Below are 56,550 nucleotides of genomic sequence, written 5' to 3' on the forward strand. Positions count from 1 at the left end.
GGATCCCAGTAGGTCAGGCTGAAGTAGAAGGAGGCCACCGTCGGAACGATGAACAGCACCACGAAGATCGCCCCGCCGGGGATCAGGAACCAGTAGGGATAGGCTGAGCTGCGTCTCATTCGCGGCCTCTCGGGAGACGTTTCCTTGAGCCCCCCGCGTTGCGCGCGGGGGGACGGTTTCGGTGCGTTTTCCGGCGGGGATCACCAGTTCGGCAGACCCAGCTGACGCGCCTGCTTGGCCACGTCCGCGTCGTAGCGTTCCGCCGCGCTCTGCGCCTCGCGGATGCCCGAGCCGACCTCGACCGTCAGCTGCTCCAGCGCGGGTCCTTTGACCGGCGACAGGAACTCGAGCGCGGGGTAAGTGCGGCCCTCTTCCTCGAAGTAGGGCAGCATGTCCGAGACCGACGGCGGCACGTCGTCGGGCAGGGTACAGCCCTCGACGAGGTAGGGACCGGCGGCACCGACGCGCTCGGTGATCGCGTCGCAGCCCTCGGGGGTCGCCACGAAGTTCAGGAAATCCTTGGCGATCTCGGGGTGCTCGGAGCCGCGCGGGATGTAGAAGGCCGCCGGCATCCAGACGGTCAGGCCGTTGGCCCCGGCATCGTCGCCGGGCAGGGCGAAGAAGCCCACGTCCTGCAGCTGGTCGGGCGAGTTCTGCTGGATCGCGCCGATGGCGAAGGTCAGCATCGGGTAGTGCACGCCTTCGCCGCTGGCGACCATGGCCAGCCCGTCATCCAGCGTCGCGGCACCGAAATCCTCGTTCATGTAACCGGACTCGTGCATGTCCTGGATGCGTTCGAAGCCGCGCAGCGCCGCCGGGTCGGTGGCGAACTTGGCCTCGTTGGCGGTGAAGGCCTCGGCGAAGCCGGGGCTGTCCTGCTGCACGTTGTAGAAGTCCGCGAGGAAGGTGATCTGGCTGGTCCAGCTGTCGCGGTAGGTCTGGATGATCGGCGCCTTGTCCGTCGCCTCGGCGATGGCGGCGTTGTTCTCCATGAACTGATCCCAGGTCAGCGGCACCTCGAGGCCAAGCTCCTCGTAGGTGGGCATGTGATAGAGGATGCCGCCGCCCATGGCAGGCTGGATCGGCACGCCGAAGGCATTGCCCTCGTCGTCGGACACGGTGGCAATGAAGCTCTCGTTCATCGCGTCGAAGTTCTTGATGTCGTTGATCGGCATCAGCGTCCGCGACGGACGCAGCGCCTGCAGCAGCGAGCCGGAGTTGTACTGGAAGATGTCCGCCATCTCGCCCGTGGCGAGGCGCGTCTTGATGATGTTGTCACCTTCCGACCCGCCGGGGCGGATCTCGATGTTGAAGGTCACGTCCGGGTTGCGCTCGGTATAGGCCTCGGTCAGCGCCTCGGCCGCGGCGACCGTGTCGACGTTGTTGCCGACGAGCATCGTCAGCTCCTGCGCCGATGCCGCGCCGCCCAGCACGAGCGAGAGCGTCGCCAGTGCGGTCTGTGTTTTCAGTCGGGTCGTCATGTCGGGTCTCCTCCCTGGATAGTGTTCAGAACGTCAGACGTCGTGGGGTCCGCACGCCGGACATCCCGGTCTCGACAGGCCGCGCGCCTTCCGGGGCGTGCTTTCGGTACGTAGGTGCATGCGGGTCCCCTCCCGTGGTTCGGCGCGCATCGGTCTCCCGGCGATGGCACCATGGAAAACGTTACACATTATCGGCTGGCAGCCAAGACACGATTCCGCTAAGTTCAGCGCGTTTGACAGGAGGATGCCGCTATTCGCGCACAACCGGATACGTCGCGGCCCCGCCGCGTCACGATCAAGGCCGTCGCCAGCGACGCAGGCGTCTCGGTGGCCGCGGTCTCCAAGGTTCTCAACAACGGCTACGGTGTCAGCGCGGACATGCGCGACAGGGTGCTGCGCTCGGTCGAGAAGCTCGGCTACCGGCCCAGCTTCGCGGCGCGCGGCATGCGCGGGGCGACCGATACCATCGGCGTGCTGCTCGTTGACATGCGCAACCCCTTCCTCGCGGGGCTCACCGAAGGCATCAAGTCCGATCTCGCCAGCGAGGGAAAGGTCATGATGATGTCCGTGGGCGAGGCCGAGATGTCGATCGAGAGTTCGCTCATCGACGCGATGATCGACATGCGCATGGACGGCGTGATCCTGGTCGCGCCCTGCCTGACCACCGACATTCTCTCCGATTATGCCAGTCAGATCCCGACCGTCGTCATCGGCCACCACGACCCCGAGGCCGAGGGCTTCGACACCGTGAACAGCGACGACTGTGCCGGCGCGCAGCTTGCCGTGGAACACCTCATCGCGCGGGGCCACGAGGACATCTGGATGCTCACTGCGCCGCTGCGTCCCGGCGGCAAGGAGGTCTTCCACATGCGCGAACGCGGCTACCGGCTCGCCATGGAACAGGCGGGCCTTGCCGACCGAATGCACGTGATCCGGTCCGATACCAGCCTCGGCGACAATCCCGATGAGCTCGTCGCGTTGCTCGATGACATCCCCCGGCCGGGTGCCGTCTTCTGCTGGAGCGACATACATGCCATTCCGCTTCTCACGATGGCGCGCGAACGCGGACTCCGGGTCCCCCGGGATCTGGCCATCGTGGGCTACGACAACACGCCGACGGCCGCGCTGCCGCCCATCGGGCTCACCTCCGTCGAACAGCACGCCGACCAGCTCGGCCGCCAGGCCGCGGCCACCATGTTGCGTCGTGTCGCTGAGGGGTCTCATGGGAAGCATGTCCTGATCCAACCGAATCTCGTTCCGCGCGCGAGCAGCTGAAAGGCTGCCGGCGCGGAGTGGACGGCGGGCCGAAATGACCCGCCACCCGTGGTCTTACCAGTTCTCGAGACCCAGCTGGCGCGCCTGCTTGGCTACGTCCTGGTCGTAGAGCTCGGCGGCGCTCTGCGCTTCGCGGATGCCCGATCCCACCTCGACGGTCAGCTGCTCCAGCGAGGGCCCCTTGAGCGGCGACACGAACTCGAGCGCCGGCGCGGTGCGGCCTTCCTCCTCGAAATAGGGCAGCAGCTCGGCGATGCCGGGCAGCACGTCGTCGGGCAGGGTGCAGCCCTCGACCACGAAGGGTCCGACCGCGCCGATGGTGTCGAGGATCACCTCGCAGCCATCGGTCGAGGCGACGAAGTTCAGGAAGTCCTTGGCCAGTTCCTGGTTCTCGCTCGACTTCGGGATGTAGTAGGAATCCGGCACCCAGACGGTCAGCCCGTTGTCCTCGGGGTCGTCGTTGGGCATGCCGAAGATGCCCACGTTTTCAAGCAGTTCCGGGTTGTTCTGCTTCAGCGCGTTGAAGCCCACCGTCAGCATAGGGTAGTGCACGCCCTCGCCGCTGCCGACCATCCGGAGCCCTTCGTTGTAGCTCGCCGCAGCGTAGTCCTCGTTGACGTAGCCCGACTCGTGCACCTGCTGAAGCCGCTCGAAGCTGCGCAGTGCCGCCGGCGTGGTCGCGAACTTGGTCTCGTTCGCGGTGAACTCCTCTGCGAAATCGGGGGCTTCGGACTGCACGTTGTAGTAGTCGGCCAGCACGATGATCTGGCTGGTCCAGGTGTCGCCGTAGGTCTGGATGATGGGCGCCTTGTCGGTCTGCTCGGCAATTGCGGCGTTGTTCGCCATGAACTCGTCCCAGGTGGTCGGTACCTCGAGCCCCAGCTCCTCGTAGGTGGGCCGGTGGTAGAAGATCCCGCCCGCGCTGAAGGGCTTCCACGGCACGCCGTAGATGCTGCCCTCGTCGTCCGACACCGTCTCGGTGTAGGTCTCGGGCAGGCGGTCCATGGCCTCGATGTCGTTGAGCGGCACCAGCGTCCGGCTCGGCCGCAGCGCCTGCAGCAGGGCGCCCGAGTTGTTCTCGAAGATGTCGGCCATCTCGCCGGTCACCAGGCGCGTCATGACGAGGTTGTCGCCCTCGGATCCGCCGGGGCGGATCTCGATGTCGAAGGTCACGTCCGGGTTCTGCTCGGTATAGGCCGCGGACAGGGCCTCGGCGATCGCGACCATGTCGGAATCGTTGCCGATCAGCATCGACAGCTCCTCCGCCGAGGCGGAGCCGCCGGCCAGGATCAGTGCAAGCGCAGTTGCGGTCTTCGTGGTGTAGGTCATGGTTTCCTCCCAAAATGCCCGGCGTGGCCGGGCGATTCTCGACTTCCGCTCACCCGCCCAGTGCAAAGGTGAACTCGTGGGTGCCGGGGCCATGGGTTCCTCCCCCCAGCGCGTCATCCGCGTGCGCCTCGACGCCCTCGGGCAGGGTGACCCGGTAGGTCACCTGCCCCTCCTCGATCCGCCATCCGGCCTCGATCCGGCCGTGTCGGCAATCGTGCCACATCTCGACATGCCCCAGCCCGGGCAGCACCCGGGGCGACAGGCGAACCTTGTCGAAGCCGGGCCCGTCCTCGGACGGCGTCACGCCGGCGACGTCCTCGAAAAGCCATTGGCACACCGCGCCGTAGGCGTAGTGGTTGTAGCTGTTCATGGAGGGTTCGTAGATCGTGCCGTCGGGACCGATGGCATCCCAGCGTTCCCAGATCGTCGTCGCGCCCTGGTCCACCTGGTAGAGCCATCCGGGCACCTTGCGGTTGAGAAAGACCTTCTCGGCGGTCTCGGTCAGTCCGACCTTGCACAGCGCCGGTAGCAGGGCAGGGGTCCCGATGAACCCCGTCCCGATCAGGTAATGCGCGTCCTCCACCGACTTGCGGAAATACTCGGTCGCGGCGGGCACGTGTTCCTCGGGCACGAGGTCGTGGAGCAGCGCCAGCGCGTAGGAGGTCTGGTCGTTGTGTCCCAGCCGCCCAGACGGCGCGATGAACTCGTGCGCGAAGGCCGCCTTGATTTGCTCCGCCCGCGCCGCCAGCCGCTGCGCCTCGGCCTCTTCGCCCAGGATCCCGGCGATGCGTGAGGTCAGCTGCACCGAGATGAAGTGCGAGATCGTCGCCGCGCAATCCTCGCCGATGGTGGGGCGCGGCTTGCGGTTGTCGCCCGTGGGCTGCAGCCAGTCGCCGAAGGTGAACCCGTCCACCGGCCACTCGGCATTGGGATGGATCACCGGCCCGCCCGAGATGTTCCACATGTAGTCCAGCCACTTGAGCATCGCCGGGAAGCACTCGCGCAGCGCGTCCGTGTCGCCGTAATGCAGATAGAGCTGCCAGGGCATTTCGGTGATGACATCGCCCCAGCCGGTCGACCCGGCCCAGTCGCCGTGGCCCTCGGCGACCCGCGTGGCGTCCGGCGAATAATGCGGGATCGCGCCGTTCTCGCGCTGGTCGTGCATCACGTCGCGCAGGTACTTGCGGAAGAACTCCTTCACGTCCGCCATCCAGCAGGCGGTGCCCGCGAAAACCTGCGCGTCGCCGGTCCAGCCCATGCGCTCGTCGCGCTGCGGACAGTCGGTCGGCACCTCGATGAAGTTGCCCAGCAGCGACCAGGCGGTGTTCTGTACCAGCCGGTCGACGGCGGGTTCGCCCGTTGTCACGCCGCCCTCGATCTCGTGGACCGAGGAAATCGGGAAGGAGGTCACCGCGGTGACCTCGGCATCGCCCGTCACCGTGATGCGGGCGAAACGATACCCCATGAACGAGAATACCGGTTCGTAGGTCTCATCCCCTTCACCCTTCAGCGTGTAGCGGTAGGCGCCTCGCGCGCTGCGGTAGTTGCGGTTGTCGAAGGCCCGGTCGGGGCCCAGCACCTCGGAATGCTCGACGTAGACCTCGGCGCCCGGTTTGCCCTTCACGGTGATCCGCACCAGCCCGCCCACGTTCTGGCCGAAGTCGTGCAGGCTGCGGCCCTCCGCGTCGGTCCAGCTCTCGACCGGTTCCAGCGGCGCGAGGTGGCGCACCGTCGGCGCCTCCTGCGGCACCAGCCGTCCTGTGTCGAAGGGCAGCACCTCCACCGACTCGTCCCGCGCCGCTCCTTCAAGCCGCGCGTCGTAGTCCTCGCCGTAGTAGATGCCCGAGCGGGTCACCGGGATCAGCCCCGCCGACCACGATCCGTCGGTCCGGCACAGGACCGTCTCGCCCTCGGTGATCTCGGCGATGGCGCCGACCCGGTCGCCCCATAGATTGCCCGGGCGCACGGCCCGCGCCATGAGCGGAGACCGATACCAGCCGTCGCCCAGCCAGATCTCGATACGGTTTTCGCCTTCGGTCACGAGGTCGCTGACGTCGTAGCTCTGGTAGGCAATGCGGTCGTCGTAGTTGGTCCAGCCGGGGGTCAGAAGATCCTCGCCGACGCGGGTGCCGTTGAGAAACACGCGATAAAGGCCCTGGGCCGAGGCACGCAGGATTTTCGTGCCGCCTGCCTTCGCGGTGAAGCTGGTCGCGACGCATCGGGCTTCGTGCCCGTCACCTGCATCGTGTGCCGGCGAGATCATCTCGGCGGTCCACTGGTATGCGGTCGCGCGGGACTGCTCGCCGAGGCCTGTCTGACCATCCATGACCTTGTCTCCCCCCTGGTCGTTCATGCCACGAGAGGCATGATTATTAAACATAGAACGTTATAGATAACGTTTCACACGATTAATCGGACGGCAAGTCGGAAATTTTTGTCATATTGCGCCGCTGTCTCGCGGCGGCCTGGTTGCGGCAAGGCAGGGGCGTTACGGCAGGACAGGCCATCCGCCTTGTGACGCGCTCCGGACCGCGATGGGGCGGCGGTCGGGCAGGGGGAAACCGACTCGGTGGCCACCGACCCGGCCGGCCCGAAAACGGCGCTGCGTCCCGTCGGCAAGAAGGACGCCTGTCCCGGGACATTCCTAATTTTTGGTTAAGTCGTCTCTGTAACTCATTGATTTATATAAGGCCGAAAGATGTCCCGGCCCGGGACACCCCCGGGACGCGCCGGCGCATGGCCGGGATCTCAGTGGAAATCCCGGCTCTGGAACAGCCTCTTGGCCTGCTCCCGCGGGTGCCGCGCGCTGGGGCCTTGCCGCGGTCTCCGGGCCGGCTCCTCCCGCTCCTCCTCGCCCTCCTCGGGCATCGGCTTGGCCAGGTCCAGAAGCTGCTGGGTCCAATCCTCGATCTGCTCGGCGATGACGTGGACCACGACCCCCTCGCGCTGGATCAGTCCGGTCACCTTCAGCAGCCGCCCGCCCATCACCGGCCGCCGGAACTGCTCGTAGACCCGGGGCCAGACCACGATGTTGGCCCCCCCCGTCTCGTCTTCGAGGGTCAGGAAGATCACCCCCGAGGCCGTGCCCGGCCGCTGCCGGGTGATGACCACCCCGCAGACCGAAACCCGCCGCACCGGCACCACCGCAAGCCGGTTGTTGGGCAGCAGCCCCGGGATCTCGTAGCGCAGCATCTCCATCGGGTGGGCCTTCAGGCTCAGCCGCGTGGTCACGTAGTCCTGCACCACCTCCTCCCCGAGACCCATGTGCGGCAGCAGGGTGTCCGGCTCCGCGATCCCTTCACCCCCGACCCGGTCCGAGAAGAGCGGCAGGGGGGCGGGCGACCGGATCGCCCGCACCGCCCAGAGCGCGTCCCGCCGCGTGAGCCCCATGCCGGTGAAGGCATCCGCCCCGGCCAGCCGCTCCAGCACCGCCGGCCGGACACCTGCCCGCAGCCAGACGCTCTCGGGGTCGGGATAGCCGTTGCCCCGCGCCCCCACGATCCATGCCGCGTCCTCCTCGCGGAATCCCTTGATCTGCCGGAACCCCAGCCGCAGCGCCAGCCGCCCGTCCGACCGCCTCTCCAGCGAGTTGTCCCACTCGCTGCGATTGACGCAGACCGGCCGCACCTCGTGCCCGTGATCGCGCAGGTCCCGCACGATCTGGGCCGGCGCGTAGAAGCCCATGGGCTGCGAGTTCAGCAACGCGCAGGCAAAGACTGCCGGGTGGTGGCATTTGAGCCAGGACGAGACATAGGTCAGCATGGCGAAGGCCGCGGCATGGCTTTCCGGGAAGCCATAGTCCGCGAAGCCCTCGATCTGAGAAAAGCACTGCTCTGCCACCTCGCGGGAGTAGCCCCGGGCGGTCATGCCGGTGACAAAGCGGTCGCGATGCGCCCCGATCGTGCCCATCCGCCGGAACGAGGCGAGCGACCGCCGCAGCTGGTCGGCCTCCTCGGCGGAATAGCCCGCCCCCACCACGGCGATCTGCATGGCCTGCTCCTGGAAGAGCGGCACGCCCAGCGTCTTGCTGGTGACCTTCTCCAGCTCCGGGCCGAAGGGCTCGGCCTTCTCCAGCCCCTGCCTGCGGCGGATGTAGGGCTGCACCATGCCCCCCTGGATCGGCCCGGGCCGGACAATGGCGACCTCGATCACCAGGTCGTAGAAAGTCTTCGGCAGCATCCGGGGCAGGAAGTTCATCTGTGCGCGGCTTTCCACCTGGAACACCCCCACCGCGTCGGCCCGCTGCAGCATCCTGTAGGTCGCCGCGTCCTCCTGCGGGACGCTGTCGATGGTGTGGCTGATCCGCTCATGCCGCTCGAGCAGGGCAAAGCTCTTGCGCAGGCAGGTCAGCATCCCGAGCGAGAGCACGTCGACCTTCAGGATCCCCAGCGCGTCGATGTCATCCTTGTCCCACTCGATGCAAGTGCGTCCCTCCATCGCGGCATTCTCGATCGGGCAGAGCTCGTCCAGCCGCCCGCGCGTGATGACGAAGCCGCCGACGTGCTGGCTGAGGTGGCGGGGAAAGCCGATGATCTCGCCGATCAGCCGCAGGGTCTGCGACAGCCGCCGGTCGGATGGGTTCAGCCCCAGCTCGCGTGCACGTTCCATGTCGGCCCCGCTGTTGGTCAGCCCCCAGATGTCGCCCGCAAGGCGTGCGGTCAGATCCTCGCTCAGCCCCATGACCTTGCCCACCTCGCGGATCGCGGCGCGGGTGCGGAAGTGAATCACGGTGGCGCAAAGCCCCGCCCGGTGACGGCCGTAGCGCTCGTAGATCCACTGGATGATCTCCTCGCGGCGTTCGTGTTCGAAATCCACGTCGATGTCGGGCGGCTCGCCGCGGTGGCGCGAGATGAATCGCTCGAAGACCATACCGATCATGTCCGGCGCCACGTCGGTCACGCCGAGCGCCCAGCACAGGATCGAGTTCGCCGCCGAGCCGCGCCCCTGACAGAGGATGTCGCGGGCGCGGGCCTCCTGCACGATGTCGTGCACGGTGAGGAAGTAGGCCGCGTAGCCGAGGTCCGCCACGAGGCTCAGCTCCTTGGCGGCAAGATCGCGGTAGCGGGCAGGGATGCCGGAAGGACAGCGGTAGCGCAGCCCCTCGTGGGTGAGCCGTTCCAGCCGCGCCTGAGGCGCCTCGCCGCCCAGCGAGATCTCGTCGGGATACTCGTAGCTGAGCTCCCCGAGGTCGAAGCTGCAGCGGGCCGCGATCTCGGTCGTGCGGCGCAGCGCAGCGGGGTGGTGGCGGAAGAGACGGGCCATGTCGGCGAGCCCCTTCAGGCGCCGCTCCGCGTTGGGCAGCGCCCGGGTGCCGATCCGGTCGATGGTGGTCTTCTCGCGCATGCAGGTGAGCACGTCGGCCAGCTGCCGCCGCGAGGCGTGGTGCATGAGCACGTCACCCACCGCGACCATGGGGGTGGAGCTGCGCCGGCACAGTTCTGCGCATGCCTCGATCCAGGCCTGGTCCGAGCCGTCGTATCGGGGCGCGGCGCCAAGGTAGACCTGCCCGGGATAGAGGCGCTGAAGTTTCTGAAGAGGCGCGTGGGTTCGGGGAATCGCACTGCGCACCGGCCCCTGCGGCAGGGCGATCAGAACCATCCCTTCGGCGGCGGTTTCGAGATCGGCGAGATCAAGGTAGCAGTCGCCTTTTCCGGCCCGGCGCTTGCCGAGGGTCAGCAGCCGCGTCAGGCGTTCGTAGGCGGCGCGGTCGGTGGGCAGGGCGATCCAGTGCGACTGGCAATCACGCAGGACGAGACGGCAGCCGACGATCAGGCGGGGCAGCCGGTCGAAGGGCGGCGCGGGTAGATCGCGGGGCGGGCCGACCTCCTGCCGCGAACACCCGTCGATCTGGGCCGAGGAGCGGATGCGCAGGGCTTCGGACCTTTCCTTCTCGAGGCTCCGCAGGGCGGACCAGGCCCGGACCACACCCGCCAGCGAATTGCGGTCGGTTATGGCAAGGGCGGCAAGGTCCAGTTCCGATGCGCGCAGGACCAGTTCCTCCGGGTGCGAGGCGCCGGTAAGGAAGGTGAAATTGGAGGTCACGCAGAGCTCGGCATAGGCCTCGGGAATGTCGGCGCTCGTGTCATGGTGGCTCATGCGAACTCTCCATGCACGAACCAGCCCGGGTTCTGCGGCGTATGGAACAGCCACAGCCTGCGGCCCTGCCGCGTCTGGACATGCCAGTAGTCGCGCAGGCCCGAGCGCCAGGCCTCGTCCTCCAGCCACCATTCGGGTGCGATGCGTTCGGGGCCGATGGCACGGTCGGTTTCCATCGCTATCCTGCGCCAACGGAAGCTGCGCGGCGGCTCGGTGCCGCTGCCGGCGATGGGTTCGGGCGGGAAAAGCCTCAACGGACGCGGCCGTGGGGCGCTCCAACCGCTCTCGGGGGAGGACCATGCGGCGGGCACCGAGTGGAAGGCGCGTTCGGGGATATGGCTGTCGGCAGGCACGAAACGCTGGATGTTCTCAAGGCCGATGCGTGTGCCGACGCGGGTGATGAGGTCCTCTATCTGCCCGGTCTGCACTGCGGCGGAATGGCTGAGCTGCTGCACGGGAAGGGGTTCGACTTGCGTGGCCTCGATGCGCATCTGGTCGATGCCGAAACCGGCGTCGACTTCGCCCACGCCCCGTTCGAAGAGGGGCAGGATACGGGAGGGGTCGCGCATGGCCGCGGCAAGACGCAGTTCCACCTGCTGGCTGCCGCCATCGACCCGCCGAAGCGTGAGGCAGAGCGACCGGGCACCGGTTTCGTGGGTCTTGAGCGTTTCGCAGAGGCGGCGCAGGAGCCGCTCGGTCAGGGCCATGACATCGGCGGTGAGACCGATGGGATCGGGCAGGCTGATCCTGACGCCGTAGTGAGGCGGCTCCTCGAGCGGTGTGATCTGCTCGGGCTGTTGTCCCAAGGCCTGATCGAGGCGCAACAGGAGTTCAGGGCCGAAGCGGCGTGTGAGTGGGGCGCGGGGTGCCTTGGCCAGATCGCCGATGGTATGCAGCCCCAGTTGCTGCAGCGCCATGGCCGTCTCGGCGGGAATGCGCAGGCTTGAGGCGGGCAGAAAGGTCAGCGCGGCGAGGGGGGCGCCGGGGGCGGCGCGACCTTCGGAATGGCGCGCTAGGGCCCATGCGGCGCCGCGGGTGTCGCCGATTCCCAGCCGGACAGACAGCCCGGTGCGCAAAAGCCTTTGCCGCATATCCGTCAGCATGCCCGCTTCCCCACCCCAAAGGTGGGTGGAGCCCGTCACGTCAAGCACCAGCCCGTCCTTCCCCTCAAGGCCCACCCAGGGGCAGTAGCGCGTGGCCCAGCGGCGCAGGGCATGCAGGAACCTTGTGTCGCCCTCAGGGTCGGCCTCGGCGCTGAGAACCTCGGGGCAGAAACTGCGAGCATCGGCAAGCGGCATACCCGCATGCAAGCCTTCCCGCTCGGCGGCATGGTTGAGGCAATGAATGCGGTTGGTGTTGCTCTCCCGGATCGTCAGGGCAAAGGGCCCGTCGAGGGGGCGCAACCGCAGCGCCCGGTCACTCGCCAGCCGGGGAAACCACATGCAAGCGACGCGTCTCTGCATCCCATCGAACATCCCATGCGCCAAGTGTTCCTGATTTGTTCTTTTTAAGATTCCAGCGCATCAGAGTCGAGTCCCGGCTCTCGAGAGAGGGGAGGGGCTCGGCCTTCCAGCGGGTCTCTGCGGCATTGCTGCCCATGCCCTCGGGGATGATGCAGAGGCCGGGTGTGCCTCCTGCCTTCGCGGCCAGCTGCAGGCGCCGCCCTTCGCGAAGGTTGAGCGGGCGGGTGGTCTCGAGCACGACAAGCCCGAGCGACCCATCTCTGAGCGTTTCCTCGGCGATGGCCAGAGAGTCGATCTGGCTGCCGGTGCGGGCTGTCAGGAGGCGCGCGGGATCAAGGAAGGTGGAAAGGCCCAGGGGGTTGAGGCGTTCTGGCAGCCAGTTCTCGGTGATCCAGAACAGGCTTCCCTCCACCTGGCCGCAGGCCACGGCCGCCAGAACGGGCGCCGCCGATCCATAGGCCTCGTGAACACGGGCCGGACGCAGGGGGAAAGACGTGGAAAGGTTGCGGGACATGACGCCGAACATATCCCCGGAGCGCCGCAAAATAAATCCTTCGCTGCTCAAGGCGCAGCCTTCAGAGCGGCAGAAGGCCCCGGCTCAGGGCAAGCGCAAGGGTCTGGTCCGGTGTCTCGGCGCCCATCTTGTGCGCGACGTTCCGGACCCTGCGCCGGACTTCGGTCAGGCTGATTTCCAGCCGTTCGGCGACCTCGGCCTCGTTCAGGCCCCGGGCGAGATAACACAGAACATCGAATTCCTGCGGATTGGGCATCAGCCAGTCGATTCCGAAGGCAGAGGCCTCGCCCACACCGTCGTCCGGGGGCTGAAGCCGCATGGCCAGCATGGCCGAGATCGTCGAAAACGCCCGCTCGGTGCCCGGTCCGAAAAGGTCCCTTGGATCGGTGCTGCACCCCAGGACGATGCATTTGCCGAGGTTCTTCTCGTACCACATGTGCGCGAGCACGAAACGGTAGTCATGGCGCAGAAGTCCGTCATGCAGCGGGGCGAGCTGAGGTTCGGTCCTTTCGAGGGAATGGGCCGCCCGCACGTCGTAGTAGGATGGCGGCGGAAGCCCCCTCAGGGCAGAGCGAAGTACCGGATCGTGGCGGTAGAGTTCCGCGTTCTGGTACTCCTCCAACCATGTGTCCTCCATTGAACTTCGCATCCAGGCCGGATGTGTGCCCGTGCGAAGCCCAGCCGAGTTCGGCAGCGTGATCACGCCGCCGGCGTTCACGGCCGTGGCGCCGATCCTCTTGGCGACAGCCTGGATCGCCTCCCAGGATTCATTGCCGTTTCGCGCTTCCGCAAGCCGGTCGGCCGTGTCGATCAGCAGGTTTGCATATCTCGTGTCGGACATGACTTAGGCCTAGCGCGCGGTTCTGCGTCGGTCCAGATGTTCACGTTGCGGCAGGTCGGTAAGGGCCATTCTTTCAGTAGGCTCGCATCCTTCCTTGCCTTCGGCGCGTTCAGTTGATGCCGGTCACGTCTGGTATCCCCCGCCGCGTTCCGGCAAGGTGCGCGCAAGATGCCGGGGCGGGATCCTGGCAAAAGAAAGGGGAGGACATGAGCCATCTCATCTATTCCGATACCTTCTGCCGTCTGGGTGAAGGGGCGCTGTGGCATCCGGAGCGTGGCACGCTTTTCTGGTTCGATATCCTCGATGGCAAGCTCTTCGAGCACGACGGGTCCTCGCAGCGGAACTGGAAGTTCGACAGGATGGTGTCGGCCGCGGGCTGGATCGACGAAACCCGTCTGCTGATCGCCTCCGAGCGGGATCTCTTCATCTTCGATCTCGAAACCGGAAGTGAGGAGAGCCTCGTGGGGCTCGAGGCCGAGCGCGAGGAGATGCGGTCCAACGACGGACGCGCAGATCCCTGGGGCGGCTTCTGGATCGGAACGATGGCCAAGGATCAGAGCGGCAACAAGGGGTCCGGCCAGGGGGCGATCTACCGCTATTACCAAGGCGAGCTGCGCATGATCTACGATGCGCTCACCATTCCGAACGCGATCTGCTTTTCGCCCGGCGGCGCCTACGCCTATTTCACCGACACCCCGACCCGTATCATTCGCCGCGTCACGCTCGACGCCGAGGGCTGGCCGTCGGATTCGCCCGAGGACTGGCTCGACCTGCGCAGCGAAAAACTAAATCCCGATGGGGCGGTCGTGGATTCCCAGGGCAACCTTTGGAACGCCCAATGGGGAGCGGGACGTGTGGCCTGCTACAATCCCGAGGGGCGTTTCCTTACAGCAATTGGCCTCGCTGCCGGTCAGATCAGTTGTCCGGTCTTCGGCGGTCCGCATCTGTCGACCATGTTTGCGACCTCGGCCTACGAGGATGCGCCCGCGGATGATCGACTTGCCGGCATGACCTTCTCGGTGCCGACCGGTTTCAAGGGCCAGCGCGAGCATCGGGTCCTGCTGTGAGCCTGCGTGCCGTCCTTCACCCCCGGCAGGCTGCGCACGATCCAAAGATGTTCTTGGCCAACGGGGTGACCAGCGCCAACCCCGAACAGCCCGCCCGGATCGATGCGCTGCGCAGCGGGGCCGAGGCCGCAGGCGCTGTCTTTGAGGCGCCGCATGATCACGGGATAGGGCCGATTGCCGCGATCCATCCGGCGGAGTACCTCGACTTCCTTCAGAACATCCACAAGCGATGGGCGCGTATGGAGGGCGCAAGCGACGAGGTCATTCCAAATATCCACCCCGGGCGCCACGGACTGTCGCGTCCCGACGGCATGGTCGGGCAGGCCGGGTGGCACATGGCGGATACCGCCTGTCCCATTGCCGCCCATACGTGGGAGGCGGCCTACTGGTCCGCGCAGACGGCGCTCAGCGCCGCCGCAATCGCCGAGAGTGACGGTGCGGCGTATGCACTATGCCGTCCGCCGGGTCATCATGCCTTTGCCGACATGGCGGGCGGCTTCTGCTTCCTGGCCAATGCCGCCATCGCGGCAGAGGCTCTGCGGGGCAGGGGCGCCCGCGTCGCGATACTCGACGTGGACGTTCATCATGGGAATGGCACGCAGGGCATCTTCTACGACCGCGGCGATGTGCTGACGCTGTCGATCCACGCCGACCCTGCCAGGTTCTATCCTTTCTTCTGGGGCCACGCGCACGAGAGGGGCACCGGCGCAGGCGAGGGCGCGAACCTGAACCTGCCGCTCGCAAGGCGGACCGCAGACGAGGGCTACTTCGAGGCGCTGGACAAGGCGCTTGCGCGGATCGCGGCCTTCGGGGCCGATGCCGTGGTGGTCGCGCTCGGCCTCGACGCCCATGAAGATGATCCTTTTCAGGGGCTTGCGGTGACAACCGAAGACTTTGCACGCATGGCCAAGCGGATCGCCGGACTGGGACTGCCTGCGGTTATTGTCCAAGAAGGCGGCTATCTTCAGCCCAAGCTCGGGGAAAATCTGACGAGCTTCCTGTCCGGATATCAGGATCGCTGAGCACACTCAGCGGGCGTTCCCAAGGTGCCTATATGTTGTGCTTGTCGATTAATTTTTGGGCGAAAGTCATGCCTGTTAGATAGGCGCGCTTGGCGCGTATCCGGAGCGGCCGACCTTCGCTTGTCGCCTTCGGAGCCGTGCGTCTAGGTTTTCCCAAATACCATGGAGCGTGCCATTCCCTACGATACCGCAAGCTTGGTGACATCCCGCCAGGGCGCCGCTCCGCAACGTGCGAGAGGGCATGCAAAGCTCGTCGTGCGCCGTCGGGATGCACAGAGCGTGATCTCCGATCTTGCGATGTCGGGCAGTGCGAAGTTGCTTTTTCCCCGCCGTTCCACGTCCAGCCTCGATGCCGTCATGCTCAACACGGCGGGCGGGATCACGGGCGGTGATCGCTTCAGCTATGCCGCCACGGTCGAGGAGGGCGCCTCGGTTACGCTGACGACGCAGGCCGCAGAGCGGATCTACAGGGCGTCGCCCGGCGCCCCTGGGTATGTGCGGAACCATCTCGAAGTGGCCGAAAGGGCCACGTTGCACTGGCTCCCGCAGGAGACGATCCTCTTCGATGCCTCGGCGCTGGATCGAGAGCTGTCCGTGACGCTCGCGCCCGGTGGGCGGCTGTTGGCCTGCGAGTGTCTTATCTTCGGCCGCAAGGCGATGGGCGAGGACGTGCGGCAGGTCTACCTGCGCGACAGGATGGACCTGCGGCAGAACGGAAAGCTCGTCTTCTCTGACCGGCTCCGGCTCGATGGCGATGCGCAGGCGCAGCTCGATCTTGCCGCCGTCGCGGGTGGTGCGCGTGCCATGGCTTCGGTGCTGATCGCGCGCCCCGGTGCGTCTGCGCTGATCGAAACCCTTCGGCAGATGCTGCCCGAGTGTGCCGGCGCCAGCGCGATCACGGAGGATCTTGTGTTCCTCCGGATCGTGGCGCCAGATGGCTTCATGCTACGAGAAACCCTTGTGCCGGTGCTGCAAGAACTGGCCGATGGCCCCATTCCCAAGACCTGGATGATCTGAGACATGCAACTGACCCCCCGCGAAAAGGACAAGCTGATGGTCGCCATGGCGGCCGAGGTCGCCCGGAAGCGCCTGGAGCGCGGCGTCAAGCTCAACCACCCCGAGGCCATCGCGCTTATCACCGATGCGGTCGTCGAAGGCGCGCGTGACGGACGGTCCGTGGCCGAGATGATGCAGGCGGGCGCCCGGGTCATCACCCGCGACCAATGCATGGAAGGGGTCCCCGAGATGATCCACGAAGTGCAGGTCGAGGCCACCTTTCCGGACGGCACCAAGCTTGTGACCGTCCACAATCCGATCCGCTGAAGACACGAATGACGAGGAGTACCCGATGCGACGCCTGACGCTTACCCTGATCCCCGCCCTGATCGCCGCCGGCCCTGCGCTCGCGCACCTCGATCCCGTGCAGCACGGATCCTTTGCCGCCGGTGCCAGCCACCCGATGTTCGGCACGGACCACATCCTTGCGATGGTAGCTGTCGGACTCTGGGCGGCCTCGCTGGGCGGTCGGGCGCTCTGGGCGCTGCCGACCGCTTTCGTGGGCGCCATGGCGCTGGGCTTTCTCCTTTCGCTGGGCGGCATGCCCTTGCCGATGGTCGAGCCGATGATCCTAGCCTCGGTGCTGGTGCTGGGTGTGCTCGTGGCAACGGCCTCGCGGCTGTCGTTGCCGGTGGCGGCCGCGATCGTGGCCGCCCTCGCGGTCTTTCACGGCCACGCGCATGGCAGTGAAATGGGCGGGGCCGGTGCAATGGCCTATCTTGGAGGCTTCGCGCTTGCCACCGCGGCACTGCACGCGGCTGGCACGGTGATCGGTGCGGGCCTGGCGCGTTTCGGCGGTCCGGTCGTTGCGCGCGGCGCTGGCGTCTTTGTTGCGATGGGCGGCTCGTTTCTCGCCCTCGCCGGGTGAGGGGCGCAGCATGATCCCCGGAGAGCTTTTCCCAGCAGATGGCGAGCTGACCCTCAACGCAGGGCGCGAGGCGATCACCCTGCGGGTCGCGAACACCGGCGACCGTCCGGTGCAGGTCGGCTCGCACTACCATTTCGCCGAGGCCAATTCGGCGCTGGATTTCGACCGTGACGCCGCGCGCGGCATGCGGCTCGATATCGCCGCGGGAACGGCGGTGCGGTTCGAGCCGGGCCAGGAACGCGACGTGAAACTGATCCCCTACGATGGGGCACGCAAGATCTACGGCTTCAATCAGGCCGTGATGGGGGCGCTCTGACCGATCGGGCAGGGCGGCAGATTTGGAGATCGACCCCCTGGACATGGGGGCGTCCGACTGGGAGCGATTGAAGATGTGTCATGCCTGCGTGATCGAGAACGTCAAGACATCCATGCTTTCGCGCCGCGAGCTGTTTCGCGGCGCGGCCTCCGTCGGGCTGGCCTCTGCGGCCGCGGGGGTCATTAGCGCACGCCCCGCGCTGGCGCAGTCGACCGGCCGGGTGGTGGACCTGACGCATGCCTACGACGGCGACTTCCCGACGTTCGACGGAAACCCCGGCATCCTCTACTCCAGCCAATTCGAACATGACCGCGACGGCTACAAGATCTGGGAACTGACGATCTACGAACACACAGGAACCCATATCGACGCGCCGCTTCATTTCGCGGCGGACGGTGCCTCGGTCGCGGAACTCGACCCTTCAAGCCTCGTCTGTCCGCTGTGCATCATCGATATCAAGTCCAAGGCGGCGGACGATCCCAACGCGATGCTGGAGCCCGAGGACATCGAGGCCTTTGTCAGCGCGAACGGGGATATTCCCCAAGGCGCCTGCGTTGCCATGAACTCGGGCTGGGCGGACAAGCTCGGGACCGAGGGCTATCGGAATGACGCCGATGGCAACTTCACCTTCCCTGGATTCTCGAAGGCGGCCACGGACATGCTGATCGAGATCGGCGCCGGGTCCATCGGGGTGGATACGCTCTCGCTCGACCCCGGCAATTCCGCCGATTTCGCGGTTCACTATTCCTGGCTGCCCTCGGGGCATTTCGGGATCGAGAACCTCGCCAACCTCGATGCGCTACCCGTAAGCGGCGCGACGCTGTTCGTTGGCGCGCCCAAGCACAAGCAGGGCACGGGCGGGCCCGCGCGCGTCATGGCCGTGATCTAGGACTGCCGATGACCAGAGACCACGACACAGACCAGAGGCAGCAAAATTGGCGGGGGCAAAGATGCCCATGACGCTTGCCGGCTCCTGCCGCTGCGGGGCGGTCGCTTTCACTGTGGAAAGCCATACGCCCGTGCCCTACCAGCGCTGCTACTGTTCCATCTGCCGCAAGACCGCGGGCGGTGGCGGCTATGCCGTCAACCTCGGTGGCATCGCCGCGTCGCTGTCGGTCCGCGGACGGGGGCATATCGGCGTCTACCGGGCCGAGATCCGGCGCGGCGAGACCTGCGAGGTCTCGACCGGCGAGCGCAACTTCTGCGTCCGCTGCGCCACGGCGCTCTGGCTGCACGACATCAAGTGGCACGAACTGATTCATCCCTTCGCGAGCGCGATCGACACGCCCCTGCCGGTGGCGCCGTCGCATGTGCACCTGATGCTCAAGGAAAAGCCCGACTGGGTGCCGCTCGATCCGGGTCCGCACGACGAATGCTATGACGCCTATCCGGAGCTTTCTCTGGACGACTGGCACCGCAAACACGGCCTGAGGGCCGCCTGACAGGAGAAGACCATGCCTGCACAGATCTCCCGCGCCGAATACGCGGCGATGTTCGGACCGACCACCGGTGACCGCCTGCGGCTGGCTGACACCGACCTGATCATCGAGGTCGAGCGCGACCTGACCGCCGAGGCCGTGGGCAATGCCATGTCCGGCGGCACCGGGGCGAACGCGGCGATTTATGGCGAAGAGGTCAAGTTCGGCGGCGGCAAGGTGATCCGCGACGGCATGGGGCAGTCGCAGTACACCCGTGCAGATGGCGCCGTCGACACGGTCATCACCAACGCGCTGATCGTCGACTGGACGGGTGTGTTCAAGGCCGACGTGGGGCTGAAGGACGGGCGCATCGCGGCACTGGGCAAGGCCGGCAACCCGGACACTCAGCCGGGCGTCGACATCATCGTCGGTCCGGGGACGGAGATCATCGCGGGCGAGGGGCGTATCCTGACCGCGGGCGGTTTCGACAGTCATATCCACTTCATCTGCCCGCAGCAGATCGAGGACGCGTTGCACTCGGGGCTGACCACCATGCTCGGCGGCGGGACCGGCCCCGCGCACGGGACGCTGGCCACCACCTGCACGCCCGGCCCCTGGCACATGGCGCGGATGCTTCAGGCCGCCGATGCCTTTCCCATGAACCTTGCTTTCGCGGGCAAGGGGAATGCCTCCCTTCCGGCGCCGCTGATCGAGCAGATCAAGGGCGGGGCCTGCAGTCTCAAGCTGCACGAGGACTGGGGCACGACGCCGGGCACCATCGACAACTGCCTGTCGGTCGCCGACGACTACGACGTGCAGGTGATGATCCACACCGACACGCTGAACGAGTCGGGCTTTGTCGAGAACACCGTTCGCGCCATGAAGGGCCGCACGATCCACGCCTTCCATACCGAGGGCGCGGGCGGCGGCCACGCGCCGGACATCATCAAGATCTGCGGCGAAGAGCACGTCCTCCCCAGCTCGACCAACCCGACACGGCCCTTCACTGTGAACACGCTGGAAGAGCATCTCGACATGCTCATGGTCTGTCACCACCTCGACAAGTCGATCCCCGAGGACGTGGCCTTTGCCGAAAGCCGCATCCGGCGCGAGACCATCGCCGCCGAGGACATCCTGCACGACATGGGCGCCTTCAGCATCATTGCGTCGGACAGCCAGGCCATGGGCCGCGTGGGCGAGGTCCTGATCCGCACATGGCAGACCGCAGACAAGATGAAGAAGCAGCGCGGCCGCCTGTCAGAGGAGACGGGCGAGAATGACAACATGCGCGTACGCCGCTACATCGCGAAATACACGATCAACCCGGCAATCGCCCATGGCATTGCGCATGAGATCGGCAGCATCGAGCCGGGCAAGCGCGCCGACCTCGTGCTCTGGTCGCCCGCCTTCTTCGGTGTGAAACCCGACATGGTGCTGCTGGGCGGCACCATCGCTATGGCCCAGATGGGCGATCCCAACGCCTCGATCCCGACGCCGCAGCCGGTCTATTCACGCCCCATGTTCGGCGCCTACGGCCGCAGCGTGGAGAATTCGGCCGTTACCTTCGTCTCCGAGGCCGCGCAGGCCGAGGGGATCGGCAAGTCGCTGGGGCTGGCCAAGGAAACGGTTGCCGTGCGGCACACCCGGGGCATCGGGAAGCGGGACCTCAAGCTCAACGATGCCTGCCCGAAAATCGAAGTGAACCCCGAGACCTACGAGGTCCGGGCCGATGGGGAGCTTCTGACATGCGAACCCGCCGAGGTGCTTCCCATGGCGCAGCGCTATTTCATGTTCTAGGGCAGATGCGGAACGACGAACGGAATTGAGACAATGACGGAAAAGACCATGACGGCGATGCCGGTAGCCCACGAGGTGGCGCGCAAGGCCGGGCAGGGCGCGGGTGTCTCGCTCAGCTACGAGGCGCGATTCCTGCGCCGCAAGGTGCTGACAAGCGACGCGGGCGAAGCGATCCTGGTCGATCTGCCCCAGACCACCAGCCTCGATCATGGGGATGCGCTGGTGCTGTCCGACGGGCGACACTTGGCTGTTATCGCCGCGCCAGAGCCGCTGCTGGCGGTGTCCGGCGATGATCTCCCCCGGCTCGCCTGGCACATCGGCAACCGTCACACCCCCTGCCAGATCGAAGGTCGGCGCCTGCTCATCCAGCGCGATCACGTGATCCGCGACATGCTGCGCCACCTTGGGGCGACGGTCGAAGAGGTCGTCGAACCCTTCACGCCCGAAGGCGGTGCCTATGGCCACGGGCGCACGCACGGGCACGACCATTCGCATTCCCACGGCCCCGAGGGGCACACGCATGACCACGGGCATTGACCCCCACCTGATCCTGCATCAGCTCTTTTCGCCGGCCTTCCCTGTCGGTGCCTTTGCCTGGTCCCATGGCCTTGAGGCGGCCATCGCGGATGGAGACGTCACCGGTGCTGCTTCGCTGCAGGGCTGGCTCACGGCGGTGCTGACCCACGGCGCCGGCTGGTCTGACGCGGTGCTGCTGTCCCTTGCCGCGCGCGGCGCATCGCTGGCGGAGCTCGACGATCTCGCCCGGGCCATGACGCCCTCCGCCGCGCGGCGGCGCGAGACGGCGGAACAGGGGGCGGCCTTTGCCGCGACCGCCAACGCCGTCTGGGGGCTGGATCTGCCCGAGCTCTGCTATCCCGTCGCGGTCGGCGGCGCGGTGCGGGCGCTCGACCTTCCTCACGAACACGCGGTGCGTCTGCTGCTGCAGTCCTTTCTTGCCAACCTGACCAGCGCCGGTGTCAGGCTGATCCCGCTTGGCCAGACCGACGGGCAGAAGATCACGGCCGCGCTCGGGCCGCTCTGCGTGGCCCGCGCGGCCGAGGCCGCGCTTGCCGACCTCGACGACATCGGCACCTTCTCTCCGCTGATCGACATCCATTCCCAGCGGCAGGAAGCGCTTCAACCGCGCATCTTCCGCTCATGAAACCTGGAGGCCAGACATGACATCTCCGAACGGACCCCTGCGGGTCGGCATCGGCGGCCCGGTTGGCGCCGGCAAGACCACGCTGACAGCGGCGCTTGCGCTTGCCCTGCGCGACCGCCTGTCCATCGCGGTGGTGACGAACGACATCTACACGCGCGAGGATGCCGAGGAGCTCATGCGCCGACAGATACTGCCGCTTGATCGTATCAGGGGGGTCGAGACCGGTGGCTGTCCGCATACCGCGATCCGCGAGGATGCCTCGATCAATCTCGCCGCCATTGCCGAACTCAACGACGCCTTTCCCGACCTAGATGTGGTGCTGATCGAAAGCGGCGGTGACAACCTTTCGGCGACTTTCTCGCCAGAGCTGGCCGACGTGACCCTTTACGTGATCGACGTGGCCGCGGGCGAGGAAATTCCGCGCAAGGGCGGCCCTGCCATCACCAAGTCGGATATCCTCGTCATCAACAAGACTGATCTCGCGCCGCACGTCGGCGCCTCGCTCGAAGTGATGGAACGGGATGCGATACGGATGCGGGCGGGCAAGCCGTTTGTCTTCTGCGCCCTGCGGCACGGCAATGGCGTCGATCAGGTGGTCGATCTGCTGGCAGGGATTGGCGGACTGCCCCTCGCGACGGCGGCGGAATGAACATGCGCGTCATCATTTACGGGGTGGGTGCTGTTGGGGGCGTTATCGGGGCCGCGCTGGTACTCAAGGGAATCGAGGTCGTCGGCATCGCGCGAGGCGGGATGCTGGAAGCGATCCGCGAAAAAGGTCTACGCCTGCGGGGGCCGGAAATCGATACGACTGTTCGGTTCCAGTGCGTCTCGGCGCCAGCTGACATTGACTTTCGACCGGATGACGCGATTCTGCTCTGCATGAAGACGCAGGACACCGAAATGGCGCTCGAAGAGTTGCGCGAGGCGGGTGTCCGCGATCAGCCGATCTTCTGCATGCAGAATGGGGTGGAGAACGAACGACTGGCCTGCCGGTATTTCCCCAACGTCCATGCAGTTACCGTCATGTTGCCGGGGCAATACTTGGCTGCAGGTGAAGTGGTCACGCATGGGGCTCCGTGTTTCGGAATGCTTGAAATCGGGCGCTACCCCCAAGGCAGCGACACCCATGACGAACTGTTGTCAGAGATGCTAACCGACGCCCGGATCCGCAGTTTCTTTGATCCGACTGTCATGGAAAGCAAATACGGCAAGCTGTTGCTCAATCTGACGAACATCGTGGGCGCCGCGCTCGGAACGCTGGAAGGCATCGACGACATCCGGGCCGTTCTGGTCTCCGAAGCGGAGGCGGTATACGCGGCAGCAGGCATTACATTTCGGGACGTGGGTCAAAACGAAGAGAGGCGCCGCGAGTTCATGATCATCTCTGATGTGCCCGGCGTCGAGCGAAAGGGGAGTTCCACCTCCCAGAGCTTGCTGCGGAACACGGGACGGGTGGAGACTGACTATCTCAATGGGGAAATAGTCTTGCTTGGTCGGCTTCACGGGATTCCGACACCTGCCAATGCCTGGTTTACCGAACTTGGAGCAAAACTCGCACGCGAAGGCCGCACACCCGGATCGGTGACCCGCGCCGAGGTGACCTCGGCGCTGGGTCTGTGACCGGCTAGAGGGTCGATTTCTTGGGGCGCTGCTCGATGGTGATGTAGTCGATATCTTCGTTCATCAGTCCCTTGATCAGCGAAGGAATCATTAGGAACACCAAGAGGAATATCGGCAGGCCGACCACCGTGATCACCTGCTGCAGGGCCGTTAGCCCTGCCTCGCCCGCGAGCATGATGAGCAGCGCTGCGATTGCCCCCTCTGAGATACCCCAGAACAACCTTTGCTGGACCGGCCCGGGATCCGCATCGCCGGTGCAGAGCATGTCCACCACAAGCGAGGCCGAGTCCGATGAGGTGGCGAAGAAGATCGCCACGATCAGCACTGCGAAGCCCTGCATGAAGGTTGCGAAGGGGAAGTTGTCGAGGAAGGCGAACATGGCGAGCGGGATGGAATCCGAGACCGCCTGGCTGATCGCGCCGGCGGACTCGCCCATCTGGGCGCGAACCTCGGCGCCGATCCCGTCAAGCTCCATGGCCTGCCAGCCGAAGATGGCGAACCAGAGGAGGGTGAAAAGCGAGGGTGCGATCAGCACGCCGCTGACGAATTCGCGGATTGTTCGCCCGCGCGAGATTCGCGCCACGAAGAGCCCCATGAAGGGCGACCACGTCACGGTCCAAGTCCAGTAGAAGACCGTCCAGTCGGCCTGCCAGCCCCAGTCGCCGTCCTCGGGCGTCGTGTTGGCCATCATGTCGTTCCAGAAAGCGAGCCGCGGCAGGTTGTGCAGGTAGAGACCGGCTGTTTCCACGATGCCGCGCAGCAGGAAGAGGGTGGATCCGGTGACCAGAACGAAGAGCATGAGCCCGACAGCCATCCCGATGTTGATGTTCGAGAGCAGTTTGACCCCGCTGTCGAGGCCCGCGACGATCGACCCGACCGCGACGGCGGTGAGGGCCACGATTATGAGGATCTGGACCGTGGGGCCCGCTCCGGTACCGAAAAGCTGATCCAGCCCTGCCGCGATCTGCGAGGAGCCGAGGCCCAGCGACACGGCGACGCCGAAAAGCGTGCCGAGGATCGCGACGACGTCGATCGTCTTGCCGAGTGGGCCGTAGATGCGGTCGCGAATGAGCGGGTAGAAGACCGAGCTGACCCGGACGGGCAGACGGTAGCGGTAGATGAAATAGGCAAATGCCAGGCCGGGCAGGGTGAAGATCGTCCAGGTGTGCAGGCCGAGGTGGTAGAGCGCGATGCTGATGCCGTTCTGCGCCGCCTCGACCGTGTAGGGCTCGATACCATCCTGCGGGGGGCTGTCGAAGTGGCTGATGGGCTCTGCCACGCCCCAGAACATGAGCACTGTGCCGATACCGCCCGCGAAGAGCATCGTGAACCACGAGACCGAGGAATAGTCGGGGCGAGCGTCCGTGCCGCCCAAGCGGATGTGTCCGTAGCGGCTCGCCGCGACCCAGATGAGGAAGCCGAGCCATATGTTCACACCGAGGACGAAGAACCATCCGAGGTTGCGGGTGATCCAGGCCCGTCCGTTGCCGAACGCCGTGCCGATCGCTTCGGGGGCGATGACCAGGGCGAGCGCGAAAATCACCATGAAGGCGGCGGCCGTAAAGAAGATCGTTGTATCGGTCCGTAGGCCGAGACGTCGGGAAAGCTGGTCCATGGCTGTCTCCTCGTTGTGACCGCTTTCTGACGGCCTTGCGAGACAACCTCTGCTAGAAAAACAAAGTTCCGCGGCATTGCCGCGGAACTTTTCATACCTTGCCCTGTCGGACCTCGGGCAGCTCAGGCTGCTTTTTGGTCCTCGTTCGCCTTGTCCATGAAGGTGTCGTGCAGAACCTTGATGGACTGGTCGAATGCGTCGCGGCGCACCACAAACTGTGCGTCCACCGTGCGGGTGGTCTGGTGCGCGCTGATCACGTCGACGCCAGCCTCGCGCAGGGCGCCAAGACCGCGTTCGAGCACGTGCAGGCCACGCAGATCGCGTCCGATCACCGACACGATGGCCGTCGCACGAACATTGACGTGTGCCGAAGGGTACTTCTTCCCAAGATCATACTCGACCTTGCGGACCCGGTTCAGCGGCGCGTCCACGTAGTGCGTGATCGTGTTGGCGTTGGTCGCCTTGGACACGATGCGGATGTCGTGCTTCTTCAGAAGCTCGAGCGTCGCCGCGTCGTAGCCTTTGACGCCGACCATGTCCTGTTCGAAGAGCTCGAGAGCGTAGGTTTCGAGACCTGTCACCATTTCTGCGACGCCTGCTTCGGCCTCCGCCTCATCAATCAGGGTGCCGGGATCTGTCGGCTCGAACGCATTCGTCACACGCAGCGGGATTTCCGCTTGGCGCAGCGCCTTGGCGGCGGTGGGGTGGATGGCTTCCATGCCCATGTTGGCAAGCTGGTCGGCCACGTCGTAGTTCGTATGGCCAAGCTTGCGAACATTTTCGGCGCCGACCATCTTGGGGTCTGCCGAGGACAGATGGAACTCCTTGTGGATGATCGCCTCGCGCGCCTTGGTGAGGGCCGCGATCTGGCTGAATGTCACCTCGGAATATCCGCGGTCGAACTCTGCCATCAGACCTTCGGTGCACTGGGCGTAGCCCGTGACAATCGCCAGTTCGGAAGAAAAGTCGATGTCCGAAAGACCATCCTCTATGCGTTCCTGCAGGATCATTTCACGGTCGTCGCGCCAGCCCGAAAGGTCCACGAAGCGCGCGTTGACGCCATGACGGCGGAGCAGCTGTGTGGTGACGAAGGCCGAATGAGCCTCGCCCAGACCGGAGAGCAGTTCACGGGTCTTGCCCATGTGCTCGGACAAGCGGAAGTGCCCGTAGGAGCAAAGCCGCTGCAGGTCGATCAGGCACGAGCGTGCGCCCTCGATACGTTCCCGCAAGAAGTCGCGTGCCTCGGCCCGGTCCGCCGGGTGATCGAGCACGTTTTCCTGCGCCTCGCGCATCGACTGTTCGACCTTGGAGAGGGCAGTGTGCCACGCGTGCTCTTCGGTCTCATCGGCGAAATGCGCAAAGACACCGGCTTCACCGGTCTTCTTGTGCTCGAGGAGAAGGTCCGTGATCCCGCCAAAGGCGGAGACCACGAAAATCCGATCGTACTTGGGATCGCTTACGTGGAAGAGCGGCTCCAGGAGCTCGCTCAACCTCGACATCGATGTCCCGCCGATCTTTTCAACGGTGTGGGTACCGTGGGTCATGGGATATCCCCCTTACGCCATCTCATCTGCCGGCGCGTAGGAACCGTCTTCACGGTGCACTTCCTTGCCGGTCACCGGCGGATTGAAGCAGCAGGCCATGACCAACTCTTCTTCCGCGCGCAGGGTGTGACGGTCGTGCTCGTTCAGAGCATACATCACGCCGGGCTCGATGTTGTGGGTCTCACCGGTCTTGAGGTCGGTGATCGAGCCTTTGCCCTGCATGCAGTACACGCTTTCAAAGTGGTTCTTGTACTCGAACGTGTGCTCGGAACCCGGCTCCAGGAACGTGATGTGGAAAGAGAACCCCATCCCGTCGTCTGCGAGGAGCATCCGCACGGAGGACCATTGCGCGTCGGACGTCACACGGTCGCGTTCTTCTTTGACGATCTTGTTGAAATCACGAACGATCATAATGTTACTCCGCTGCCATCTTGGTATTTGCAATTGCTTCGCGCGTCGCTTCGAGCAGGATTTCCAGCCCTTCGCGATAGAGCGCGACAGGTGTGGTGATCGCTGCGAGCACCTTCACCACCTCGTCGCCGGCGCCCGACGTCTCGATGATCAGGCCCTTCTCGAAGCAGCGTGCACAGATATCTTCGGCTAGGTCGCCCGAACCGACGTCGACACCCTGCATGAGGCCGCGTCCCTTGAGCTTGGCGCCCTGGATCTCGTCAGCGACGGCCTGAAGGCCTGTCGTGAGGATCACGGCTTTCTCGGCCAGTTCCTTCTGGAAACTGTCATCCTTCCAGAACTTTTCGAGCGCCACGCGTGCGGTGACGAAGGCATGCGTGTTGCCACGGAAGGTGCCGTTGTGCTCGGCTGGCTTCCAGATGTCGTATTCAGGCTTGATGAGCAGTGCCGCGAAAGGCAGGCCCATGCCGCTGAACGACTTGGCCATCGGGATCAGGTCCGGCTCGATGCCCATCTCCTCGAACGAGAAGAAGGTGCCGGTCCGGCCGCAACCCGCCTGAATGTCGTCGACGATCAGCAGGGCACCGTGTTCCTTGGCGAGGCGCGCGACGCCACGCATGAAATCACCCGATGCGGCGTTGAGGCCGCCTTCGCCCTGCACAGGCTCGATGATGAAAGCCGCAGGGGCGTCGATACCGCTCGACGGATTGGCCAGCATCTGCTCCATGATCCGCAGGCTGTCCATATCCTGACCGAAAGCATGCTCGTAGGGCATGTGCGACGTGTCGCTCAAGCTGACGCTGCCGGCACCCGCACGCTTGCCGGCATTACCGGTCGCGGCGAGAGCACCCATGGTCATGCCGTGGAAGCCGTTGGTGAAGGCGATGATGTTGCGGCGACCGGTGACCTTGCGCGCGAGCTTCATGGCGGACTCGACGGCGTTTGTGCCGGTCGGGCCGGTCATCATGACCTTGTAGTCCATGTTGCGCGGTTTGAGGATGATGTCCTCAAAGGTCTGGAGGAAAGCCTGCTTCTGCTCGGTATGCATATCGAGACCGTGGGCGATGCCGTCGGCCTGGATGTGCTCGATGAGCGCGGCTTTCATGTCCGGGTCATTGTGGCCGTAGTTCAGGGAGGAACAGCCCGCCAGGAAGTCGATGTAGCGGTTGCCTTTGGCATCCCACATCTCGGAGCCGCTCGCACGGACAAAGCTGGTGGGGAAGCTGCGGCAGTAGCTGCGCGCTTCGGATTCGCGGCGCTGGTAAAGATCGGGATTCAGGTCCTTCGGCATTGGGAAGGCTCCTTTCTTTTTTAGGTTCAGGTCAGGATCGCTGTGCCGGTGCTCACGCAATGCTGCGGAGCTGACCCGGGAAGCTGATCGTGACCATGTGTTCGGTGGAATGCAGGCCCTGGAAGTGCGTGTCCTTGGTGAAGTGGGCCTGGTCGTCGAGAAGGCCCCCACGCTCTTCCGCGAACTTCTTGAAGAGTCCCCAGGACGCATCGTTGTCGCTGGTGATGGTGGTCTGAAGACGGCGCACGTCACTGCAGATGTCGCGTGTCAGAAGGGCTTCGAGCATGCGCCCGCCAACGCCCTTGCCGCGCGCCTTGTTGGAGACGGCAACCTGCCAGACGAACACCGTGTCGGGATCGTAGGGGAGGATGTAGCCGGAAACCCACCCGACGATCTGCCCATCCATCTCAGCCACGACACAGGTGTCGCGGAAATGGTCTGCCTGAAGCAGGTTGGCATACATCGAGTTCTCATCGAGCGGCTTGCAGGCCCGGATGAGCTCCCAAATCTCTGCACCGTCCTCGCGTACAGGCTTGCGGAACGTCACGGTGCCTTCGGGCTTAACGCTCTTGAGTGTTTGCACGGTATCCTCGTTCGGTTGCTTCGTTATGCTAAGTATAGTCGTCTTTGCGGTTACTTCAACAGGCAAAGCAATTTTCTTCCCCGACACGCAGTTTTCCCAACGGACGACCATTTTTTACCATTTATACTCAATGTTAACGCGTCTTGGGTCTTCTATAAAGCGCGATTTGTGCTAAGTAAGGGCCATGAGCACTGTTTCGCAAAAGCAAAGCGCACGGATTGGTGGACGCCGAGGACAGTCTCGGCGTAGTGTCGGCTGGCCAACGCCGGACATTCCCATGAATCGTACAGACGACAGCCTCGTAGCCATTCGCCGCATCCTTCGCGCGACGGAGCTTTACGGGCGCCGTCTCGCCAGGGAGGCCGGCCTTACAGCGGTACAACTCCGCGTGCTGCAGATAGTTGCGGAAAAAGGTCATGCCACGCCGACTGAGATCGCGACGCGCATGGGGGTAACTCAGGCGACGATTTCGGCACTCATCAAGAAGCTCGAGGGTTTCGGGATGCTTGAGCGTCTCAAGTCAGAAACTGACCGGCGCCAGACGAACCTGCATATCACCGAGACCGGCCTGTCGAAGGTGAACGGGGCGCCAGACGCACTGCAACAGCGCTATGTCCGCCAGTTTGAAGGACTGGAGGATTGGGAGCAGGCGATGATCGTATCGTCGCTGGAGCGCGTCGCTGCAATGCTCGATGCCGACGAGATCGATGCTTCGCCGGTGCTTTCGGTCGGGGATATCCTGCCGGGACAGATGAAGGCCAACGGCGCAAGCTGAAGCTGTCGGGTTGTCAGGTCGTCGCGTTGCGTAGGCTGACAACGTGGTTGTCCCAAGCGCGCCCCGGGCGGGATTGAAGCGGTCTGAGCTGTTCTCCCAGTTCCAGCAATCCGCCCATGCCGTCCGAGAAAAGGAATCCGGCTGTCGATGGCGCTGCGCCGCAGACATCGCTGCGGCGGATCGTTTCGAGATGGCGTCCGTCATTCCCGAAGATCTGCACCCGGCCGCCGCGGGGCGACGTGATGGCAACGCGATCGCCGGCGCCGTCGAAAGCCACAGATCCGGCATATCCCTTCATCGCGATGGCCTCGCTCAGCGGCAGATCGGCCAGCTGGACGGGGGCGCCGCGTCTGTGCAGCCCCAGAAGGGGCACACCGTCGGTGACCTCACCCTGCCACTGCATGGCAAAGGCCACGGTTCCATCGGGGCCAAGCGCAAGATGGCGGATGGAGTTCTGGTGCAGGTCGTCTGGCAGCGTGACCTGATCCAGCAGTTCGCCTTGTTCGGTAAGATAGCTCAGGTTTGGCTGCATCGTGTCGATGTTGAGCTTTTCACGGCCCGCGTCCGGATGCGTCCGGATTCCCCCGTTTGCCACCACCAGAATATCGCCCGGCAGGCGGCGGATGTCGTGGGGGCCTGTGCCATGGCTCGGGATCTCGCCGATCCGCCGCCATCCCTCGGACCGTGACCAGAGACCGATCCGGCCCTCACCGCTCTCGTAGGCGTTTTCCGGCGTGCAGAGCACATCGCCGCCCGCGATGAAGACGCCGTGGCCGTAGAAGTGGCGGCCTTCGGGCGCCTCGAGTTCACGGATGAGTTTCCCGCGCAGGCAGTCGATGACAAGCGCGAAGGTGCCGGGCCGGCGGGCAAAGGCGACGGCCTCTGCCATGACGGGATGTGCTGCCGCGGCGTGGCCACGGTCGGGCAGGGGGATGGAAAAGATGTCGTCCCCGGTCTCGTCCAGCAGGAAAAGCTCGAAGGCGCCCGAGGCGGTGCGCGCCGCCGCGAGGTAGGCGGGGTCGCCAGCCGCGGCCCAGCCTGCGGCGGGCAGGCTTGCCGAGGCCAACATGGCCGAGAGGAAGCGGCGTCGCTGCATGGGATCAGTCCCCGTCCTGTGCGTTGAAGCCCTGGGTCAGTCCCAGCGCGCCGCCGATCTCTCCGGCGACGTCATCCTGGAGAAGGTCGACGCGCTGTTGCAGGATCTCGATCTTGAGGCGCTCCGAAGGATCCTCGACCCCGGCGAGCCGCGGGTCGTCAAGGCCGGCTGCCACGTCCAGAACATCCGCAAAGGCAGCTTCGGTCACCGGGATGGGATCGTCGGAAAGGGTCCTGAACAGCTCGCGCAGAGCCTCCAACGACAGCACGACGTTGCGAAGCGGGCGGTCGGAGCGATAGGCCTCGGCCCAAGTCGGGCGTGGCCGGTCGAAGGTGCCGAGCGGGCGCCCGAGCCTTTGGTCCTTGGTGAATTCGAGCCCGGTCATCAGGGCCGTGTAAAGGGCTTGGGCGGCTTCCTTCTCGCTCAGGTAGGTGGTGTTCTCGCCGGCATCTTTCATGAGCCCCTGGTAGTCGTTCCAGTCGGCGCTCAGTCCTTCGGCCATGCGGGACAGGTCCCGGGCGACGGCAGTTGCCAGCGAACAGGCATAGTCCTCCGGGCCATAGTCCGACAGCGCCTCGTCATAAAGCAGGCGTTCCAGCGCGAACAAGCCGCGCCCCGCGATCGAGACTTCGGCGAATGCCTCCGGATCGCCTACCGCCGGATCTTCGTCCGCGATCAACCGCGCAACGGTGCGCTGCACCATCCCGCGGGTGTCGGGCCAAAAGCCGATGGCAAGCGCGCGGCCGTCTTCCTCGAGCGGACCGAAACGGAGATGGGAGATACCCATCCACGCATCGAACAGATCCTGGTAGGGCGCGCGAAGGGCCGGTGCCGTGCAATCCTCGGATGCCCTCTCGGCAAGACGCTCGGCCTGCTGCCGAAAGGTCTTGACCCGCGGCAGAACATGCTCGTCGAGCGCTTCATCCACCCCCGCCAGGGCTGGGGAGGCAAGGCAGGCGAGGGCTAGGGCAAGGTGTTTCATAGGCTCTCCAGGTAACGGATCAGATCCGCACGGTCTTCGGGGGGCATTTCGATCACGCGGTCACGCGCGGCCTGCGCCTCGCCGCCGTGCCATAGCACAGCTTCGAGCAACGAGCGCGCCCGCCCGTCGTGAAGGAAATAGGTATGGCCGCTTACCTGCTCGGTGAGGCCGATCCCCCAAAGGGGCGGCGTGCGCCATTCGCTGCCGCTCGCGCGGCCTTCGGGACGGTTGTCGGCAAGGCCCGGCCCCATGTCGTGCAGCAGGAAATCGGAGTAGGGCCAGATGAGCTGGAAGCTCTGCTCGTCGCGGTCGGTCAGGCGGTGTGTCACGTATTTGGGCGTGTGGCAGGCGATGCAGCCGGTCTCGTAGAAGACGCGCTTGCCGTTAAGTACCTGCGGATCATCCGTGTCGCGGCGCGCAGGCACGCCGAGGTTGCGGCTGTAGAAGGTTACGAGGTCGAGCCCCTCGGCGTCGATCTCGGTGCCGCGTGCATCGCCGTCGCCATGTGGGCCTTCGATGCAGGCCATCTGGCTTGGCGTGCAGTCCCCGGCGGGTGAGCTGAAGAGCGGGTTCGAGATGCCGATGTCGCCGGCGAAGGCTGCGGCGGACTGTTCTTTCACCGTCGGTGCCCCGGCTTTCCAGCCGAAGCGGCCCAGCATCACGGCGTCTTCGTCGAAGGACCAGACGACCTGCGGGCGGCCGGAAATGCCGTCACCGTCCGCGTCGTCGGAATCGGCCTTGGCAAGGATGTCCTCGGCGGGAATCGCTTCGACCAACCCAAGGCCGATCATCTGCGGAGCGACGCGAGGGCTCAGCATGGCACCTTCCCCAAGGGGACCGTAGCCCGGATCAGCGAGGCTGTAGGAGGGGGCGCGCAGCGTCGCCGTCTCGCCGCCCGAAAGCGCGATCTCCTGTTCGGTGTAGTCGATCCTCATCTGCCCTTCGGCGGCGTGGCCGGGCAGGGCGAAATCCTGGATCTGTCCGCCGTAGTTCGGATCGGGGCGGGTGCGGGGCGTCTCGTCGCCGAGCGAAAGAAGAAAGGCCTCGACATCCGACATCGGCGCGTCCGGAGCGGCCGGAACGGAGACGCGCAGGAACATGGAGACGCGGCTGTCATCAGGCCCCTCGGGCGGATGCCCGCGGCCGTCCTTGAGGTGGCAGCGCTGGCAGGAGCGGGCGTTGTAGAGAGGGCCGAGCCCATCCGAGGCCAGCGTGGACGAGGGAGAAGAAACCCAGAGCTTCTTGAAGAGGCCATTGCCTAGCTTGAAGTCGAGTTCACCCGCGAAGCTGATGTTGCCGGAGGGCTGCGAAAAGGCATCCGCATCTGTCCGCGCGCGGACGGTTGCCGCGCCGGCTGGGTTGGTTTCGAACTTTTCGGGTGCGCTGAAATCCTCGGTGGGCCGCGTGACCGGCGCAATACGCTCACGTTCGCTCGCCGTCCGGGGTATCACGTCGAGGTGGAGATCCTTCAACTCCGAGCCGGTATCGGCGGCTGCGGGAAGGCTCAGAGCCGTAAGGGCAAGAACTGTGAAAACGGATCGCATACTGGGTCTTTTCAGGGCTGGGTGGGCCGGGGCTGCGTGGTTGGGAGACGTGCCGCCCCGGCCTGCCTGAGGGAAGTTATTGGAACACTGCGTCGGGATTGTCGAGGCTGTCGGAGCCTTCGAAGCCGATCTGGTCGAGCCCAAGGGCCGCGACGGCCCGCTCGATGGACGTCGTCTGCGTCACAAGCGCATCGACCGCGCTCATGATCAGCTCTTCGCCCGCCTCGTTGCCGCGTGCCAGCATCTGGTCATAGGAAAAACCCGCTTCCGCCGCGGCCTTGATCTGCCCCAGCTCGATCATGGTCAGATTGAGATTGGCGCGCAGGGCGGCGTCGACCTCGGGATCGGCTTCGGCCACCAGAGACGAGAGGCTTTCGCCCGACACGACCGAACCGTCGATCCGCACATATTCGCCGTTGTAGACGTTGTGAATGCCGAGACCGTCGTAGAAGTGGCTGTTGTGCGTGTTGTCCGAGAAGCAATCATGCTCTTCCTCGGGGTCGTTCAGCATGACGCCAAGTTTCATGCGCTCGCCCGCCTGTTCCCCATAGGAGAGACTGCCCATACCGGTCAGCATCGCCACGATGGCCGCATCCTCATCAGAGGTCAGCTCCTGGCGTGCGGCACCGTCATCGGCCCATTGCGCGGTCATCCATTCCAGGTCGCTGACCAGCAGGTCGGTGGCCGCACGCAGGTATTCGGCGCGACGGTCGCAATTGCCGTTGGTGCAGTCCTCGCCGCTGGCGTAGTCGGTCCAGGGCCGGTTTCCGGCGCCGTGCTCGGTGCCGTTGAGATCCTGGCCCCAGAGAAGGAACTCGATGGCGTGGTAGCCGGTGGCGACGTTGGCTTCGACGGCGTCGGCCTCGTGCAGCGTCTCTTCCAGCAGGGTGGGCGTGATTTCCGAGGCGTCGACGTCTTCGCCAGACAGGGTAAAGGTCTCGTTCGCGATGACGTTTAGCCCGGCATAGGCGTTGGCGTCGGTCGGACCGCCGTAGCTGTCGTCGACATAGTCGATCAGACCTTCGTCCAGCGGCCAGGCATTCACCTTGCCCTCCCAGTCGTCGACGATCGGGTTGCCGAAGCGGAAGGTCTCGGTCTGCTGGTAGGGGACGCGTGCCTCGAGCCAAGTGGTCTTTGCCGCGGCCAGCGTTTCAGCAGAAGGCGCGTCGATGAGGGCTGTCACCGCTTCGCTCAGTTGCTGCGCCTTGATCAGGCTGTCCTCGTATCCCGCGTGCGCGATGTCGGAATAGGTGTCGATCACGGCTGCCTTGTCGGCAAGCGCCGGCGTGGCCGTTCCCATGATCAGGGCCAGCGCGGTCGTGCTGCGTTTCATCGGGTCTCTCTCCCTCTTGGAAATTCCGGGTGACGCCTCTTGTTTCGGGCGGTGTTTACACAGGCGATTTGTCATCGCTGCCGGCTCTGCCGTCAATCCCGAGTTTTTGTGTCGGAAATATATCGGCCACTGACCGGTGAGGCATGGGCGAGCTTTCGGGCGCGCCGATCCGCGTCGCCGAGCCCCTGCGGTGAACGGTCGCAGCATATCGGAAATCCGCTGCGACGATGCATGGCGCAAAAGCGACGAGAGCTGTGCCAAGACCGTTGACGCAGGGCAGGCGCGCTTGCACTGATTTGCGCGTTGCGACGTCGTTGGCAGCACGGCCCGTCAGCACCGACGCGCCGATCGCATGAATGGAGGAGAGATGAACTCTTATTGTTTGACAGTGACTTGCCCGTCTCGTCGGGGCATAGTCGGAAGCATTGCATCCTATCTCGCGGATCATGGATGCAACCTTACCGACAGCTCGCAATTCGACGACCTCGAAACGGGCATGTTCTTCATGCGGGCCATCTTCAACTCCGAGACCGGCGTCGGAATCGACGAGCTTCGCGAAGGCTTCGCGCCTGTCTCCAGTGAATTCGAAATGGATTTCACCTTCCACGATCCGGCCCGCAAGATGCGCGTCGTGCTCATGGTGTCGCGCTTCGGGCACTGCCTGAATGATCTGCTCTATCGCTGGCGCATAGGCGCCCTTCCGATCGATGTGGTCGCGGTCATCTCGAACCACATGGACTACCAGAAACTCGTGGTGAATCACGACATCCCGTTCCACCACATCCGGGTCACGCCGCAGAACAAGCCCGAAGCCGAGGCGCAAATCATGGGCGTCGTCGAGGAGACCGAAGCCGATCTCGTGGTGCTCGCGCGCTACATGCAGATCCTGTCGGACGACCTCTGCCAAAAGATGTCGGGCCGGATCATCAACATCCACCACTCGTTCCTGCCAAGCTTCAAGGGCGCTAACCCCTACAAGCAGGCCTACGAGCGCGGCGTGAAGCTGATCGGGGCCACTGCCCACTACGTCACCGCGGACCTCGACGAGGGGCCGATCATTGAACAGGACACCGTCCGCGTCACGCATTCGCAGTCGCCTGCCGACTACGTCTCGCTCGGGCGGGATGTCGAGGCGCAGGTGCTGGCCCGTGCGATCCATGCGCACGCGCACCATCGCGTCTTCCTCAACGGTAACAAGACAGTGGTCTTCCCCGCGTCGCCGGGTTCCTATTCCTCCGAACGGATGGGCTGAGCGGAAACAGGACAGGATCGCCGGACGGTTTCGACCCCCGGCGATCTGCCGCCTGCCGCGCTTGCCGCCGGCAGATCCTCGCGAGGCATGGGAAAAGGGCACTCGCCCCGCTCTTGCCCCACCTTGCCCTGTCGCGGTAAGAGCGGCGCAAGAGCTAACGAGAGAAGAGGGCAGGGCACATGCGTCGCGTCGTTGTCACCGGGCTGGGGCTGGTCACGCCCCTCGCCTGCGGGGTGGAGCAGAGCTGGTCCCGGCTGCTGGACGGTAAGTCCGGAGCGGGAACCATCACGCGTTTCGACGCCTCCAACCTGGCCACCACCTATGCCTGCGAGGTTCCGATCGGGGACGGAAGCGACGGCAGCTTCAACCCCGAGGACTGGATGGACAAGAAGGAGCGTCGCAAGGTCGACGACTTTATTCTTTACGGCATGTCCGCCGCCATCCAGGCGATCGAGGCATCGGGCTGGAAGCCACAGGACGATGAGGGACGCGAACGTACCGGCGTCCTGATGGGCTCCGGCATCGGGGGGCTCAACTCCATTGCCGAGACCGCCTACCTGATCCGCGACAAGGGCCCCCGCCGGGTGTCGCCCTTCTTCATTCCCGGTGCGCTGATCAACCTGATCTCGGGGAATATCTCGATCCGCTACGGCTTCAAGGGCCCGAACCACGCGGTCGTCACTGCCTGTTCGACGGGAGCCCATGCCATCGGTGACGCAAGCCGCCTGATCAAGTATGGCGATGCGGATGTCATGGTGGCCGGGGGCGCCGAGGCGGCGATCTCGGAAATCGGCATCGCGGGCTTCAACGCGTGCAAGGCGCTCTCGACGAAGCGGGGCGACGATCCGCAGGCTGCAAGCCGTCCCTATGATGCCGATCGCGACGGCTTTGTCATGGGCGAGGGCGCGGGTGCGCTGGTGCTCGAGGAATATGAGCACGCCAAGGCGCGTGGTGCGACGATCTACGCCGAGGTGAAGGGCTACGGATTGTCCGGTGACGCCTACCACATCACCGCACCCTCCGAGAACGGCGAGGGCGGTGAGCGCTCCATGCGCGCGGCGCTCAAGGATGCCGGGTTGGAGCCTGCGCAGATCGACTACATCAACGCCCACGGCACCTCGACCATGGCCGACGTCATCGAGTTGTCGGCGGTGGAGCGGATGCTGGGCGACGCGGTTTCGAAGGTCACGATGTCCTCGACCAAGTCGGCAACCGGGCACCTGCTGGGTGCGGCTGGTGCGATCGAGGCGATCTTCTCGATCCTCGCGATCCGCGATCAGGTCGCCCCGCCGACCATCAACCTCGACACCCCCGCGGTGGAGACGGCCATTGATCTCGCCCCCAACGAGAAGCGGGAGCGGGAGATTTCCTACGCGCTGTCCAACTCTTTCGGGTTCGGCGGGACGAATGCCAGCGTGATCTTCGGCAAGGCGGACTGATTCAATGTGGAAAAGCGTGGCGTCGAACGCGCTGACTTTCCTTGTCGTGGGGATCTTTCTCTTCGGCGGGCTGCTGATCTGGGCGCAGAACGAGTATTCCGCCGAGGGGCCGCTCGAACAGGCGATCTGTATCGAGGTGCCGCGTGGCGGATCGATGCAGGACGTCTCCGAACGGCTGGCGGCGCAGGGTGCCATTTCGAGCCCGCTGATGTTCCGGCTTGGGGCGGACTATACCGACCGGAGTAACGACCTGAAGTTCGGCAGCTACCTTGTGCCCGAAAGGGCCTCGATGGTGGAGATCACGGACATCGTCACGCGTGGCGGGGCATCGACCTGCGGGACCGAGGTGGTCTACCGGATCGGCGTCAACGCGGCGAGCGTGCAGGTTCGCGAGCTTGACCCGGCCACGGGGCGTTACGAGGAAATGGCCGAGTTCGACCCCGCCGGGGAAGAGCCCGCGCCCGAGTATGCCACGGCCAAGGAAGAGCCGGGCACCCGCTACCGCATCGCGCTCGCCGAGGGCGTGACGAGCTGGCAGGTGGTGCAGGAGCTCATGCAGATCGACATCCTTGAGGGCACCGTCGAGGTGCCCGTCGAGGGCAGCCTTGCGCCGGACAGCTACGAGGTCGTCACCGGGGACAACCGCGCGGCGCTGATCGGGCGGATGCAGTCGGCGCAGGAGGCGATCCTAGCCAATGCCTGGGCCAACCGGGATGCGGAGCTGCCGCTCGAGAGCCCCGAGGAGGCGCTGATCCTCGCCTCGGTCATCGAGAAGGAAACCGGCATCCCCGAGGAGCGGCGGCAGGTCGCGAGCGTCTTCGTGAACCGGCTGGACCGCGGCATGCGGCTGCAGACGGACCCCACGGTGATCTACGGCATCACCAACGGCGAAGGTGTGCTCGGACGCGGGCTGCGGCAGTCCGAGCTGCGCGCGGCGACGCCCTACAACACCTACGTGATCGAGGGGTTGCCGCCCACGCCCATCGCTAACCCGGGCCGGGCGAGTATCGAGGCGGCGCTGAACCCGGCGGAGACGGATTTCGTCTTCTTCGTGGCTGACGGCAGCGGCGGGCATGCCTTTGCCGAGACCCTCGACGAGCACAACGAGAACGTCGCTCGCTGGCGCGCCATCGAGGCGAACCAGTAAGGCACATGTGGGGTGTCCCGGGCCGGGACATTCTCGCTCTCTATAGGAATCAATGGGTTACAGAGACGTTTTAACCTGTTGTTAGGATTGTCCCGCGGTGCGGTCCCGGATCGCGCCGGCTAGGAGGCCATCGAAAATGCCGTGGCGTCGAGGTCGCGGTCGGGTGATGCGACCCGACCGCGACGCCCGCGCACCGATCCCAAAATCGGCACGCGAAACGACTAGCCTGCAGCCCGATCAAGATCCGGCTTCCAAGCCCCGAGCCGTTCGGTGGCACTGTTTACATCGACCCGGAAGCGAGAAATCTGGCGCCGGAGGCTGTCGACCTCGCCGGTCAGTGTCATGATCGCCGCGGAGGCCTCCTCGACCATCGCGGCGTTCTGCTGGGTCACCTGGTCGAGATGAACCACGCTCGTATTGATCTCGGAAATGCCGCTCGACTGGTCCCGCGCGCTTTCGGCGATGCCGCTGACCAGCGTGGCGACGTGCGCGACCTGTTCGACGATTCCCGCGAGCGCCTCGCCCGCCGAGTTGACCAGCTCCACGCCGGATTCCACGTGCTTGGAGCTGGCGCCGATCAGCTGCTTGATCTCGCGCGCGGCTTCGGAGGAACCGAGGGCAAGCTGACGAACTTCATCCGCGACCACGGCGAAGCCGCGACCGGCCGTGCCCGCGCGTGCGGCCTCGACCCCTGCGTTGAGTGCGAGAAGGTTGGTCTGGAAGGCGATGTCGTCGATCACGCCGGTGATCTTCGAGATCGACTCGGAGGATGCGCGGATCTCGGACATGGCGACAACCGCCTGGCGGACGATGCTGCTGTTGTCTTCGGCATCGGTCCGGGTCTGCTGAACCACGCGTTCGACCTCGGATGCGTCGCTGGCGGCCTTGCCGACCGAGCTGGTGATCTCGTCCAGGGCGGCGGCGGTTTCTTCGAGCGTGGCGGCCTGGGTTTCGGTGCGGCGGGCGAGATCCTCTGAGGACGAGGACATTTCGCCGGCACGGGACTGGATTTCATCCGCGTTCTCCAGAAGGACCTTCATGATCTCGCGCAGGTTCGTCACCGTCGTGTTGAAGTTCTGTCGCAGCGGCTCGAACTGGGCCGGGAAGGGGCTGTCGAGCGTTCGCCTCAGGTCGCCCTCGGACAGGCCGGACAGGCCTTCGCCGATCGCGAGGACGACAGCCTGCTGTTCTTCCTGTTCCGCGTCGCGCCGGGCACGGGCTTCGTTCTCTGCCTCCTCGAGTTCTTTCTTGCGTTGCAGATCGTCCCGGAAGACGACCATGCTGCGCGCCATCTGCGAGGTTTCGGAGCGGCCTTTGACATAGGGGATCTTGCTTGCGAGATCGCCCTGCGAAAGTCCTTTCATGCGGGCATTCAGGCGATTGATCGGGCGAATGACGCTGTAAGCGATCACGCCGCCCCCTAGCGCCATCACGCCGAAACCGACTAGGAGGTAGGTGAGCATGTCGTCGCGCATCTCAGCGGCCATGGCGTCGATATCCTCGACGTAGCTGCCGGTCGCGATCATCCAGCCCCAAGGCGCGAAGCCATACGTGAAGCTGATCTTGGGCAACGTCAGTTCGGCGCCGTCGTCGCCGGCGCGGCGCGAGCTGTAGTATACGGCGCCCCCCTCGGGGGTCTGCGCGGTGGCGATGAGTTCCTGGTAGATCATGACACCATTGGGATCGGTAAGATCCCAGGTGTTCGAGCCCATGCGGTCATCACGCGGGTGGGCGACTATGTTGCCTTCGTAGTCCGAGGCGAAAAGGTAGTTTCCGTTGTCGTAGTTCAACGTGCGCAGGAATTCGACGCCCTCGGCCTGTGCCTCGGCAAGGGTGACGTCGCCCGCGGCGACCTGTTCGTCGAGATCGCGCAGCTTGCTGATCGCGAGATCGACCAGGTCGCGCAGGTGTACTTCACGCAGCATGTAGGTGTTGCGTTCCATCAGGGAGACGGACTTCCACGCCGAGAAGCCCATGCATCCCAGTGCGAGCACGACGACGAGATAGATCCGCCAGGCGATTCCCAGTCTCAACATGCGCGGGTCCGTCCTTTTCTGTGGAGATCACGGTGATTTGGCGGAGTGCTATGGCAATCCCGTTAACAAACGATGTGGCCGTGAGAGGCCCCGGGCGTGGTCGCCGTTGCAGGCCCGGAGCGCGCAGCGGACCCATGGCACCTTGCCCCCGCCGCTCAGTGGTCTAAGCCTGCTGGCATGCAGGCAGCGACGCAGAGCCCCGCGCGGGGCATTTTCTGGATGGTGGTGACGGGGCTCTGCTTCGTCGCGGTGACGGCCCTCGTGAAGACGGTGGGCAGCCGCGTACCGCCCGCCGAATCCGCCTTCCTGCGCTTTTCCTTCGGGCTGCTGTTCCTGATTCCGGCCTGGCGCGAGCTTCGCGACTTCCGGCCCACGGGTCGTCAGCTGCGCCTGTTCGGGATCCGGGGCGCCTTTCACACCGGCGCCGTGATCCTGTGGTTCTTTGCCATGACGCGGATCCCGATCGCCGAGGTCACCGCGATGAACTACCTCAATCCGGTCTACATCACGGTCCTCGCGGTCTTCGTGCTGGGTGAAAAGCTGGCCATGCGCCGCATCCTCGCGGTGGTGGCGGCGCTGGCGGGCGCGGCGATCATCCTGCGGCCGGGGTTCCGCGAGCTCGATCCGGGGCACCTCGCCATGCTGGTGGTCGCGGTGCTGTTCGCGGGGTCCTACCTGACGGCCAAGATCCTGTCGGGCGAGGTGAGCCCTGTGGTGATCGTGGCGATGATGTCGCTGACCGTGACGGTGGGGCTGGCGCCCTTCGCGCTGGCCGTCTGGGTCTGGCCGACCTGGGGCGAGCTGGCGCTGCTGTTCTGCGTCGCGTTGTTCGCCACCACGGGGCACTACTGCATGACGCTGGCCTTCGCCGCGGCGCCGGTGACGGTGACGCAGCCGGTGACCTTCCTGCAGCTCGTCTGGTCCGTGATCCTCGGCGCGGCCTTCTTCGGCGAGCCCGCAGATCCCTTCGTGATCGCCGGCGGGGCGCTGATCATGGGGGCGGTGGTCTACATCACCTGGCGCGAGGCGCGGCTGAAGAAGCAGCGCCCGCCGGTGGTGACGGAATCCGGCCACTAGGGTCTTCGTGCGTTCCGGCGTGTGTCTTGACGCGGATCAAGGCGCGCGGCGGCTCTCCCGGGCAACATGGGGCCGGACAGAGACGAAGAGGAGAAGCCCATGTCCCATGTTCCGCACGAGCTGGCCGCCGAGTTCCCGCAACTGGCCGGAAAGCTGGGTCAGCTGAAACGGGGCAACGCCCATTTTGCGCGTCTGGCCGAGACCTATGCCGAGCTGAACCGGCAGGTCTTTCGCGCGGAATGCCGTCTGGCGCCGATGGATCCGCTGGCCGAGGCGCAGCTGCGCCGGCGGCGTGCGGCCGTGAAGGACGAGCTTTACGGTCTGCTGAGCGCCTGATCCGGGGCGGGCCCCAGGAGGGGCTCGATCCGCGCGGTCAACGTCTGCGAGAGGGGCCGCGTCGTGGAGCCCCAGAAGGCCACGAAGTTGCCCTCGCCGTCGAGCAGCACCTTGTTGAAGTTCCAGGCCGGTCGCACGTCGTGATCGGCCTCGAGCCATGCGTAGAAGGGATGCGCGTCGGCGCCCGTCACGCTGGTGATCGTGGTCATGGGCAGGTCGAGGCCGAAGTTGACCGCGCAGTAGTCCCGGACCGCTTCGTCGCTTTCGAGCTCCTGCCGGAAGTCCTGCGAGGGCACTGCCAGCACGGTCAGCCCGCGGTCGCGGTAGCGGTCGTAGAGCGCTTGCAGCCCGTCGTACTGAAGTGTGAAGGCGCAGCGCGAGGCCGTGTTGACCACGAGCACCGGCCCGCCTTTCATGTCGTCGAGGGGGATGGTGCCGCCGTCGATGCTGTCGAAGGTGAAGGGACCCGAGGCCCGGACGGGCAGGGTGGCGGCGAGCAGGAGGCTCAGGGTGAGTGTGGGGACAAGGATCGGGCGCATGGCGGGCACTCCTTTCCGCGAGGAAGTAGCGTCCGCGACCTGAAGTCAATCCTTGTGGGGGCGGCATGTGGCGGTGGCCGGGACGGGGGCTCTGCCCCCGCCGCCCTGCGGGCGGCTCCCCCGGAATATTTGGGCCAAGAAGAAGCGGCATGGGGTTTGGTTCTTTGCCGGGCCGCGCCTATGTTTACGGGATGTTCTGCCAAGGAGGTGTGCCATGGCCGGAGGCTGGACGCGCGACGGCGCGGTGAGCGAACAGATCGAGGCCTCGATCTCGGATGAGTTGGAGAGGATGCGGGCGCGCCGCGCGCCGGTGGGCGAGAGCCTGACGGAATGCGCTGAGTGCGACGAGGAGATCCCCGAGAAGCGGCGCAAGGCGCTGCTGGGGGTGAAGCTCTGCGTGGAATGCGCGGCCGAGCACCAGGGGCGGGCCACGCCGCGCGGCGGTGTGAACCGCCGCGGATCGAAGGATTCCCAGCTGAAGTGAGGTGTCAGGCTGCGGGCGCGGCGGCCTGCAGGGGCAGGCGCATGATGTATTGCGGCCCCGAGGCGCCGACGAGGTAGTCTTCGCCCGTGTCCGTGAAGCCGCCCTTGAGGTAGGCCGCCTTGGCGCCGGGGTTGCGGTGGTTCACGGTCAGGTAGACGGTCGCGGCCTGCGGGTATTGCCTCGCGAGGTAGGGGCCGAGGGCGCGGCTGGCCCGCGTGGCAAGGCCGCGGCGCTGGTGGCGGGCGTCGATGCAGAACATGCGCAGCCCTATTGTGCCCGCTTCTGCGAAATCGTGGGCCTGCGCGTAGTCGAGATCGATGGCGAAGAAACCGACCGGCGTTTCGCCCTCCCAGATGAGGTGCCCATCGCGGCGGCCCGTGGCCTGCGCCATGGAAAGCGCGGGTGGCGAGGCGAACTGCTGCTGTTCGGGCGGAAGGGTGATCGCCTCGAGCAGGTCGGGGCGGTCCGGTGGAAGAGGCGAGAGGGTGATCGTCATCGGGATACTCGGCAGGGATGCCCGGCCCGCGCGGGGCCGGGCGGTCTGGTCACTCTTCCATCGCTTCCAGTTCGTCGATGAAGCGTTCGATCATCGCGAGGCCCTTCTGCCAGAAGGCGGGGTCGGTGGCGTCGAGGCCGAAGGGTTCGAGAAGCTCCTTGTGGTGCTTGGAGCCGCCGGCGCGGAGCATGTCGAAGTACTTGTCCTGGAAGCCCTCGGGCGCTTCCTCGTAGGCGGCGTAGAGCGCGTTCACGAGGCCGTCGCCGAAGGCGTAGGCGTAGACGTAGAAGGGCGTGTGCACGAAGTGGGGCACGTAGGCCCAGAAGGTCTCGTAGCCCTCCATGTACTCGAAGGTGGGGCCGAGGCTTTCGGCCTGCACGGACATCCAGATGGCGTTGATGTCGTCGGGGGTGAGTTCCCCGCCGCGGCGCGCCTCGTGGAGCTTGCACTCGAAATCGTAGAAGGCGATCTGGCGCACGACCGTGTTGATCATGTCCTCGACCTTGCCGGCGAGGAGCACCCTGCGCTCCGCCGGGTCGGTGGTGTTCGCGAGCATGCGGCGGAAGGTCAGCATCTCGCCGAAGACCGAGGCCGTTTCGGCGAGCGTCAGCGGCGTGGAGGAGAGCATCTCGCCTTGGCCGGCGGCCAGCACCTGATGCACGCCGTGGCCGAGTTCATGGGCGAGGGTCATCACGTCGCGCGGTTTGCCAAGGTAATTCAGCATGATGTAGGGATGCACCTCGGTCACCGTGGGGTGGGCGAAGGCGCCGGGCGCTTTGCCGGGCTTCACCGCGGCGTCGATCCAGCCCTTTTCGAAGAAGGGGGTGGCGATCTCGGTCATGCGGGGATCGAAGCCCGCATAGGCGTTCATCACCGTCTCGCGCGCCTCGTCCCATGTCACCGTGCGGGTCTGCTCCATGGGCAGGGGCGCGTTGCGGTCCCAGACCTGCATGGTGTCGAGACCGAGCCACTTGCGCTTCAGCTCGTAGTAGCGATGGCTGAGACGGGGGTAGGCTTCGACCACGGCGTCGCGCAGGGCCTGCACGACCTCGGGTTCCACGTCGTTGGAGAGGTGACGGCCGGTCTGCGGCGTGGGCATGCCCCGCCAGCGGTCCATGATCTCCTTCTCCTTGGTGGTGGTGTTGTGCACGCGGGCGAAGGTGCGGATGTTCTCGCCCAGCACCCGGGCCAGTTCGCGGGCGCCGGCCTCGCGCTTGGCGCGGTCATGGTCGGTCAGCAGGTTCAGCGTGCCCTCGATGTTGAGGTCCTCGCCGTCGACCGTGAAGGTCAGCCCGGCGATGGTCTCGTCGAAGAGACGTTCCCAAGCGTCGCCCACCACGCCCATGTCATGCAGGAATTTCTCCAACTCGTCGGAGAGCTGGTAGGGCTTCATGGCGCGGATGCGGCGCAGCGCGGGGCGGTAGCGTGCGAGATCGCTGTTCTCACCCATCAGGGTTTCGAAATGCGTGTCCTCGATCCGGTTCAGCTCGAGCGTGAAGAAGACCAGCGGCGTGGTGTAGACGGTGACCTTTTCCTGCGCGTCCGAGAGGAACTTGGTGCGCGCGGGATCGGTGGTCAGCTGGTAGTAGCGCAGGCCCGCGTAGGACATGATGCGGCCGGCGACGGCCTCGATGCGTTCGTGGCGCTGGATGGCCTCGAGCAGGGTTTCGGCGTCCAGGTCGGCGATCTTGCCTTCGAAATCAGTGGCAAAGCGCTTGCAGGCGTCTTCGAGCCAGTCGAGGTCGCGCTTGAGTTCGGGCGCGTCGGGCGCGGGATAGAGATCGGTCAGGTCCCATTCCGGCAGCGGCCCCAGGTCACGGTCCCCGTGCGGGGCGTTGGCGTCGAAGAGCGGCTGCGGGTCGTGAAGCTTGGTCATCGGGATCCTCGTTGTCGTGTCCCGCCGACATAGGCGCGGGGGTGGGCGATTCACACCTGTCTTGGGCAGGAAATGCAAGGGGGACCGGGCGTCCCGCTCAGCCGTAGGCGTCGAGCAACTGCTTGAGGTCGTCGAGCGTGTTGGCGTCCTGCACTTGTTTGTCGTGACGCCAGCGCGACATGCGCGGGAAACGCAGGGCGACTCCGGACTTGTGGCGGGGCGAGGCGTGTATGCCTTCGAAGGCGATTTCGAAGACATGCTTAGGGGTGACCTGACGGACGGGGCCGAAGCGCTGTTGCGTGTTGCGGCGGACCCAGTGGGTGATGCGGTTGAATTCCTCGTCGGTGAGGCCGGAGTAGGCCTTGGTGAAGGGGACGAGGTCGTTGCCCTGCCAGACGGCGAAGGTGAAGTCCGTGAAGAGGTTGGCGCGGCGGCCGTGGCCCTGCTGGGCGTAGATCATCACCGCGTCGATGGTGAGCGGGTCGAGTTTCCACTTCCACCAGTCGCCCTTCTTGCGGCCCGAGAGATAGGGGCTGTCCAAGCGCTTGAGCATGACGCCCTCGGCGCGAAAGTCGCGGGCGGTGGCGCGCTGGGAGGCAAGGCTGTCCCAGCTGTCGAAGGCGATGCGCGGCGAGGGGCGGATGGGGGCATCCTTGGGGAGATTTTCGGCAAGATTTTCAAGGGTTGCGCGGCGCTCTTGAAGTGGCGTGTCACGCATGTCGCGGCCTGCGTGTTCCAGCAGGTCGTAGGCCAGCAGGATGACGGGCGCCTCCTTCAGGAGCTTCTTCGGCACGGTCTTGCGACCGATGCGTTGCTGAAGCGTGTTGAAGGGCATGGGCTGTTCCGCCTCGGCATCCCAGGCGACGATCTCGGCGTCGATCACGGTGCCGTCGGCCAGGAAGTCGCGCGCGCGGGCGAGCTCGGGGAAGCGGTCGGTCATCAGCTCTTCGCCGCGGGACCAGACGTGGTGGTCGCTGCCGCGGATCAGGAGCTGGCCGCGGATGCCGTCCCATTTCCATTCGGCCAGCCAGTCCTTCGGGTCTCCGAGGGACTCGGGTGGATCGTCGAGCTGGTAGGCGAGGTAGAAGGGATAGGGGCGGCTCTGGTCGGCGGCGGCATCCTCGGCCTCGATCAGAGCGTGGTAGCTGGTGGTTTCGGGTTTCCAGCCGCCCATGAGCCTGTGGGCAAGCACCGCCTCGTCCTGGCCCGTGGCCTGGGCGAGGGCGCGGGTCATGAGCTTGCGGCTGACGCCGATGCGGAAGCCGCCGGTGATGAGCTTGTTGAAGAGGAAGCGTTCGGTGTCGTCCTGCCGGTTCCAGGCGTCGAGGATGCGCTGCTTGCGGGTGTCGATGTCCACGTCATGAAGCGCGCGCAACGCGTTGATCCAGAAGGAAAGTGGTTCGTCGCTGTGCTGCTCGGCCGGGGGCAGGATGAGGGCGATGGTCTCGGCCAGATCGCCGACGATGGGATAGCTTTCCTCGACCAGCCAGAGCGGCAAGCTGGCGCGTTCGGCGGCCCATTCGCGCAGCTGCGTGGTGTTCACGGCACGCTTGGGACGGCGGCCCGAGAAGAGCGCGATGGTCCAGAGCTTGTCGGCGTCGTCGGCATTCTTGAAGTAATCGGCCAATGCCTTTGTTTTCGCGGTGGTTTTCGTCGTCTGGTCGACGGCGGTGAAGAGATCGGCGAAGGCTTTCACGAGGTGGCCTCCGCGAGCGCTTCGCTGTCGTCCTCGTCGCTGCCGAACTCGGTAGGGACCACCTGCGCATCCCAGCCTTCGGAGGTCAGATGCCGCGCGAAGATATCCGTGTAACCATGCGTTACAAATATCTTTTCCGCATCTGTCTCGCGGATCGTGCGCATCAGGTCAGGCCAGTCGACGTGATCCGAGACGACAAAGCCGCGGTCCGCGGCGCGGCGGCGGCGGACGCCGCGCAGGCGCATCCAGCCGCTGGCAAAGGCGGTGGAGGCGGCGCCGAAGCGGCGGCCCCAAGGCTGGGCCAGCGCCGAGGGCGGCGCGATGACGAGGGCGCCGGGGTGATCCTTGCCCTTGAGGTCGGGGGTGACGTGCAGCGTGTCGGGCAGGTCGTAGCCCTGCGCGCGCAGCACCTCGTTCGTGGCCTCGACCGCGCCGTGGGTGAGGATGGGGCCGATATCGGGGTCGAGCATCCTGAGCAGGCGCTGGGCCTTGCCGAGGCTGTAGGCGCCGAGGATCGAGGCGCGCCCGGCGGCGGCATTGGCGGCCCACCAGGCGTTGAGCTCGGCGCGAACCTCGGCCTCTTCCGGCCAGCGGAAGACGGGCAGGCCGAAGGTGCATTCGGTGATGAAGGCGTGGCAGCGGAGCGGCTCGAAGGGTTCCGACAGGCCGTCGTCGACGCGCTTGTAGTCGCCTGAGACGACCCAGACTTCTCCGCTGACCTCCACCCGGATCTGGGCGGAGCCGGGGATGTGGCCGGCGGGGTGGAACGAGACATCCGCGCTGCCGATGCGCCGCACCTCGCCGTAGCGGATGGTGTCGAGCGCGATTTCGCCAAGCCGGTGCCGGATCACTGGCGCGGCGCCCTCGGTCGCGAGGTAGCGGCGGTGTCCCGGCCGCGCGTGATCAGCGTGACCATGGGTGATCAGCGCCCGGTCCACCGGGCGCCAGGGGTCGATGAAGAAATCGCCTGCCGGGCAGTAGATGCCACGTTCGGTGAAGGTGAGGGCGGGGTCGGCCATTCTGGCCAGTATAGGGCGCCGCGTCCCCCGGGCCAGCGTCAGGCGCTGAGCGCGGTGCGTGCGCCATCCTCCTGCGAGAAGAGGGCGCAGGCCGCTTCGAGGATTCGGTTGCGGATCACGGGCCCTTCCATGAGCAGTTCATGCTCGCCGTTCTCGACCACCTCGAGCTTGCCCTTGGGCCAGGCGGCCATGCGGTCGTGCACGCGGTGCGTGTCGACGATGCGTTCGTTGGCGCCGATCCAGGTCAGGCAGGGCAGGTCGGGCGAGGGGCGGCGCGAGAGGTCGCGGCATTCGCCGAGCGCCTCGAGTACCCATGTGAGCGAGGGGCCGCCCAGGTGGAAACGCGGGTCGGCATCCACCTGCCGCTGCATGTAGTCCCACATCTCGCGGTCGCGGGTGAGCAGGTTGTCCTCGAAGGGCGAGCGGGCGACGTAGCTGTCCGACCCGGTGCCCGGCGCAAAGAGATGGCCGAGCCCGATGCGGCGGCTGCCCCAGCCGAGGGCCCAGGCCGCAGGTCGCACGGCAGCGCCGATGCGGATGCCCCACATCGGCCCGGTGAAGGCCGCGGCGCCCACGTCAAGCCCGTTCATCAGCGACCGGAGGCCGATGCAGCCGCCCATGGAATGCCCGAACAGGAAGCGGGGGCCGGGCAGGTCTAGCTGATCGACGAGGGCGAGCGCCGCTTCGACGTCGCGCTGGTAGTCCGCGAAGCGGTCCACGTGGCCGGTCAGCGCGTTTTCGAGCATCCGGTCGGCCATGCCCTGACCGCGCCAGTCGATGGCGATGGAGTGAAAGCCCCGGTCGGCAAGTCCGGCGGCGACGCGGCCGTATTTCTCGACGTATTCGGTGCGGCCCGGAAAGATCAGGACCGTGCCGCGGGCGGTCTCGGGGCCGGGGTAGTGGGCGATGCGCAGGCGGAGACCGTCGCTGGCCTGCACCCAGAAGGCCCGGGCCCCGGGCACGCTGTCGGCGAGTTCGGTCAGGAAGGGCGCCTGCGCAGTCTCCATCAGGACAGGACCTGGGCCAGCTGCATGGCCTTGCCCATGTCGCCGTCGATCTTGAGCTTGCCGGACATGAACGCCGAGGTGGGGTTCAGATCGCCTGCAATGATCTGCTGGAAGGTTTCGGTTTCGGCGGTGAGCGTGACGTCGGCGTCTTCGTCGCCCGCATGGGCGCCGGCCTCGTCGACGATGATGCTGCCCTCGTCCATCACGAACTTGGCGGTCCCGTCAAAGCCCTGGCCGCCCATCTTTTCGTTCAGGGCTGCCACCGCGGCGTTGATCGCGTCGCTCATTGCTGTTTTCCTCTCGATATCGTGCGCTGGCATTTGCCGGCGCTGGCGCTAGACTGACAAGATGATGGCGACCGTGATATCGAATATCAAATGTAGCGTGGCGGCATTTTCCGCGATGGTCATGTTTTCCATACCCGTCGCCGCGCAGGCGGTCGACGGAGCGGAAGGCCTTCTGGAGGAGCTTCGCACCGCCGAGTCTGAGGTCGCGGCACAGCGTCTGGAACGGCAGATCATCAATGCCTGGTCGAAGTCCGGGTCGCCCGCGCGGGACCTGCTGCTGACACGGGGGCGTGATGCGCTGGAGGTCGGTGACATTTCGGGTGCGATGGAGCACCTGCAGGCACTGACCGATCATGCGCCGGAGTTCGCCGAGGGCTGGCACGCGCTTGCGCTGGCCTACTTCCAGGCGGAACGGCTGGGCCTTGCCATGGATGCGCTCGAGCATACACTCGCGCTCAACCCCCATCACTTCGGCGCGCTGAAAGGGGTCGGTGCGATCCACCAGGCGACGGGCAATCCCGCGCTTGCGTATGCCGCCTACGAGAGAGTACTTGAGTTGAGACCGCACGACCCGGAGGTCGAACAGGCCCTCGAGCGGCTCGAGCAAGAGGTTAAGGGCACCGCCCTCTGAAATTCCGAATTCCAAAGGCGGCCCCATGGGCGAACGCGCGAGGGTCGCGGCCATTCTCGGCCCGACCAACACTGGCAAAACCCACTACGCTCTCGAACGGATGCTCGGTCACAGGACCGGGATGATCGGGCTGCCCCTGCGGCTGCTCGCCCGCGAGGTTTATGACCGGCTGGTGGCGATCCGGGGGCCTTCGGTGGTAGCGATGATCACCGGCGAGGAACGCATCGTGCCGCCGCGGGCGCAGTACTGGGTCTGCACCGTCGAGGCCATGCCCGAGGGCATGGGCTGCGATTTCGTGGCCATCGACGAGATCCAGCTTTGCGCCGATCCCGAGCGGGGGCATGTGTTCACCGACCGGCTGCTGCGGATGCGAGGCACGAAGGAGACGCTGTTCCTGGGTTCCGACACCATGCGCGGTCCCATCGCGCAGCTGGTCAAAGGGTGTGAATTCGTGCGCCGCGAGCGCATGAGCCAGCTCACCTACACCGGGTCGAAGAAGGTCAGCCGGATCAAGCCGCGCACGGCCATCGTCGGGTTCTCGGTCGAGAACGTCTATGCCATGGCCGAGCTTCTGCGCCGTCAGAAGGGCGGGGCGGCCGTGGTCATGGGCGCACTGAGCCCCCGTACCCGGAATGCGCAGGTCGAGATGTATCAGCGCGGCGACGTGGATTACCTGGTGGCGACGGATGCTATCGGCATGGGATTGAACCTCGACATCGACCACGTGGCGTTTTCCTCGCTGGTGAAGTTCGACGGGCGGCGGATGCGTCCGCTGCAGCCCAACGAGCTGGCGCAGATCGCCGGGCGCGCGGGGCGGGGCATGAGCGACGGGACCTTCGGGGTGACCGGCGATACGGGGCCGATCCCCGACGAATGGGTCGAGGCCATCGAGAACCACAGTTTTACGCCGCTCAAGAAGTTGAACTGGCGGAACCACAAGCTGAGTTTCGGCAGCATCGACGCGCTGGAGCAGAGCCTCGAGATGCCGCCCGAGATCGAGGGGCTGGTGAAATCGCGCGAGGCCGACGACCTCATGGCGCTGCGATCGCTGGCGGGCGAGCCGGAGGTCGCGGCGCGGGCGCGGAACCCGCAATCGGTGCAGCTTTTGTGGGATGTCTGCCGGATCCCGGATTTCCGCGGCATCAGTCACGCGGAACATGCTGGCCTGTTGCAGGTTATCTTCAAGCATCTTCACGAGACCGGGGCGGTCCCGGAAGATTTCCTTGCGCGACAGGTGCGCAGGATCGACAGGACGGACGGCGACATTGACACATTGTCGAAACGACTCGCCTATATCCGCACTTGGACTTATGTCGCGCAGAGGCGTGGCTGGGTTCGGGACGATGCCCATTGGCGCGGGGAGACGCGCGCTGTAGAAGACCGCCTCTCGGACGCGCTGCACGAGCGTCTGACGCAAAGATTTGTTGACCGGCGCACTTCCGTGCTCTTGCGCCGGTTGAAGCAGAAGGAGGCCCTCTTGGCCGAGGTGAACGACAAGGGTGAAGTGACCGTCGAGGGCGAATTCGTCGGACGGCTCGAGGGGTTCCGGTTCCGTCAGGACAAGGACGCCACCGGGCAGGAGGCGAAAACCGTACGCCAGGCCTCGGTGCAGGCCCTGGCGCCGCATTTCCATTTGCGGGCGGATCGCTTCTACAATGCCCCCGATACGGAGATCGACTTCACCGAGCAGGGTGGCCTCATGTGGGGCGATCAGGCGGTGGGCAAGCTCGTCAAGGGCGACGATCCCCTCAAGCCGCGCGCGGCGGCCTTCGTCGATGACGAGGCCGGTGCCGATGTGGCGCAGAAGGTGGAACGCCGCCTGCAGCATTTCATCGACCGCAAGATCACGGCGCTTTTCGAGCCGCTGGTGAAGATGCGCGACGACGAGACCCTAACCGGGCTGGCGCGTGGCTTTGCCTTCCGCATGGTCGAAGCCATGGGCGTGCTTCCGCGCGCCGACGTGGCCGACGAGGTCAAGGCGCTCGATCAGGAGGCGCGCGGCTCGCTGCGCAAGCACGGCGTCCGCTTCGGTCAGTACACGATCTTCATGCCGCTTCTGCTGAAGCCGGCACCGACGCGTCTGCGGCTTGTGCTCTGGAGCCTTGCCAACGGGCTGGACGTCTTCCCCGAGGCGCCGCCGCCGGGCCTGGTGACCGTGCCGAACCTGCCCGAGGTGGAGGATGCGCATTACATGCTGGCGGGCTATCGCCCGGCTGGTGCGCGCGGCATCCGCATCGACATGCTGGAGCGTCTGGCCGATCTTCTGCGCGCCGAGGACACGCGCGGCGGATTCGAGGCCAAGGCCGACATGCTGTCGATCACGGGTCTGACGCTAGAGCAGTTCGCCGACCTGATGCAGGGGCTGGGCTACCGCGCCGAGCAGGGCGAGCGCACCAAGGAGAAGCCGGTCGACGAGACCGTCGCGGGCTCCGAGCAGACCACCACGCAGGAAGAGGTCGTGGCCGAGGCGGTCGAGGATACGCCGGTCATGGATGCGGCGCAGGACAGCGTTCCGGGCGAAGCCCCCGAAGCCGAGGTCGCGCCCGAGCCTGCCGATGTCGAGGAGCCCGTGGCCGAGATCGCGGACCAGGGCGAGGCGCCCATCGCGGAGGAACCCGCGGAAGAGACGCCCGACAGCCCGGTGCCCGACACGCCCGAAGAGGAAATCCTGCCCGGCACCGCGCCGGACGAGGGGATCGCCGGTCCCGAGATGGAGGTCTTCTATACCTTCACCTGGGCCGGGAACCGGGGCAACAAGCCGCGCGGAAACCGCAACCCCCGGCGTGATGCGAAGGGTGGCGGCGAGGCGCGCGGTGGCGACAAGCCACGCGGCAAGGGCAAGCCCAAGGGCGGCAAGCCGCAGGGCAAGGGCGGTGGCGATCGCGGGGCCAAGAGCTTCGAATCCCGCCCGCCGCGCCGCAAGGACAAGCCGATCGACCCGGACAATCCCTTCGCTGCGGCGCTCATGGGGCTGAAGGACAAGCAGTAATTGGCGGAACAGGCGGCGCGGCTGCGCATCGACAAATGGCTCTGGCAGGCGCGTTTCTTCAAGACGCGCTCGCTGGCCTCAAAGGTCGTCTCGGCCGGCAAGTGCCGGCTGAACGGCGCACCCGTCGCCAAGCCGTCCCGCAACGTCGAGCCCGGGGATGTCCTGACCTTCCCGCAGGGCCATGACGTGCGGGTGATCCGGATTGTCGCGCTGGGCGAGAGACGGGGGCCCGCGCCCGAGGCGCAGGCGCTTTACGAGGATCTTTCCCCGCCGGAACAAAAGGAAAAAGACCCCGCAGCGCCCAAAGTAGATGCAGGTGGTCGCCCGACGAAGCGTCAGCGCCGCGAGTTCGAAAAGTCACGCTTCCGGGCGCTTGAATGATCCTCGGCACTCCATTAGCTGTCCACGGAACGTCTGGCTATACGGATACCGACACCACATGACCTACGTCGTCACCGACAATTGCATCGCCTGCAAATACACTGATTGCGTCGAAGTCTGTCCCGTGGACTGTTTCTACGAAGGCGAGAACATGCTGGTGATTCACCCGGACGAGTGCATCGACTGCGGTGTCTGCGAACCGGAATGCCCCGCCGATGCCATCCGTCCGGATACGGAACCGGACATGGAGAAATGGGTCGAGTTCAACCGGAAGTACTCGGAAGCCTGGCCGGTGATCATCACCAAGAAGGACGAGCTTCCCGAAGCGGAAGAGCGTGACGGCGAGACCGGCAAGCTTGAAAAGTACTTTTCGGAAGCGCCCGGCGAGGGCGGCTGAGAACGATTCGCGCCGGCGTCAGTCGCCGGCGCGTGAACACAGGGAAATTTGCCTGCAATTCTCGGGATTTGCAGGATATTCCTCGTGCTTTGTATCCTCCTAGGATGAGGCGCGAAAATGTGTTATAGATCTATTACATATCAGACCGTCATGGGGCGGCCCCGGGGGCCCGCCCGCAGTTGGTGGCTTGTGCTGCGATAATGCTTGAGGTGATCGGGAATCCGCGGATACCCGCTCGCCTTTATTGTCGCCTGCACAGGCCATCCCTCACCTGACGGAAGCCGCGAGGACCAGACATAGATGACAAAAGTCAAGAAATCCGAATTCCGGCCCAACGACCACGTGGTGTACCCGGCGCATGGCGTCGGGCAGATCATGTCCATCGAAGAGCAGGAAATCGCCGGCATCAAGCTGGAACTGTTCGTGATCTCCTTCGAGAAGGACAAGATGACCCTGCGCGTGCCGACGCACAAGGCCACCGAGGTGGGAATGCGTTCGCTGAGCACGCCGGACGTGGTCGATCAGGCCATGAAGACGCTCAAGGGCAAGGCCAAGGTCAAGCGGGCCATGTGGTCGCGCCGTGCGCAGGAATACGAGCAGAAGATCAATTCCGGCGACCTGATCGCCATTGCCGAGGTCGTGCGCGACCTGCACCGTGCGGATGACCAGCGCGAGCAGAGCTACTCGGAGCGTCAGCTCTACGAGGCGGCGCTCGAGCGGCTGACGCGCGAAGTTGCTGCCGTCTCCGGTGGCGACGAGGTCAGTGCCGCGCGCCAGGTGGACGAGGTGCTCGGCCTGCGCGCCGCCTGATCCGCAGTCTTTCGGCTGACTATTGAACCGCGTCCCTCTGGGGCGCGGTTTTTTCGTACGCCGGTCGTGGTCAGGCGGCGTCCTCGCGCCCGCGGATTTCCAGCGCGGTGAAGAGGGCGGTCTCAAGCTCCTTCTCAAGCTCCTTGGCGCGCTCGATGTAGGCGGTGTTCTGGTCGGCCGGGATCGCGGGATCCCAGAGCTTGGCCAGTTCGCGCACGGTTTCGCGGTCGTGGTGGAAGAAGGTTTCCTGCGCCACGGCGGCCTCGTACTCGGTCATGCCGATGTTCTCGAGCACGTAGCGCCCGGCCCGCAGGGAGCTGTCGAACATCTCGCGCACGATGTCGTTCGCGCCGGCGCGATAGAGCCGGTAGACGTGCGAGCGGTCACGGGCGCGGGCGACGATGTGCAGGTCGGGGCGCAGGCGGCGGGCATAGGCCACGAGCTTGGTCACCGCCTTGGGGTCGTCGAGCGCCACGACCAGCACGCGCGCGCTGTCGATGCCTGCGGCGTGCAGCAGTTCCGGGCGGGTCGGGTCGCCGAAGAAGCCCTTGTAGCCGTAGCGGCGCATGAGCTGGATGGTCTTCATGTCGTGGTCGATGATGACCGTGTTGTGCCCGGCGGAGCGCACCAGCCGGTTCACGATCTGCCCGAAGCGGCCGATGCCCGCGATGATGACGGGACCCTTCTCGTCGATCTCGTCGTCGGGGGGCTGATCGGCGCTTTCCTCGGCCATGCGGTTGGAGAGCCAATCGTAGAGGATGAAGAGCAGCGGCGTGATGAGCATCGACAGCGCCACCACCAGCAGCAGGCGGTCGCCGAGCGGTTCGCTCAGCACGTTCTGCTGAAGCGCGAAGGAGATCAGGACGAAGCCGAATTCGCCGGCCTGGGCGAGGCTGAGGGTGAAGAGCCACTGGCCCCGTCCGCGCAGCCCGAAGAGCAGCCCGAGGCCGTAGAGGATCACGCCCTTGAGGACGATGAGCCCGAGCGCGAGGCCGACGATGACGAAGGGCTCGGAGATGAGGCCGGGGATGTCGATGCCCGCGCCGACGGTGATGAAGAAGAGCCCCAGAAGCAGCCCCTTGAAGGGTTCGATGTCGGATTCGAGCTCGTGGCGGAATTCGGAGTTGGCGAGCACCACGCCGGCGAGGAAGGTGCCGAGTGCCGGAGAGAGACCCACGGACATCATGAGCGAGCCGATGCCCACCACTATGAGCAGCGCGACCGCGGTGAACATCTCGGGCAGGCGGGCGGCGTGGATGAATCGGAAGAGCGGACGCGCGCCGTAGATGCCAGCAAGGATGATCGCCGCGATGGCCCCGAGGGTCACGAGGGTGACGCCCCATGCCGGCAGCCCCTCGACCAGCGATAGGGTGGCGTGGGATTCCTCGTGGTGATCACCGGCGCGCAGGATGGCGCCGTCCTCGCCGAGGCTAATCATGGGGCCGGCGGCCAGCAGCGGCATAATGACGAGCATCGGGATGACGGCGATGTCCTGCGTCAGCAGCACCGAGAAGGCGGATCGCCCGCCTTGCGTCTGCATCAGCTTCTTTTCGTTGAGCGTCTGTAGGACTATGGCGGTCGAGCTGAGCGCCAGCAGCATGCCGACGGCCACTGAGGTGGGCCAGGCGAGGCCCAGCAGCCAGCCGCAGGCCGAGACGGCCGCGGTGGTGAGCAGGATCTGCAGACCGCCGAGCCCGATCAGGCGGTGCCGCATGTCCCAGAGTGCCCGGGGTTCGAGCTCGAGCCCGATCAGGAAGAGCATCATGACCACGCCGAATTCGGCGAAGTGCTGGATGTCCTCGGTGTTCACGACAAGGCCAAGGCCGGGACCGATCGCGAGGCCGGCAAGCAGGTAGCCAAGGACCGATCCGAGCCCGAGCCTTGCAGCGATCGGCACCGCGATGACCGCCGCACCGAGGAAGATCGTGGCTTGGAACAGAAATGAATCCATGTCTCAAAGGGCTCCGGTTCTGGGATACATGCAGGATGCGGTGCATGTGTGTCCCTGTGCAACCGCTGGCCGCGAAATGACGGGGAAAGATGACGCAGGTTTGAGCGGTTGGCCGCGGATCAGCGGGCGGCGGGCTGGCCACCCTGCGCGATCGGGGCCCGGGGCAGCGCCGGGATCAGGCGCGACCAGCGCGGCGTGCCC

52 protein-coding genes (1 of these 52 only partly in view) are annotated in these 56,550 nt (G+C 65.6%); 26 read left to right on the forward strand and 26 right to left on the reverse strand.

The genetic code is table 11. The features are described from left to right. Positions 1–200 precede the first annotated feature (200 nt). Positions 201–1,481: an ABC transporter substrate-binding protein gene (locus tag C8N44_RS11380; protein WP_107976580.1), complete on the reverse strand. Its 1,281-nt coding sequence runs from the start codon at positions 1,479–1,481 to the stop codon at positions 201–203. A 294-nt stretch (positions 1,482–1,775) separates the two neighbouring features. Here C8N44_RS11380 and C8N44_RS11385 point away from each other — a divergent pair, with 294 nt between their 5' ends. Next, positions 1,776–2,756 carry a LacI family DNA-binding transcriptional regulator gene (locus tag C8N44_RS11385; protein WP_280514081.1) on the forward strand — a complete coding sequence of 327 codons (981 nt, stop codon included), beginning with the start codon at positions 1,776–1,778 and terminating at the stop codon, positions 2,754–2,756. 54 nt (positions 2,757–2,810) lie between these two features. Here C8N44_RS11385 and C8N44_RS11390 read toward each other — a convergent pair whose 3' ends face one another. The 6 genes from C8N44_RS11390 to C8N44_RS11415 all read right to left on the reverse strand — a co-directional run bounded on the left by C8N44_RS11390 (position 2,811) and on the right by C8N44_RS11415 (position 12,999). Further along, positions 2,811–4,085 (reverse strand): ABC transporter substrate-binding protein, encoded by a 1,275-nt coding sequence (locus tag C8N44_RS11390; protein WP_107976584.1) that lies wholly within the window; start codon positions 4,083–4,085, stop codon positions 2,811–2,813. Between the two features lie 49 nt (positions 4,086–4,134). Further along, positions 4,135–6,411, reverse strand: a complete 2,277-nt coding sequence (locus C8N44_RS11395; protein ID WP_210204159.1) for an alpha-L-rhamnosidase — start codon at positions 6,409–6,411, stop codon at positions 4,135–4,137. Between the two features lie 422 nt (positions 6,412–6,833). Further along, entirely contained in the window at positions 6,834–10,181 is a 3,348-nt protein-coding gene (locus C8N44_RS11400) for an error-prone DNA polymerase (RefSeq protein ID WP_107976586.1), read from the reverse strand. Then, the gene (locus C8N44_RS11405) at positions 10,178–11,656 is read right to left on the reverse strand and encodes a Y-family DNA polymerase (protein ID WP_107976588.1); all 1,479 of its coding nucleotides are present in this window, start codon (positions 11,654–11,656) and stop codon (positions 10,178–10,180) included. Before C8N44_RS11405 ends, C8N44_RS11400 begins: the two co-directional genes overlap by 4 nt. After that, positions 11,598–12,158: an ImuA family protein gene (locus tag C8N44_RS11410; RefSeq protein WP_107976797.1), complete on the reverse strand. Its 561-nt coding sequence runs from the start codon at positions 12,156–12,158 to the stop codon at positions 11,598–11,600. The genes C8N44_RS11405 and C8N44_RS11410 overlap by 59 nt, the downstream gene beginning before the upstream one ends. 61 nt (positions 12,159–12,219) lie before the next feature. After that, positions 12,220–12,999, reverse strand: coding sequence for a helix-turn-helix transcriptional regulator (locus C8N44_RS11415; protein WP_107976590.1), 780 nt, complete (start codon positions 12,997–12,999; stop codon positions 12,220–12,222). 206 nt (positions 13,000–13,205) lie between these two features. Between C8N44_RS11415 and C8N44_RS11420 the strand changes: the two genes are divergently transcribed. From C8N44_RS11420 to C8N44_RS11480, 13 genes are all read left to right on the forward strand, one after another. After that, on the forward strand, positions 13,206–14,066 hold the full coding sequence (locus C8N44_RS11420; protein WP_107976592.1) for an SMP-30/gluconolactonase/LRE family protein: 861 nt from the start codon (positions 13,206–13,208) through the stop codon (positions 14,064–14,066). Positions 14,067–14,068: 2 nt separating this feature from the next. Next, the gene (locus C8N44_RS11425; RefSeq protein ID WP_107976799.1) at positions 14,069–15,088 is read left to right on the forward strand and encodes a histone deacetylase family protein; all 1,020 of its coding nucleotides are present in this window, start codon (positions 14,069–14,071) and stop codon (positions 15,086–15,088) included. A 279-nt stretch (positions 15,089–15,367) separates the two neighbouring features. Further along, complete coding sequence (locus tag C8N44_RS11430; RefSeq protein ID WP_244641042.1) at positions 15,368–16,105, forward strand: urease accessory protein UreD; 738 nt, start codon at positions 15,368–15,370, stop codon at positions 16,103–16,105. 3 nt (positions 16,106–16,108) lie between these two features. Then, a complete protein-coding gene (locus tag C8N44_RS11435; protein WP_107976596.1) occupies positions 16,109–16,411 on the forward strand; it encodes an urease subunit gamma in 303 nt (100 codons plus the stop codon). A gap of 25 nt (positions 16,412–16,436) precedes the next feature. Further along, positions 16,437–17,012, forward strand: a complete 576-nt coding sequence (locus C8N44_RS11440; RefSeq protein WP_107976598.1) for a HupE/UreJ family protein — start codon at positions 16,437–16,439, stop codon at positions 17,010–17,012. A gap of 10 nt (positions 17,013–17,022) precedes the next feature. Then, complete coding sequence (locus C8N44_RS11445; RefSeq protein ID WP_107976600.1) at positions 17,023–17,328, forward strand: urease subunit beta; 306 nt, start codon at positions 17,023–17,025, stop codon at positions 17,326–17,328. Between the two features lie 73 nt (positions 17,329–17,401). Then, the gene (locus C8N44_RS11450) at positions 17,402–18,217 is read left to right on the forward strand and encodes a cyclase family protein (RefSeq protein WP_107976801.1); all 816 of its coding nucleotides are present in this window, start codon (positions 17,402–17,404) and stop codon (positions 18,215–18,217) included. Positions 18,218–18,278: 61 nt separating this feature from the next. Further along, complete coding sequence (locus C8N44_RS11455) at positions 18,279–18,770, forward strand: GFA family protein (RefSeq protein WP_107976602.1); 492 nt, start codon at positions 18,279–18,281, stop codon at positions 18,768–18,770. 12 nt (positions 18,771–18,782) lie between these two features. Then, positions 18,783–20,543 (forward strand): urease subunit alpha, encoded by a 1,761-nt coding sequence (gene ureC, locus C8N44_RS11460; RefSeq protein ID WP_107976604.1) that lies wholly within the window; start codon positions 18,783–18,785, stop codon positions 20,541–20,543. A gap of 48 nt (positions 20,544–20,591) precedes the next feature. Then, the gene (ureE, locus tag C8N44_RS11465) at positions 20,592–21,080 is read left to right on the forward strand and encodes an urease accessory protein UreE (RefSeq protein ID WP_107976803.1); all 489 of its coding nucleotides are present in this window, start codon (positions 20,592–20,594) and stop codon (positions 21,078–21,080) included. Beyond that, entirely contained in the window at positions 21,064–21,705 is a 642-nt protein-coding gene (locus tag C8N44_RS11470) for an urease accessory protein UreF (protein ID WP_107976606.1), read from the forward strand. Before ureE ends, C8N44_RS11470 begins: the two co-directional genes overlap by 17 nt. A gap of 16 nt (positions 21,706–21,721) precedes the next feature. Beyond that, the gene (ureG, locus tag C8N44_RS11475; protein WP_107976608.1) at positions 21,722–22,354 is read left to right on the forward strand and encodes an urease accessory protein UreG; all 633 of its coding nucleotides are present in this window, start codon (positions 21,722–21,724) and stop codon (positions 22,352–22,354) included. Positions 22,355–22,356: 2 nt separating this feature from the next. Then, entirely contained in the window at positions 22,357–23,325 is a 969-nt protein-coding gene (locus tag C8N44_RS11480; RefSeq protein ID WP_107976610.1) for a ketopantoate reductase family protein, read from the forward strand. Between the two features lie 4 nt (positions 23,326–23,329). Here C8N44_RS11480 and C8N44_RS11485 read toward each other — a convergent pair whose 3' ends face one another. The 5 genes from C8N44_RS11485 to ectA form a co-directional block, all read right to left on the reverse strand. Beyond that, complete coding sequence (locus C8N44_RS11485) at positions 23,330–24,940, reverse strand: BCCT family transporter (RefSeq protein ID WP_107976612.1); 1,611 nt, start codon at positions 24,938–24,940, stop codon at positions 23,330–23,332. A 122-nt stretch (positions 24,941–25,062) separates the two neighbouring features. After that, a complete protein-coding gene (locus tag C8N44_RS11490; protein WP_107976614.1) occupies positions 25,063–26,484 on the reverse strand; it encodes an aspartate kinase in 1,422 nt (473 codons plus the stop codon). A 12-nt stretch (positions 26,485–26,496) separates the two neighbouring features. Further along, positions 26,497–26,895, reverse strand: coding sequence for an ectoine synthase (locus tag C8N44_RS11495; RefSeq protein WP_107976616.1), 399 nt, complete (start codon positions 26,893–26,895; stop codon positions 26,497–26,499). Positions 26,896–26,899: 4 nt separating this feature from the next. Then, the gene (ectB, locus tag C8N44_RS11500; RefSeq protein ID WP_188758683.1) at positions 26,900–28,186 is read right to left on the reverse strand and encodes a diaminobutyrate--2-oxoglutarate transaminase; all 1,287 of its coding nucleotides are present in this window, start codon (positions 28,184–28,186) and stop codon (positions 26,900–26,902) included. A gap of 52 nt (positions 28,187–28,238) precedes the next feature. Next, a complete protein-coding gene (gene ectA / locus C8N44_RS11505) occupies positions 28,239–28,769 on the reverse strand; it encodes a diaminobutyrate acetyltransferase (RefSeq protein WP_244641041.1) in 531 nt (176 codons plus the stop codon). A gap of 277 nt (positions 28,770–29,046) precedes the next feature. On the opposite strand from ectA, the gene C8N44_RS11510 reads away from it, so the two are divergent. Continuing rightward, positions 29,047–29,544 carry a MarR family winged helix-turn-helix transcriptional regulator gene (locus C8N44_RS11510; RefSeq protein ID WP_107976620.1) on the forward strand — a complete coding sequence of 166 codons (498 nt, stop codon included), beginning with the start codon at positions 29,047–29,049 and terminating at the stop codon, positions 29,542–29,544. A 13-nt stretch (positions 29,545–29,557) separates the two neighbouring features. On the opposite strand, the gene C8N44_RS11515 is transcribed toward C8N44_RS11510, so the two are convergent. From C8N44_RS11515 to C8N44_RS11530, 4 genes are all read right to left on the reverse strand, one after another. Beyond that, positions 29,558–30,640 (reverse strand): DUF1513 domain-containing protein, encoded by a 1,083-nt coding sequence (locus C8N44_RS11515; RefSeq protein ID WP_107976622.1) that lies wholly within the window; start codon positions 30,638–30,640, stop codon positions 29,558–29,560. Between the two features lie 4 nt (positions 30,641–30,644). Continuing rightward, positions 30,645–31,622 (reverse strand): imelysin family protein, encoded by a 978-nt coding sequence (locus C8N44_RS11520; protein WP_107976624.1) that lies wholly within the window; start codon positions 31,620–31,622, stop codon positions 30,645–30,647. Then, positions 31,619–33,166 carry a di-heme oxidoreductase family protein gene (locus C8N44_RS11525; RefSeq protein WP_107976626.1) on the reverse strand — a complete coding sequence of 516 codons (1,548 nt, stop codon included), beginning with the start codon at positions 33,164–33,166 and terminating at the stop codon, positions 31,619–31,621. Before C8N44_RS11525 ends, C8N44_RS11520 begins: the two co-directional genes overlap by 4 nt. 76 nt (positions 33,167–33,242) lie before the next feature. After that, on the reverse strand, positions 33,243–34,499 hold the full coding sequence (locus C8N44_RS11530; protein ID WP_107976628.1) for an imelysin family protein: 1,257 nt from the start codon (positions 34,497–34,499) through the stop codon (positions 33,243–33,245). Positions 34,500–34,866: 367 nt separating this feature from the next. Here C8N44_RS11530 and purU point away from each other — a divergent pair, with 367 nt between their 5' ends. The 3 genes from purU to mltG all read left to right on the forward strand — a co-directional run bounded on the left by purU (position 34,867) and on the right by mltG (position 38,337). After that, a complete protein-coding gene (gene purU / locus C8N44_RS11535) occupies positions 34,867–35,751 on the forward strand; it encodes a formyltetrahydrofolate deformylase (protein ID WP_107976630.1) in 885 nt (294 codons plus the stop codon). Positions 35,752–35,930: 179 nt separating this feature from the next. After that, a complete protein-coding gene (fabF, locus tag C8N44_RS11540) occupies positions 35,931–37,190 on the forward strand; it encodes a beta-ketoacyl-ACP synthase II (RefSeq protein WP_107976632.1) in 1,260 nt (419 codons plus the stop codon). A gap of 4 nt (positions 37,191–37,194) precedes the next feature. Next, entirely contained in the window at positions 37,195–38,337 is a 1,143-nt protein-coding gene (gene mltG, locus C8N44_RS11545; protein ID WP_107976634.1) for an endolytic transglycosylase MltG, read from the forward strand. A gap of 221 nt (positions 38,338–38,558) precedes the next feature. Here mltG and C8N44_RS11550 read toward each other — a convergent pair whose 3' ends face one another. Further along, positions 38,559–40,373 (reverse strand): methyl-accepting chemotaxis protein, encoded by a 1,815-nt coding sequence (locus C8N44_RS11550; RefSeq protein WP_107976636.1) that lies wholly within the window; start codon positions 40,371–40,373, stop codon positions 38,559–38,561. Between the two features lie 177 nt (positions 40,374–40,550). Between C8N44_RS11550 and C8N44_RS11555 the strand changes: the two genes are divergently transcribed. Both C8N44_RS11555 and C8N44_RS11560 read left to right on the forward strand, forming a co-directional pair. Next, complete coding sequence (locus C8N44_RS11555) at positions 40,551–41,450, forward strand: DMT family transporter (protein WP_244641040.1); 900 nt, start codon at positions 40,551–40,553, stop codon at positions 41,448–41,450. Between the two features lie 99 nt (positions 41,451–41,549). After that, entirely contained in the window at positions 41,550–41,786 is a 237-nt protein-coding gene (locus C8N44_RS11560; protein ID WP_107976638.1) for an HP1242/YdcH family protein, read from the forward strand. On the opposite strand, the gene C8N44_RS11565 is transcribed toward C8N44_RS11560, so the two are convergent. Then, on the reverse strand, positions 41,765–42,325 hold the full coding sequence (locus C8N44_RS11565) for a glutathione peroxidase (protein ID WP_107976641.1): 561 nt from the start codon (positions 42,323–42,325) through the stop codon (positions 41,765–41,767). The two genes, C8N44_RS11560 and C8N44_RS11565, sit on opposite strands and share 22 nt — an antisense overlap. Before the next feature lie 214 nt (positions 42,326–42,539). On the opposite strand from C8N44_RS11565, the gene C8N44_RS11570 reads away from it, so the two are divergent. Further along, positions 42,540–42,809, forward strand: a complete 270-nt coding sequence (locus tag C8N44_RS11570) for a DksA/TraR family C4-type zinc finger protein (RefSeq protein ID WP_107976643.1) — start codon at positions 42,540–42,542, stop codon at positions 42,807–42,809. Between the two features lie 4 nt (positions 42,810–42,813). On the opposite strand, the gene C8N44_RS11575 is transcribed toward C8N44_RS11570, so the two are convergent. The 6 genes from C8N44_RS11575 to C8N44_RS11600 form a co-directional block, all read right to left on the reverse strand. After that, on the reverse strand, positions 42,814–43,305 hold the full coding sequence (locus C8N44_RS11575) for a GNAT family N-acetyltransferase (protein ID WP_107976645.1): 492 nt from the start codon (positions 43,303–43,305) through the stop codon (positions 42,814–42,816). 49 nt (positions 43,306–43,354) lie between these two features. Beyond that, positions 43,355–45,181 (reverse strand): M3 family oligoendopeptidase, encoded by a 1,827-nt coding sequence (locus C8N44_RS11580; RefSeq protein ID WP_107976647.1) that lies wholly within the window; start codon positions 45,179–45,181, stop codon positions 43,355–43,357. Between the two features lie 97 nt (positions 45,182–45,278). Further along, entirely contained in the window at positions 45,279–46,877 is a 1,599-nt protein-coding gene (locus C8N44_RS11585; RefSeq protein WP_107976649.1) for an ATP-dependent DNA ligase, read from the reverse strand. Then, the gene (locus C8N44_RS11590; RefSeq protein ID WP_107976652.1) at positions 46,874–47,896 is read right to left on the reverse strand and encodes a ligase-associated DNA damage response exonuclease; all 1,023 of its coding nucleotides are present in this window, start codon (positions 47,894–47,896) and stop codon (positions 46,874–46,876) included. The genes C8N44_RS11585 and C8N44_RS11590 overlap by 4 nt, the downstream gene beginning before the upstream one ends. 38 nt (positions 47,897–47,934) lie before the next feature. Continuing rightward, positions 47,935–48,903 (reverse strand): alpha/beta fold hydrolase, encoded by a 969-nt coding sequence (locus C8N44_RS11595; protein ID WP_107976654.1) that lies wholly within the window; start codon positions 48,901–48,903, stop codon positions 47,935–47,937. Then, positions 48,903–49,190 (reverse strand): SCP2 sterol-binding domain-containing protein, encoded by a 288-nt coding sequence (locus tag C8N44_RS11600; RefSeq protein WP_107976657.1) that lies wholly within the window; start codon positions 49,188–49,190, stop codon positions 48,903–48,905. Before C8N44_RS11600 ends, C8N44_RS11595 begins: the two co-directional genes overlap by 1 nt. A gap of 121 nt (positions 49,191–49,311) precedes the next feature. Here C8N44_RS11600 and C8N44_RS11605 point away from each other — a divergent pair, with 121 nt between their 5' ends. The 5 genes from C8N44_RS11605 to C8N44_RS11625 all read left to right on the forward strand — a co-directional run bounded on the left by C8N44_RS11605 (position 49,312) and on the right by C8N44_RS11625 (position 54,398). After that, positions 49,312–49,821: a tetratricopeptide repeat protein gene (locus C8N44_RS11605; protein ID WP_107976809.1), complete on the forward strand. Its 510-nt coding sequence runs from the start codon at positions 49,312–49,314 to the stop codon at positions 49,819–49,821. A gap of 25 nt (positions 49,822–49,846) precedes the next feature. Continuing rightward, positions 49,847–52,810 carry a helicase-related protein gene (locus C8N44_RS11610; protein WP_107976659.1) on the forward strand — a complete coding sequence of 988 codons (2,964 nt, stop codon included), beginning with the start codon at positions 49,847–49,849 and terminating at the stop codon, positions 52,808–52,810. Further along, positions 52,811–53,191 (forward strand): RNA-binding S4 domain-containing protein, encoded by a 381-nt coding sequence (locus C8N44_RS11615; RefSeq protein ID WP_107976661.1) that lies wholly within the window; start codon positions 52,811–52,813, stop codon positions 53,189–53,191. Positions 53,192–53,249: 58 nt separating this feature from the next. After that, positions 53,250–53,588 (forward strand): ferredoxin FdxA, encoded by a 339-nt coding sequence (gene fdxA, locus C8N44_RS11620; protein ID WP_107976663.1) that lies wholly within the window; start codon positions 53,250–53,252, stop codon positions 53,586–53,588. A gap of 300 nt (positions 53,589–53,888) precedes the next feature. Further along, entirely contained in the window at positions 53,889–54,398 is a 510-nt protein-coding gene (locus C8N44_RS11625) for a CarD family transcriptional regulator (RefSeq protein ID WP_107976665.1), read from the forward strand. A 70-nt stretch (positions 54,399–54,468) separates the two neighbouring features. Here C8N44_RS11625 and C8N44_RS11630 read toward each other — a convergent pair whose 3' ends face one another. Then, positions 54,469–56,349, reverse strand: coding sequence for a monovalent cation:proton antiporter-2 (CPA2) family protein (locus C8N44_RS11630; protein ID WP_107976667.1), 1,881 nt, complete (start codon positions 56,347–56,349; stop codon positions 54,469–54,471). 119 nt (positions 56,350–56,468) lie between these two features. Then, a protein-coding gene (locus C8N44_RS11635) for an alpha/beta hydrolase (protein WP_107976669.1) crosses the window boundary here: on the reverse strand, positions 56,469–56,550 show its 3' portion. It continues 845 nt past the right edge of the window; 82 of the gene's 927 nt are visible here — the last part of the coding sequence; the start codon falls outside the window, past its right edge; its stop codon occupies positions 56,469–56,471.

It is taken from the genome of Allosediminivita pacifica, from assembly GCF_003054175.1.
Classification (GTDB): domain Bacteria; phylum Pseudomonadota; class Alphaproteobacteria; order Rhodobacterales; family Rhodobacteraceae; genus Allosediminivita; species Allosediminivita pacifica.

What these genes read in the sequence shown, in the direction of transcription:
- C8N44_RS11630 (WP_107976667.1), bottom strand. Translation starts at nt 56,349, where the DNA reads ATGGATTCATTTCTGTTCCAAGCCACGATCTTCCTCGGTGCGGCGGTC.
- C8N44_RS11560 (WP_107976638.1), top strand. Translation starts at nt 41,550, where the DNA reads ATGTCCCATGTTCCGCACGAGCTGGCCGCCGAGTTCCCGCAACTGGCC.
- fabF (WP_107976632.1), top strand. Translation starts at nt 35,931, where the DNA reads ATGCGTCGCGTCGTTGTCACCGGGCTGGGGCTGGTCACGCCCCTCGCC.
- C8N44_RS11390 (WP_107976584.1), bottom strand. Translation starts at nt 4,085, where the DNA reads ATGACCTACACCACGAAGACCGCAACTGCGCTTGCACTGATCCTGGCC.
- C8N44_RS11445 (WP_107976600.1), top strand. Translation starts at nt 17,023, where the DNA reads ATGATCCCCGGAGAGCTTTTCCCAGCAGATGGCGAGCTGACCCTCAAC.
- C8N44_RS11400 (WP_107976586.1), bottom strand. Translation starts at nt 10,181, where the DNA reads ATGAGCCACCATGACACGAGCGCCGACATTCCCGAGGCCTATGCCGAG.
- C8N44_RS11395 (WP_210204159.1), bottom strand. Translation starts at nt 6,411, where the DNA reads ATGGATGGTCAGACAGGCCTCGGCGAGCAGTCCCGCGCGACCGCATAC.
- C8N44_RS11480 (WP_107976610.1), top strand. Translation starts at nt 22,357, where the DNA reads ATGCGCGTCATCATTTACGGGGTGGGTGCTGTTGGGGGCGTTATCGGG.
- mltG (WP_107976634.1), top strand. Translation starts at nt 37,195, where the DNA reads ATGTGGAAAAGCGTGGCGTCGAACGCGCTGACTTTCCTTGTCGTGGGG.
- C8N44_RS11605 (WP_107976809.1), top strand. Translation starts at nt 49,312, where the DNA reads ATGTTTTCCATACCCGTCGCCGCGCAGGCGGTCGACGGAGCGGAAGGC.
- C8N44_RS11420 (WP_107976592.1), top strand. Translation starts at nt 13,206, where the DNA reads ATGAGCCATCTCATCTATTCCGATACCTTCTGCCGTCTGGGTGAAGGG.
- C8N44_RS11380 (WP_107976580.1), bottom strand. Translation starts at nt 1,481, where the DNA reads ATGACGACCCGACTGAAAACACAGACCGCACTGGCGACGCTCTCGCTC.
- C8N44_RS11490 (WP_107976614.1), bottom strand. Translation starts at nt 26,484, where the DNA reads ATGACCCACGGTACCCACACCGTTGAAAAGATCGGCGGGACATCGATG.
- C8N44_RS11515 (WP_107976622.1), bottom strand. Translation starts at nt 30,640, where the DNA reads ATGCAGCGACGCCGCTTCCTCTCGGCCATGTTGGCCTCGGCAAGCCTG.
- C8N44_RS11570 (WP_107976643.1), top strand. Translation starts at nt 42,540, where the DNA reads ATGGCCGGAGGCTGGACGCGCGACGGCGCGGTGAGCGAACAGATCGAG.
- C8N44_RS11495 (WP_107976616.1), bottom strand. Translation starts at nt 26,895, where the DNA reads ATGATCGTTCGTGATTTCAACAAGATCGTCAAAGAAGAACGCGACCGT.
- C8N44_RS11590 (WP_107976652.1), bottom strand. Translation starts at nt 47,896, where the DNA reads ATGGCCGACCCCGCCCTCACCTTCACCGAACGTGGCATCTACTGCCCG.
- C8N44_RS11470 (WP_107976606.1), top strand. Translation starts at nt 21,064, where the DNA reads ATGACCACGGGCATTGACCCCCACCTGATCCTGCATCAGCTCTTTTCG.
- C8N44_RS11550 (WP_107976636.1), bottom strand. Translation starts at nt 40,373, where the DNA reads ATGTTGAGACTGGGAATCGCCTGGCGGATCTATCTCGTCGTCGTGCTC.
- fdxA (WP_107976663.1), top strand. Translation starts at nt 53,250, where the DNA reads ATGACCTACGTCGTCACCGACAATTGCATCGCCTGCAAATACACTGAT.
- C8N44_RS11530 (WP_107976628.1), bottom strand. Translation starts at nt 34,499, where the DNA reads ATGAAACGCAGCACGACCGCGCTGGCCCTGATCATGGGAACGGCCACG.
- C8N44_RS11510 (WP_107976620.1), top strand. Translation starts at nt 29,047, where the DNA reads ATGAATCGTACAGACGACAGCCTCGTAGCCATTCGCCGCATCCTTCGC.
- C8N44_RS11555 (WP_244641040.1), top strand. Translation starts at nt 40,551, where the DNA reads ATGCAGGCAGCGACGCAGAGCCCCGCGCGGGGCATTTTCTGGATGGTG.
- C8N44_RS11415 (WP_107976590.1), bottom strand. Translation starts at nt 12,999, where the DNA reads ATGTCCGACACGAGATATGCAAACCTGCTGATCGACACGGCCGACCGG.
- C8N44_RS11455 (WP_107976602.1), top strand. Translation starts at nt 18,279, where the DNA reads ATGCCCATGACGCTTGCCGGCTCCTGCCGCTGCGGGGCGGTCGCTTTC.
- ureG (WP_107976608.1), top strand. Translation starts at nt 21,722, where the DNA reads ATGACATCTCCGAACGGACCCCTGCGGGTCGGCATCGGCGGCCCGGTT.
- C8N44_RS11440 (WP_107976598.1), top strand. Translation starts at nt 16,437, where the DNA reads ATGCGACGCCTGACGCTTACCCTGATCCCCGCCCTGATCGCCGCCGGC.
- C8N44_RS11580 (WP_107976647.1), bottom strand. Translation starts at nt 45,181, where the DNA reads ATGACCAAGCTTCACGACCCGCAGCCGCTCTTCGACGCCAACGCCCCG.
- C8N44_RS11410 (WP_107976797.1), bottom strand. Translation starts at nt 12,158, where the DNA reads ATGTCCCGCAACCTTTCCACGTCTTTCCCCCTGCGTCCGGCCCGTGTT.
- ureE (WP_107976803.1), top strand. Translation starts at nt 20,592, where the DNA reads ATGACGGCGATGCCGGTAGCCCACGAGGTGGCGCGCAAGGCCGGGCAG.
- C8N44_RS11610 (WP_107976659.1), top strand. Translation starts at nt 49,847, where the DNA reads ATGGGCGAACGCGCGAGGGTCGCGGCCATTCTCGGCCCGACCAACACT.
- C8N44_RS11520 (WP_107976624.1), bottom strand. Translation starts at nt 31,622, where the DNA reads ATGAAACACCTTGCCCTAGCCCTCGCCTGCCTTGCCTCCCCAGCCCTG.
- C8N44_RS11405 (WP_107976588.1), bottom strand. Translation starts at nt 11,656, where the DNA reads ATGTTCGATGGGATGCAGAGACGCGTCGCTTGCATGTGGTTTCCCCGG.
- ureC (WP_107976604.1), top strand. Translation starts at nt 18,783, where the DNA reads ATGCCTGCACAGATCTCCCGCGCCGAATACGCGGCGATGTTCGGACCG.
- C8N44_RS11565 (WP_107976641.1), bottom strand. Translation starts at nt 42,325, where the DNA reads ATGCGCCCGATCCTTGTCCCCACACTCACCCTGAGCCTCCTGCTCGCC.
- ectB (WP_188758683.1), bottom strand. Translation starts at nt 28,186, where the DNA reads ATGCCGAAGGACCTGAATCCCGATCTTTACCAGCGCCGCGAATCCGAA.
- C8N44_RS11575 (WP_107976645.1), bottom strand. Translation starts at nt 43,305, where the DNA reads ATGACGATCACCCTCTCGCCTCTTCCACCGGACCGCCCCGACCTGCTC.
- C8N44_RS11600 (WP_107976657.1), bottom strand. Translation starts at nt 49,190, where the DNA reads ATGAGCGACGCGATCAACGCCGCGGTGGCAGCCCTGAACGAAAAGATG.
- C8N44_RS11595 (WP_107976654.1), bottom strand. Translation starts at nt 48,903, where the DNA reads ATGGAGACTGCGCAGGCGCCCTTCCTGACCGAACTCGCCGACAGCGTG.
- purU (WP_107976630.1), top strand. Translation starts at nt 34,867, where the DNA reads ATGAACTCTTATTGTTTGACAGTGACTTGCCCGTCTCGTCGGGGCATA.
- C8N44_RS11625 (WP_107976665.1), top strand. Translation starts at nt 53,889, where the DNA reads ATGACAAAAGTCAAGAAATCCGAATTCCGGCCCAACGACCACGTGGTG.
- C8N44_RS11485 (WP_107976612.1), bottom strand. Translation starts at nt 24,940, where the DNA reads ATGGACCAGCTTTCCCGACGTCTCGGCCTACGGACCGATACAACGATC.
- C8N44_RS11435 (WP_107976596.1), top strand. Translation starts at nt 16,109, where the DNA reads ATGCAACTGACCCCCCGCGAAAAGGACAAGCTGATGGTCGCCATGGCG.
- C8N44_RS11450 (WP_107976801.1), top strand. Translation starts at nt 17,402, where the DNA reads ATGTGTCATGCCTGCGTGATCGAGAACGTCAAGACATCCATGCTTTCG.
- C8N44_RS11525 (WP_107976626.1), bottom strand. Translation starts at nt 33,166, where the DNA reads ATGCGATCCGTTTTCACAGTTCTTGCCCTTACGGCTCTGAGCCTTCCC.